The 57,671-nt window shown below is 61.3% G+C and carries 49 protein-coding genes and 1 pseudogene (1 of these 50 running past the window's edge); 33 read left to right on the top strand and 17 right to left on the bottom strand.

Features of this window, described 5'->3' with window-relative positions; translation table 11 throughout:
- From BUA36_RS04235 to BUA36_RS04215, 5 genes are all read left to right on the top strand, one after another.
- On the top strand, positions 1 to 1,885 hold the 3' portion of the coding sequence (locus BUA36_RS04235; protein ID WP_072781659.1) for a 3'-5' exonuclease. 287 nt of this gene lie to the left of the window's left edge; 1,885 of the gene's 2,172 nt are visible here — the last part of the coding sequence; its start codon lies beyond the left edge, outside the window; its stop codon occupies positions 1,883 to 1,885.
- A gap of 122 nt (positions 1,886 to 2,007) precedes the next feature.
- On the top strand, positions 2,008 to 2,538 hold the full coding sequence (locus tag BUA36_RS04230; RefSeq protein WP_072781658.1) for an OmpA family protein: 531 nt from the start codon (positions 2,008 to 2,010) through the stop codon (positions 2,536 to 2,538).
- A gap of 132 nt (positions 2,539 to 2,670) precedes the next feature.
- Complete coding sequence (locus tag BUA36_RS04225; RefSeq protein ID WP_072781656.1) at positions 2,671 to 4,110, top strand: catalase; 1,440 nt, start codon at positions 2,671 to 2,673, stop codon at positions 4,108 to 4,110.
- Positions 4,111 to 4,149: 39 nt separating this feature from the next.
- Positions 4,150 to 4,869, top strand: a complete 720-nt coding sequence (locus tag BUA36_RS04220) for a hypothetical protein (RefSeq protein ID WP_072781654.1) — start codon at positions 4,150 to 4,152, stop codon at positions 4,867 to 4,869.
- Complete coding sequence (locus tag BUA36_RS04215) at positions 4,866 to 7,220, top strand: hypothetical protein (RefSeq protein WP_072781653.1); 2,355 nt, start codon at positions 4,866 to 4,868, stop codon at positions 7,218 to 7,220. The genes BUA36_RS04220 and BUA36_RS04215 overlap by 4 nt, the downstream gene beginning before the upstream one ends.
- A gap of 40 nt (positions 7,221 to 7,260) precedes the next feature.
- On the opposite strand, the gene BUA36_RS04210 is transcribed toward BUA36_RS04215, so the two are convergent.
- Positions 7,261 to 8,706 carry a SulP family inorganic anion transporter gene (locus tag BUA36_RS04210; RefSeq protein WP_072781651.1) on the bottom strand — a complete coding sequence of 482 codons (1,446 nt, stop codon included), beginning with the start codon at positions 8,704 to 8,706 and terminating at the stop codon, positions 7,261 to 7,263.
- 167 nt (positions 8,707 to 8,873) lie between these two features.
- Between BUA36_RS04210 and BUA36_RS04205 the strand changes: the two genes are divergently transcribed.
- Positions 8,874 to 9,101 carry a hypothetical protein gene (locus tag BUA36_RS04205; protein ID WP_072781650.1) on the top strand — a complete coding sequence of 76 codons (228 nt, stop codon included), beginning with the start codon at positions 8,874 to 8,876 and terminating at the stop codon, positions 9,099 to 9,101.
- Here the strand turns inward: BUA36_RS04205 and BUA36_RS04200 are convergent, their stop codons facing one another.
- A complete protein-coding gene (locus BUA36_RS04200; RefSeq protein ID WP_072781649.1) occupies positions 9,102 to 9,851 on the bottom strand; it encodes a Crp/Fnr family transcriptional regulator in 750 nt (249 codons plus the stop codon).
- 232 nt (positions 9,852 to 10,083) lie between these two features.
- Between BUA36_RS04200 and BUA36_RS04195 the strand changes: the two genes are divergently transcribed.
- Positions 10,084 to 10,962 carry a transposase gene (locus BUA36_RS04195; RefSeq protein WP_072781648.1) on the top strand — a complete coding sequence of 293 codons (879 nt, stop codon included), beginning with the start codon at positions 10,084 to 10,086 and terminating at the stop codon, positions 10,960 to 10,962.
- Here the strand turns inward: BUA36_RS04195 and BUA36_RS04190 are convergent.
- The gene (locus tag BUA36_RS04190) at positions 10,959 to 13,034 is read right to left on the bottom strand and encodes a TonB-dependent receptor family protein (RefSeq protein ID WP_072781647.1); all 2,076 of its coding nucleotides are present in this window, start codon (positions 13,032 to 13,034) and stop codon (positions 10,959 to 10,961) included. The genes BUA36_RS04195 and BUA36_RS04190 overlap by 4 nt on opposite strands.
- Positions 13,035 to 13,126: 92 nt before the next feature.
- On the opposite strand from BUA36_RS04190, the gene BUA36_RS04185 reads away from it, so the two are divergent.
- The 3 genes from BUA36_RS04185 (at position 13,127) to hmpA (ending at position 17,101) form a co-directional block, all read left to right on the top strand.
- Complete coding sequence (locus BUA36_RS04185; protein ID WP_072781646.1) at positions 13,127 to 13,486, top strand: DUF2946 domain-containing protein; 360 nt, start codon at positions 13,127 to 13,129, stop codon at positions 13,484 to 13,486.
- 69 nt (positions 13,487 to 13,555) lie between these two features.
- On the top strand, positions 13,556 to 15,817 hold the full coding sequence (locus tag BUA36_RS04180; protein WP_072781645.1) for a TonB-dependent receptor: 2,262 nt from the start codon (positions 13,556 to 13,558) through the stop codon (positions 15,815 to 15,817).
- 102 nt (positions 15,818 to 15,919) lie between these two features.
- Entirely contained in the window at positions 15,920 to 17,101 is a 1,182-nt protein-coding gene (hmpA, locus tag BUA36_RS04175) for an NO-inducible flavohemoprotein (protein ID WP_072781644.1), read from the top strand.
- Positions 17,102 to 17,181: 80 nt separating this feature from the next.
- Here hmpA and BUA36_RS04170 read toward each other — a convergent pair whose 3' ends face one another.
- The 3 genes from BUA36_RS04170 to BUA36_RS04155 form a co-directional block, all read right to left on the bottom strand.
- A complete protein-coding gene (locus BUA36_RS04170) occupies positions 17,182 to 18,027 on the bottom strand; it encodes a hypothetical protein (protein WP_139260342.1) in 846 nt (281 codons plus the stop codon).
- A 100-nt stretch (positions 18,028 to 18,127) separates the two neighbouring features.
- A complete protein-coding gene (locus BUA36_RS04160; protein ID WP_072781641.1) occupies positions 18,128 to 20,104 on the bottom strand; it encodes a TonB-dependent receptor in 1,977 nt (658 codons plus the stop codon).
- 92 nt (positions 20,105 to 20,196) lie between these two features.
- The gene (locus BUA36_RS04155; RefSeq protein ID WP_139260341.1) at positions 20,197 to 20,544 is read right to left on the bottom strand and encodes a hypothetical protein; all 348 of its coding nucleotides are present in this window, start codon (positions 20,542 to 20,544) and stop codon (positions 20,197 to 20,199) included.
- A gap of 71 nt (positions 20,545 to 20,615) precedes the next feature.
- Between BUA36_RS04155 and BUA36_RS04150 the strand changes: the two genes are divergently transcribed.
- The 3 genes from BUA36_RS04150 to BUA36_RS04140 all read left to right on the top strand — a co-directional run bounded on the left by BUA36_RS04150 (position 20,616) and on the right by BUA36_RS04140 (position 23,427).
- On the top strand, positions 20,616 to 21,044 hold the full coding sequence (locus tag BUA36_RS04150) for a Fur family transcriptional regulator (RefSeq protein ID WP_072781637.1): 429 nt from the start codon (positions 20,616 to 20,618) through the stop codon (positions 21,042 to 21,044).
- 77 nt (positions 21,045 to 21,121) lie between these two features.
- Positions 21,122 to 22,270, top strand: a complete 1,149-nt coding sequence (locus tag BUA36_RS04145; RefSeq protein ID WP_072781636.1) for a GTP-binding protein — start codon at positions 21,122 to 21,124, stop codon at positions 22,268 to 22,270.
- Positions 22,271 to 22,287: 17 nt separating this feature from the next.
- A complete protein-coding gene (locus BUA36_RS04140; RefSeq protein WP_072781634.1) occupies positions 22,288 to 23,427 on the top strand; it encodes an esterase-like activity of phytase family protein in 1,140 nt (379 codons plus the stop codon).
- Here the strand turns inward: BUA36_RS04140 and BUA36_RS04135 are convergent.
- Entirely contained in the window at positions 23,332 to 24,660 is a 1,329-nt protein-coding gene (locus BUA36_RS04135) for a RecQ family ATP-dependent DNA helicase (RefSeq protein WP_072781632.1), read from the bottom strand. The two genes, BUA36_RS04140 and BUA36_RS04135, sit on opposite strands and share 96 nt — an antisense overlap.
- Positions 24,661 to 24,772: 112 nt before the next feature.
- Here BUA36_RS04135 and BUA36_RS04130 point away from each other — a divergent pair, with 112 nt between their 5' ends.
- Positions 24,773 to 25,105 (top strand): PilZ domain-containing protein, encoded by a 333-nt coding sequence (locus BUA36_RS04130; protein WP_072781631.1) that lies wholly within the window; start codon positions 24,773 to 24,775, stop codon positions 25,103 to 25,105.
- A 1-nt stretch (position 25,106) separates the two neighbouring features.
- On the opposite strand, the gene BUA36_RS04125 is transcribed toward BUA36_RS04130, so the two are convergent.
- The 3 genes from BUA36_RS04125 to BUA36_RS04115 form a co-directional block, all read right to left on the bottom strand.
- A complete protein-coding gene (locus BUA36_RS04125) occupies positions 25,107 to 26,510 on the bottom strand; it encodes a PA domain-containing protein (RefSeq protein WP_072781629.1) in 1,404 nt (467 codons plus the stop codon).
- Positions 26,507 to 27,541, bottom strand: a complete 1,035-nt coding sequence (locus tag BUA36_RS04120; RefSeq protein ID WP_072781627.1) for a choice-of-anchor J domain-containing protein — start codon at positions 27,539 to 27,541, stop codon at positions 26,507 to 26,509. Before BUA36_RS04120 ends, BUA36_RS04125 begins: the two co-directional genes overlap by 4 nt.
- 119 nt (positions 27,542 to 27,660) lie before the next feature.
- Complete coding sequence (locus BUA36_RS04115) at positions 27,661 to 28,050, bottom strand: OsmC family protein (RefSeq protein WP_072781625.1); 390 nt, start codon at positions 28,048 to 28,050, stop codon at positions 27,661 to 27,663.
- Between the two features lie 264 nt (positions 28,051 to 28,314).
- Between BUA36_RS04115 and BUA36_RS04105 the strand changes: the two genes are divergently transcribed.
- A complete protein-coding gene (locus tag BUA36_RS04105) occupies positions 28,315 to 30,576 on the top strand; it encodes an outer membrane beta-barrel family protein (RefSeq protein ID WP_072781622.1) in 2,262 nt (753 codons plus the stop codon).
- Positions 30,577 to 30,641: 65 nt separating this feature from the next.
- Complete coding sequence (locus BUA36_RS04100) at positions 30,642 to 31,163, top strand: demethoxyubiquinone hydroxylase family protein (RefSeq protein ID WP_072781620.1); 522 nt, start codon at positions 30,642 to 30,644, stop codon at positions 31,161 to 31,163.
- Positions 31,164 to 31,181: 18 nt separating this feature from the next.
- Here the strand turns inward: BUA36_RS04100 and BUA36_RS04095 are convergent, their stop codons facing one another.
- Positions 31,182 to 32,345, bottom strand: a complete 1,164-nt coding sequence (locus BUA36_RS04095) for a branched-chain amino acid ABC transporter substrate-binding protein (RefSeq protein WP_072782529.1) — start codon at positions 32,343 to 32,345, stop codon at positions 31,182 to 31,184.
- A gap of 127 nt (positions 32,346 to 32,472) precedes the next feature.
- Here BUA36_RS04095 and BUA36_RS04090 point away from each other — a divergent pair, with 127 nt between their 5' ends.
- From BUA36_RS04090 to BUA36_RS04080, 3 genes are read left to right on the top strand one after another with little or no spacing between them, the layout of a single operon-like run.
- Complete coding sequence (locus BUA36_RS04090; protein ID WP_072781619.1) at positions 32,473 to 33,624, top strand: pyridoxal phosphate-dependent aminotransferase; 1,152 nt, start codon at positions 32,473 to 32,475, stop codon at positions 33,622 to 33,624.
- Between the two features lie 9 nt (positions 33,625 to 33,633).
- Positions 33,634 to 35,841, top strand: a complete 2,208-nt coding sequence (locus tag BUA36_RS04085; protein WP_072781617.1) for an ATP-binding protein — start codon at positions 33,634 to 33,636, stop codon at positions 35,839 to 35,841.
- Between the two features lie 9 nt (positions 35,842 to 35,850).
- Positions 35,851 to 37,128, top strand: a complete 1,278-nt coding sequence (locus BUA36_RS04080) for a M20/M25/M40 family metallo-hydrolase (protein ID WP_072781615.1) — start codon at positions 35,851 to 35,853, stop codon at positions 37,126 to 37,128.
- Here BUA36_RS04080 and BUA36_RS04075 read toward each other — a convergent pair.
- Genes BUA36_RS04075 through BUA36_RS04065 form a run of 3 tightly spaced genes read right to left on the bottom strand, consistent with a single transcriptional unit; the run spans position 37,117 to position 39,358 of the window.
- Positions 37,117 to 37,488, bottom strand: coding sequence for a DUF3325 domain-containing protein (locus tag BUA36_RS04075; protein WP_072781613.1), 372 nt, complete (start codon positions 37,486 to 37,488; stop codon positions 37,117 to 37,119). The two genes, BUA36_RS04080 and BUA36_RS04075, sit on opposite strands and share 12 nt — an antisense overlap.
- Entirely contained in the window at positions 37,485 to 39,077 is a 1,593-nt protein-coding gene (locus BUA36_RS04070; protein WP_072781612.1) for a PepSY-associated TM helix domain-containing protein, read from the bottom strand. Before BUA36_RS04070 ends, BUA36_RS04075 begins: the two co-directional genes overlap by 4 nt.
- On the bottom strand, positions 39,074 to 39,358 hold the full coding sequence (locus BUA36_RS04065; protein ID WP_139260339.1) for a DUF3649 domain-containing protein: 285 nt from the start codon (positions 39,356 to 39,358) through the stop codon (positions 39,074 to 39,076). The genes BUA36_RS04070 and BUA36_RS04065 overlap by 4 nt, the downstream gene beginning before the upstream one ends.
- Before the next feature lie 191 nt (positions 39,359 to 39,549).
- Between BUA36_RS04065 and BUA36_RS04060 the strand changes: the two genes are divergently transcribed.
- The 9 genes from BUA36_RS04060 to BUA36_RS04020 all read left to right on the top strand — a co-directional run bounded on the left by BUA36_RS04060 (position 39,550) and on the right by BUA36_RS04020 (position 46,860).
- Complete coding sequence (locus tag BUA36_RS04060; protein ID WP_084559985.1) at positions 39,550 to 41,583, top strand: glycoside hydrolase family 43 protein; 2,034 nt, start codon at positions 39,550 to 39,552, stop codon at positions 41,581 to 41,583.
- A 114-nt stretch (positions 41,584 to 41,697) separates the two neighbouring features.
- On the top strand, positions 41,698 to 42,207 hold the full coding sequence (locus BUA36_RS04055) for a winged helix-turn-helix domain-containing protein (protein ID WP_072781610.1): 510 nt from the start codon (positions 41,698 to 41,700) through the stop codon (positions 42,205 to 42,207).
- 95 nt (positions 42,208 to 42,302) lie between these two features.
- Positions 42,303 to 43,364 (top strand): extracellular catalytic domain type 2 short-chain-length polyhydroxyalkanoate depolymerase, encoded by a 1,062-nt coding sequence (locus BUA36_RS04050; protein WP_084559984.1) that lies wholly within the window; start codon positions 42,303 to 42,305, stop codon positions 43,362 to 43,364.
- A 31-nt stretch (positions 43,365 to 43,395) separates the two neighbouring features.
- Positions 43,396 to 43,851 (top strand): hypothetical protein, encoded by a 456-nt coding sequence (locus BUA36_RS04045; protein ID WP_072781609.1) that lies wholly within the window; start codon positions 43,396 to 43,398, stop codon positions 43,849 to 43,851.
- A 141-nt stretch (positions 43,852 to 43,992) separates the two neighbouring features.
- Positions 43,993 to 44,526, top strand: coding sequence for a DUF2589 domain-containing protein (locus tag BUA36_RS04040; RefSeq protein ID WP_072781607.1), 534 nt, complete (start codon positions 43,993 to 43,995; stop codon positions 44,524 to 44,526).
- Positions 44,527 to 44,541: 15 nt separating this feature from the next.
- Positions 44,542 to 44,823, top strand: a complete 282-nt coding sequence (locus BUA36_RS04035) for a hypothetical protein (RefSeq protein ID WP_072781605.1) — start codon at positions 44,542 to 44,544, stop codon at positions 44,821 to 44,823.
- On the top strand, positions 44,810 to 45,373 hold the full coding sequence (locus tag BUA36_RS04030) for a hypothetical protein (RefSeq protein ID WP_072781601.1): 564 nt from the start codon (positions 44,810 to 44,812) through the stop codon (positions 45,371 to 45,373). Before BUA36_RS04035 ends, BUA36_RS04030 begins: the two co-directional genes overlap by 14 nt.
- 145 nt (positions 45,374 to 45,518) lie before the next feature.
- The gene (locus tag BUA36_RS04025) at positions 45,519 to 46,142 is read left to right on the top strand and encodes a DUF2589 domain-containing protein (RefSeq protein ID WP_072781599.1); all 624 of its coding nucleotides are present in this window, start codon (positions 45,519 to 45,521) and stop codon (positions 46,140 to 46,142) included.
- 67 nt (positions 46,143 to 46,209) lie between these two features.
- Positions 46,210 to 46,860, top strand: coding sequence for a glycoside hydrolase family 19 protein (locus BUA36_RS04020; protein ID WP_072781597.1), 651 nt, complete (start codon positions 46,210 to 46,212; stop codon positions 46,858 to 46,860).
- Here BUA36_RS04020 and BUA36_RS31665 read toward each other — a convergent pair.
- The 3 genes and pseudogenes from BUA36_RS31665 to BUA36_RS04005 form a co-directional block, all read right to left on the bottom strand.
- Positions 46,838 to 48,459, bottom strand: a pseudogene (locus BUA36_RS31665) (GMC family oxidoreductase). The gene BUA36_RS04020 and the pseudogene BUA36_RS31665 overlap by 23 nt on opposite strands.
- Positions 48,449 to 49,624: an alkane 1-monooxygenase gene (locus tag BUA36_RS04010; RefSeq protein WP_072781595.1), complete on the bottom strand. Its 1,176-nt coding sequence runs from the start codon at positions 49,622 to 49,624 to the stop codon at positions 48,449 to 48,451. Before BUA36_RS04010 ends, BUA36_RS31665 begins: the two are co-directional and overlap by 11 nt.
- Positions 49,624 to 50,655, bottom strand: coding sequence for a 2Fe-2S iron-sulfur cluster-binding protein (locus BUA36_RS04005; protein WP_072781593.1), 1,032 nt, complete (start codon positions 50,653 to 50,655; stop codon positions 49,624 to 49,626). The genes BUA36_RS04010 and BUA36_RS04005 overlap by 1 nt, the downstream gene beginning before the upstream one ends.
- Before the next feature lie 126 nt (positions 50,656 to 50,781).
- Between BUA36_RS04005 and BUA36_RS04000 the strand changes: the two genes are divergently transcribed.
- The 5 genes from BUA36_RS04000 to BUA36_RS03980 form a co-directional block, all read left to right on the top strand.
- Positions 50,782 to 51,807, top strand: coding sequence for an AraC family transcriptional regulator (locus BUA36_RS04000; protein WP_072781591.1), 1,026 nt, complete (start codon positions 50,782 to 50,784; stop codon positions 51,805 to 51,807).
- 198 nt (positions 51,808 to 52,005) lie between these two features.
- Positions 52,006 to 52,767, top strand: a complete 762-nt coding sequence (locus BUA36_RS03995; RefSeq protein ID WP_229215474.1) for a substrate-binding periplasmic protein — start codon at positions 52,006 to 52,008, stop codon at positions 52,765 to 52,767.
- 12 nt (positions 52,768 to 52,779) lie between these two features.
- The gene (locus BUA36_RS03990) at positions 52,780 to 55,050 is read left to right on the top strand and encodes a TonB-dependent receptor (protein ID WP_072781587.1); all 2,271 of its coding nucleotides are present in this window, start codon (positions 52,780 to 52,782) and stop codon (positions 55,048 to 55,050) included.
- Positions 55,051 to 55,241: 191 nt separating this feature from the next.
- Positions 55,242 to 57,080 (top strand): hypothetical protein, encoded by a 1,839-nt coding sequence (locus BUA36_RS03985; protein WP_139260338.1) that lies wholly within the window; start codon positions 55,242 to 55,244, stop codon positions 57,078 to 57,080.
- Between the two features lie 352 nt (positions 57,081 to 57,432).
- Positions 57,433 to 57,671, top strand: a 239-nt coding sequence (locus tag BUA36_RS03980; protein ID WP_139260337.1) for a transposase, incomplete at its 3' end; no start/stop codon positions are given.

The following is a 57,671-nucleotide window of genomic DNA, read 5'->3' as shown; positions in this document are numbered from 1 at the left end:
CTTCGAGGATTTTTCCGCATGGATGATGGACCTCATCGATGACGATGGCGTGCGCCAGTGCCGCGAAGCGCGCGCGCTCAAGGACTATGCGCTGCAGGCGATGGACCGCACCGGCGAGCGCTACGCCGGCAACGTCGATGGCCTGGAACTGCATACGCACAGCCTGGCGCTGAGCCGCTTCCTCGACGTCCAGCAGACGCTCAAGGCCACCATGGCGCTGGAAACCGACGTCGAATTCCTGCGCCACGAAGAGGCGGCCGAGCTGCTGGACGTGCCGCTGACCGACTACCTGACCACCATCGAATATGAAACCCTGCGCCTCGATGGCGGCGCCGGCGCCGTGTTCCGCGGCCCGTTCGACGCCACCTACGACCTGGCCTGCAATCTGCACGGCGGCGCGCGTCTGGCGGAACAGTTTCCGGATTACCGGCTGGTGCTGTGCGATGAGCTGCACGACCTGAACGAGGCCGCCTTCCGCGTCCTGGAATCACTCATCGACCGGCCGCAATGCTACTTCGTTGGCGCCGGCGACAAGGACCAGGTCATCCACGCCAAACTGGGCGCCAGCGATGAATACCTGAACCGCCGCTTCAGCGAACGCTTCCCCAAGCTGACGCGTTATCCACTCACGCAAACCTATCGCCACGGCCCGCATCTGGCGTATGCCATGGCCGAGTTAAAGCAAAAGCAAGTGGAATCCAGCCTGCCCTTGCGCACCGAAATCCAGCAGGTCCATTACGCCAGCGCCGCCGACTGCGCCCAGCGCGCAGTGGCCGCCGTGCGTCAATGGAAGGCGGACGGCCACGACTACGACGGCTGCGCCATCCTGATACGCGACCGCCACCAGTCCATGGCCATCGAAAACGCCCTGATCGAGGCCGATATCGACTACCGTACGCCGCCCATGGCAGGCTACCTGCAGCGCGACGAGATCCTGTTCCTGCGCGGCCTGCTGGCGATTGCGCTCAAGGACTTTGGCGCCGTCAAATCCGAACAGGTACGCACCGCCATCGTTGACGCCATGGTGGCGTTCAGCGAGATGAAGTTTGCCGCGCGCAGCATGGACAACTTCAAGCAGCAAATCCTCAAGAGTCCGGATTTGCTGGGCGAACTGTTCCTGATTGAAGACGAGCGCCGCGAGGGCATGGAAGCCAGCTACCGCGATGTCGCCAGCGAAGGCACCAAGCGCAACGTGATTGCGGCGCTGGCGTGGCTGTCCACGGTCGATCCCGCCCTGCCAGCGGCCACCGTGCTGAGCGAGCTATGCACACGCGTGCAGCTGGCCGCCACCGCCAAGCGCATCTTTGTACGCGCCTACGATGCCGGCGTCATCACCAAGTCCATCGACAGCCTGCTGCAGTCGGCAGCCGCGTCCGGGCAAAGCCTGGCGGAATTCTGGAAGGCCGTGAATGCGCGCGAAGCCTTTGTGCGCCGCAAGCGCGACCGCAAGTCAGTGCTGATCGAATGTGCGGCCAATGCCAAGGGCAAGGAATTCGACCACGTGATCCTGCCCTTCCTGCAAGATGGCGAGTTCCCGCATCCCATGCAACCCCGGCGTGAAGAGGAAAACCTGTTTTACGTGGCCGCCACACGCGCCCGCGCGCGTCTTACCCTGTTGTCGCCAGCAGAGGCCAGCCAGCGCAGCAGCTTCCTGGCCCAGATGCGCCTGTCCAAGTCGTCAGCAGCGGCCGAGGCTGCGCTGGAACGCAACCAGCGTACGGCAACCCAGCCGATGCAGCCTGCGGGCCGCCACTACCTGGCCGCCAGCTTTGCGGAGAAGGATGAAGTGAAGGCCTTGGGCGCCAAATTCGACATCGCGCGCCGCGCCTGGTACGTAGAAACCGATAGAGATCTGGCACCTTTTTCACGTTGGCTAAAAAAATAATGCATAAGACCAATTTTTCCAAGGGAAACCCTTATATAATACTGCTCGCGGCTGCAGAACAGCCACACACCTAGCGTGTATCTTATTTGTCCCACAAACAAAACCAATTCGGGAGTTCTTCGATGAAAGCTACAACCCAAAGCCTGCTGGCTGCATGCACCGTCGCTCTGCTGAGCGCCTGCTCGACCCCTGCTCCAACCCCAACTCCAGCACCAGCGCCGACCCCGGCGCCAGTGGCACCGGCACCAGCACCAGTGGCTGCGCCAGTACCAGCACCAGTGGCTGCTCCACTGCCAGCGTACCTGGACCCAAACAGCTCGATCTACAAAAACCGTAGCGTGTACTTCGACTTCGACAAGTACGCTGTCAAATCGGAATTCGACACCCTGGTTGCCGACCACGCCAAGTTCCTGGCCGCTAACCCGAACGTAGCGATCAAAGTCGAAGGCAACACCGATGACCGCGGCGGCGCAGAATACAACCTGGCCCTGGGCCAGAAGCGCGCACAAGCCCTGATCACCGCCCTGAAAGTACAAGGCGTGAAAGAAGGCCAGCTGGAAGCCGTATCGTACGGTAAAGAGAAAGTCACCGGCACCGACGACGCAGCCCGCGCGCATGACCGTCGTGACGACATCATCTACCCAAGCAAGTAATTCAAGTTGTATTGAACGCCCGGCACTGCCGGGCGTTTTTCATTGTGGCTCTGCCTTTTGAGAGCGGCAAGAAGCTGTCGTAGTCGTTATGCTGGAAGTTTCCATTCATCCCCATCAGGCGAAGGAAGTTTCATGAAAAATCTCACTACGGCTGCCGGCGCCCCGGTCGCCGACAACCAGAATACCCAAACCGCAGGCCCGCGTGGTCCGGTGCTACTGCAAGACGTGTGGCACCTGGAAAAGCTGGCCCACTTCGCGCGCGAAGTCATCCCTGAACGCCGCATGCACGCCAAAGGCTCGGGCGCCTACGGCACCTTCACCGTCACGCACGACATCAGCCAATACACGCGCGCCGCGCTGTTCTCCGAGGTCGGCAAGCAGACCGACGTTTTCCTGCGCTTCTCCACCGTGGCCGGTGAACGCGGCGCAGCCGATGCCGAGCGCGATATCCGCGGGTTCGCCGTCAAGTTCTACACCGAGCAAGGCAACTGGGACATCGTCGGCAATAACACGCCGGTGTTCTTCTTCCGCGACCCGCTCAAATTCCCGGACCTGAACCACGTGGTCAAGCGCGATCCAAAGACCAATCTGCGCAGTCCAGAAAATAACTGGGACTTCTGGACCTTGCTGCCGGAAGCGCTGCACCAGATCACCATTGTCATGAGCGACCGGGGGATCCCGAAAGGCTATCGCCACATGCACGGTTTCGGCAGCCATACCTACAGCTTCCTCAACGCCAGTAATGAACGCTTCTGGGTCAAGTTCCACTTCGTCTCGCAGCAAGGGATTGAGAACCTCAGCGACGCCGAAGCCGCAGCGTTGGTCGGCGTCGACCGCGAAAGTTCGCAGCGCGATCTGTTCGACGCCATCGAGCGCAAGGAATTCCCGCGCTGGAAACTGGCCGTGCAGATCATGCCGGAAGCGGAAGCCGCCAAAGTGCCCTACCATCCGTTCGACCTCACCAAGGTGTGGCCGCACAAGGACTATCCGCTGATCGATGTCGGCGTGCTGGAGTTGAACCGCAATCCGGAAAACTATTTCGCTGAGGTTGAACAGTCGGCCTTTTCGCCAGCCAACGTGGTGCCGGGCGTGAGCTTCTCGCCGGACAAGATGCTGCAATCGCGCCTGTTCTCGTATGGCGATGCGGCGCGCTATCGCCTGGGTGTGAATCACCACCAGATTCCGGTGAATGCGCCCAAGTGCCCGTTCCACAGCTATCACCGCGATGGCGCCATGCGCGTGACGCCAAACGGCGGCGGCAGCACGCCGTATGAACCGAACAGCCGTGGCGAGTGGGCGCAGCAGCCACAGTTCACCGAACCGCCGCTGGCGCTGGAAGGCGCTGCGGGGCACTGGGATCATCGCGTGGACACCGACTACTACTCGCAACCGGGTAACCTGTTCCGCCTGCTGACGGCAGAGAAGAAGCAGCTGCTGTTTGAGAACACGGCACGCGCGATTCACGGCGTATCCAAGCCAGTGCAGCAACGCCATATCGACAACTGCACGCAAGCCGATCCTGCCTATGGTGCAGGCGTGGCTGCGGCAATCGCGGCGCTGGAAAGCAAGTAAATTCGGTACAATGGGGCGGCTTATTTGCCTCATTGTCCGATGCCGCTGATTCTCCTGATCCTTTCGCTGCTTTATCCTGCTGCCGCTAGCGCGCAGCAGGTCGCCTGGCTGTGGGACGAAGCACGTTTGCCAGCCTGGTCGACACATGAAGCAGCCGTGCTGCAGCGGCATATTCTCCTCACCGGCGACAAGACACTGATACGCCCGCGCATGCGCTGGCCCGCCCTGCCTTCTTCCGCACTGGTGACGCCGGTGCTGCATGTAGAAGTCAGCACCGTCAATCCGCCAACCCAGATTGAACACAGCCGCGCCATCATCATCGACGCACTGCTTGATGCGGCTGCCATCAGCACCTCCGGCTGGGTGCAGCTGGACATGGAAGCCAAACCATCGCAGCGCGTGTTCTACCGTTCCCTGGTCCAGGACCTGCGTACCGCTTTGCCGCAGCGGATAAAACTCAGCGTTACAGCGCTGGCATGGTGGTGCCGCGCGCCCGCCTGGCTTGACGGCCTTGCCGCAGACGAAGTCGTGCCCATGTTTTTCCGCATGGGTAAAGATAGTGCGGCGATGCGCAAGCTGCTGGAACACTCCCCCAACACACTGCACGCCAGCTGCCGCGCGAACAGCGCAGGCTTCTCGCCGCAAGAACCGTTCGCACCATCTATCAGCGGACGCTATGCCAAAACTTACTGGTTTGACCGCTATGCATGGAAGCGTAGCGGATCGGACTTGCCGCCACCATCAAGGAGTTCACCATGATTTATACAATGCGCCGCCTCGCCGCCGCTGTTGCCGCCCTGGCCTGTGCCAGTGCTTATGCCAGCGGCGGTGGACCGTGGGACCCATACGTCAACCGTAACGTGCCGGACATCGCACTCTCGCGCTACCAGGCCGGGGAACTGGGTGTGGTGCTGAGCAGCTATGAACGCATGTATCTGTACACGGCCTGGCGCAGCGTGATGCTGGGCGCGGACGGCATCAAGAAGGCGCCCGCCGAAGAAGCGGGCCTGCTGCGCGCAGTAGGTAACCGCAAAGGCGGCTGGGTGGATGCATCGGAAGGCGCCGGTGGTTACGGCGAATGGACTGCTGCGGTCAGCGCCGCATTAAAACAGCCAGTACCCAAGCCGAAGGAAGGCAGCAGCCTGGCCTACGGCTACATCAACTGCCCGCTGACCAGCTATGGCTTTGCCACCAACACCTTGAAAGAACTCGCCAAGCGCAGCGACGCCACGCCTGCGCGGCTGGCGGCCTGGGTGGCGTCGCAGAAGCAGGTGTTCAAAATCTGCGGCGATGATCCGGATTCCAACCGCAACCGCTACGAACAGCCCAAGCCTGTGATTCCAGCACCAGCCGAACTGCCTGCAACAGAAGCGCTGTACTGGCGCCAGATGCAGCAGTACCAGCTGGCAGCAGCGGCCTTCTACAGCGAAGACTACGCGCGCGCAGCCAGGCTGTTTGCGGCAATCGGCGCTACCGACAAGCATCCCTTACGTCCATGGGGCGAGTACCTGAGCGTGCGTGCGCAAGCGCGGGCCGCTACCTATATGCCCGAGGACGAGCAATGGAAGGAAGCGCAGACCATCCGCACGGAGAACGCGGAGGCGGCGGCAGCGCGGCTGGCGAAGCAGCAGAAAAAGCTGGCAGCGATCCAGGCCAGCATCACCCACATCCTGGCCAATCCAGAGCTGGCGCCGCTGCACGAAGCCACGCGCGCGATTGGCCGCTCCATGCAAGCGCGCCTGACGCCAGCGCAGCGCTTCGCAGAGCTCAGCAAACTGCTGGATGATCCACGCGCCAACCCATACACCGAGGATCACCTGGGCGACTGGCGCGTGCTGGCCAACGATCAGCTGCAAGCGCCGGCCGGCGAGCAAGCGGACAAACGTGACGCACTGCGCGCCAGCGCCGGCTTTATCGACTGGATCCAGACCTTACAGCAATGCGGCGAATATCAGGCGAAACGCAGCTGCGCAGTCGAACAGGCGCACGCACTCGATCTGTGGCGCCGCTACGCCAAGGAGGGTAACAAGCCACAGGCACGCGTGTGGCTGCTGGCCAGCACCATGCTGTCAAACACCCTGACGCCTGAACAGGAACAGGCAGCGCTGCAAGTGCCAACCGCCGCACCGGAATATCTGACACTGCGCTACGCGCTTGCCCGCCACTACCGCCTGGCCGGTAAAGCCGACAAGGCACGCGCACTGACAGATGCCGTGCTGGCCAGCCCTGTGCTGACAGCAGCCAAGTCCACCAGCGCGCGCAACCAGTTCCTGCAGGAGCGCTTTGCCGTCGCCACCTCGCCGGCGGACGCAGCCAGCTTCCTGATGCGTACCCATAGCCGCGACCTCGATCCCGACACCGGCGAAACTGCCGCCAACAACGAAGCCGTTACCGACATCGCAGCCGATGGCCAGCGCTGGCTGAACAGCGGCCTGTCCGCCGCCGACATCCGTGCGGTCGCATCACAACCGTCGCTGCCGGCGGAGTGGCGCGCGCGCATTGCCGTCGCCGCATGGCTGCGTTTTGACCTGATGGGACAACAGAAAGAAGCGCAGGAAGAAGCGCTGGCGACCTCGAAACTGGTCGAACAAATCGCGCCCGAGCTGGCAGGCATCGCCCAGCAATACCGCAATCTGCCAGGCGCACCTGAGCGCCATTACGCGCTGGTAGTGAGCGCGCTGAAATACGGTTTGTCCCCAGTCCTGCAAAGCTACGCCCAGCCACTCAAGCTGCGCAGCGCCGACGACACGCTGGCCGACATGTGGTGCAAGCTGCCAGAAAAGCCTGGCGCCGCCTACTACGAAAACATCGACGCGGAATTCTCGCTGCCGATGCCCAACGTCGGCAACACCGCCGCACGCGACAAGGAACTGGCCCAACTTGGCACACTGAAAACCGCCACCGGCTACTTCGGAGACACCATCATGGCCCGCGCCAAAGCGCTGCCCAACGATCCCGAGCTGCCATGGCTGCTGTACGTGACCGTGCAATCCACGCGCGGCGGCTGCCTCGACAACGACGCCAAAGCCCTGTCCCGCAGCGCCTTCTCGCTACTGCACAAGCGTTACGGCAAAACCGAGTGGGCTGGCAAGACACCTTACTACTATTGAGTGGTATCGAACTTCAGCAAAGGTGCGCCGTGACAGGTCATCATGCCGCAGCCATGACGCCCGAACGGTGCAGCAAGGTGGTGCACCGTTGCGACAGGTGCCGTACCTGCAAGGTCTTGCCGGCTTTGGCGTAACGCTCGCTGAGCGTGGCCACCGCCACCAGCGCGGAATGATCGGCCAGGCGCAGGTGGCGGCAGTCCAGCAGCACCAGGGCGGGATCGGCCTGCGGTTCAAACAGGTCGTTGAAGTGCGCTACCGAGGCGAAGAACAAGGTGCCATGCAGCGTGTAGGTCTTAACGCCCTCACTTTGCGTCACGTCCGCGCGGATCTCGCGGGCGTGACGCCAGGCGAAGCTCAATGCCGCGATCACGATGCCGCACAGGACGGCGACGGCCAGATCGGTGGCGACAGTAATCGCCGTCACCGCCACAATCAGCAGTGCGTCATGACGCGGCACCCTGCCCAGCACCTGCAGCGAACTCCAGGCAAAGGTCTGCTGCGCGACAACCAGCATCACACCAACCAGCGCCGCCAGCGGAATCCGTTCAATCAGCGGCGACAAAAACAGTATAAACAGTAACATCATTACGCCCGCGACCACGCCCGATACGCGTGTACGGCCACCCGAGCCCAGATTAATCATGGTCTGGCCGATCATCGCACAGCCGCCCATGCCACCGAACAGGCCGGAAGCCACATTGGCAGCGCCAAGCGCCACACATTCCCGGTTCGGCAAACCGCGCGTTTCAGTGATTTCGTCGGTCAGATTGAAGGTCAACAGCGTTTCCAGCAGACCCACGACCGCCATCAGCAGCGCATACGGCAGCACGATGCGCAGCGTTTCCAGCGTCATCGGCACCTGCGGCAAGGCCAACGCAGGAAGCCCGCCGGCGATGTGCGCCATATCCCCCAGTGTACGCACCGGCAGATGCAAGACCTGCGACAGCAAGCCGACACCAACAATCGCCACCAGCGCTGGCGGCAAGGCTTTCGTCAGGCGCGGCAGCAGATAGACAATCAGCATCGTCAGCGCCACCAGACCGCCCATCCACCACAAGGCGGCGCCGTGCAGCCACACACCATCCGCCTTAAAATGTTGCAATTGCGACCACGCAATCACAATCGCCAGGCCGTTGACGAAGCCCAGCATGACCGGATGCGGCACCATGGACACCAGCTTGCCCATGCGTAGCGCGCCAAACAGCACCATTATCAAGCCACTCAACAGCACCGTCGCCAGAAAGTATTGCAGCCCGTGCTGCGCCACCAGCGCCACAATCACCACCGCCATCGAGCCGGCCGCGCCTGAAATCATGCCGGGACGGCCGCCAAACAGCGCGGTGATCGTGCAAATAAAGAACGCGCCATACAGACCGACCAGAGGATTCAAGTGCGCCACCAGCGCAAACGCGATGCATTCGGGGACCAGCGCAAAGGACGTGGTCAGACCAGCCAGCGCATTTCTAGAAAAATTCGAAGACCACATGGGGAAAGTGAGGAGAAAAGACGATGCAGAAAAGCAACAAGCCGGGTATTTTACACGGCTTGAAATGATTTCTCATCGTTATGGGTGAACTGGCGCACATTCAGAACCGGGGTGAGACGGGCACAATGGCATCGCATCTCCGATCAACCAGCCAGTCACACTACGCCATGACTACTTTGATATCCGCCAGCTACGCCCTGCAAAGACAGAAAATCGCCGTCGAAAGAACGCTGTATGCGCGTTCGGCAGAAGAATCCCTGCTCGCAGCCCGCTGGGCCAGCGCCTGGCACAAACTGGTGCAGCGCAAGCTGGATCAAGACCTGGCTGCCAGTATGCCCAAACCGGTGGGCTCGGATGGCTTCCTGATCCTGCCAGCCACCCGCGTCCTGCACTAATTAAGCTGCGTAACGTTGTTGGACCGGGGCTGAGATCGTGTTGGGGCCTTGATAGCAGCTGCCTGCGCGGCGCTCCATGCCATCCCGATCCAGCACCGTCACACAACCGCGGCGGTACGTAATCAACCCCTCCTGAGCCAGCTTGCCGGCCGCACCGGTGATGCTTTCACGGCGCACGCCCAGCATATTGGCGATCATTTCCTGCGTCACCTTCAATTCATTCGACATTGAGCGGTCCAGACGTTCCAGCAGCCAGCGGCACAGCTTCTGCTCGATGCTGGTGTGACGGCTGCCGGCGACGCTTTGGGCGAGCTGGGCAAACATCATGCTGGTATAGCGCATCAGCTGCTGGGCCAGCGGGCCGCCGGTGTAAAACACTTCGCGCAGCATCGAGGTTTTCAGGCGATAGCCATAACCGGCGGTCTGCACCACAGCGGCATAGCTGGCGCGCTCGGTCGGATTCAGCGCTACACCGACCACACCTTCGCGGCCGACGACAGCGATCTCGGTCGTGGCGCCGTCTTCCATCACATACTGCAGCGAGACGATGGCATTGGTAGGGAAATAAGTGTAATCGATGGTATCGCCAAAATCGAACAGGTGCTTACCTTCTGGCAACGTGACCAACTCCAGATCGCTAAACAAAGCCAGCAGATCGTCACGCGACAAAGCGCGCAGCAGATCATTCTGTTGCGCACCGATCAGGCTGATGGATTGCGATGCGGCTGGAGTGGAGTGGATCGTGTTCATGTTTAAGCCCCTGTGAATATATGTCTTGTCGATGTAGACACTATATCCAGCGACCTAAACAGCCGGTATAGGAGCACCTTGTAGTCCTGTGTAGGCTGTGAACATTGCAAAATGTCATCTTAATCCTACACTCCGGGGTCAGGTCCGTCTTTTCTACACGCGCTCAGCTGTAAACCGGGTATTACATGATTTAGAGCAACTCACGTTAGCGGTGCTGACATAGGCTGTGGGAATGACCCGACCTCTCAGAATCCAATATCCCGGCGCGCTGTATCACGTGACCAGCCGTGGCGACCGTAAAGCGCTGATCTTTCGCGACGACACCGATCGCGCAGTGTGGCTGCAGCTGCTGGGGGAGGTTTGCGGGCGCTTCGGCTACGCGGTCCATGCGTTCTGCATGATGGGGAATCACTACCATCTGCTGGTCGAGACCATCAATGCCAACCTGGCTTTGGGAATGCGGCATTTGAACGGGGTGTACGCCCAGTATTTCAATCGGCGACATGATTTGGTGGGGCATGTGTTTCAGGGGCGTTATCACGCCGTGCTGATCGAGAAGGAAGCGCATCTGCTCGAGCTGGCCCGCTATATTGTGCTGAATCCGGTGCGGGCTCAGTTCGTCACACAACCACAGCATTGGCGTTGGAGTAGCTTCAATTTCACCGTGGCCGTGTTGCCGCCGCCAAGCTGGCTGGAGACGGATTGGCTACTGTCCAAATTTGGTCCCAATGCAAATGCCGCCAAGCTGGCCTACCGTCAATTCGTCCTGAACGGACTCGGCATCAGTAGCCCGTTGCAGAACATCTATCGCCAGCTCATGCTTGGCAGCGCGGAGTTCATCCGCCAGCATCAGCAGACAACATTCTCGGACCACATTGATGGCGTCTCCCGCCAGCAGCGCAGCGTACTGGCCCTGCCACTGCAAGCCTATCGCGACAAATTTCCCGGTGACCGCAACACAGCAATGGCAGCCGCCTACCAGACCAACGCCTACACCATCACCGCCATCGCACGTGCGTTTGGCGTCTCCCACGCAACGGCCAGCCGTGCCATCAGACAAGGCCTACCGTTGAGTTCGTGTAGAAATGACGGACCTGACCCCGGAGTTTAGTAGCTGAGGTGGAGCTGGACGTAGGCGGTGCGGGGTGCGCCGACCATGCGGCCGGCGTTGCCGTCGACGTTGCGGGTGTAGTAGCGCTTGTCGGCGAGGTTGTTGATGCCGGCCGCGATTTCATACGCTTTCTGTTTCCACGACACTTGGGTATTCCACAGGCGGAAGCCGGGCACGATGCCGTTGCTGCCGTTGGCCGCTTCGGTCACGGTGTTGGCGGTGTCGGCGTATTGCTTGGTCTGGTGCGTGGTCGACAGGTTGGCGGTCCACGCGCCCACGCGGTAGCGCGCGCCGAGGGTGTCGGTGTTGCGCGAGTAGAACGGTACGTCCAGCCCCGCCGTCGCGCCCGATTTCTGGATGGCTTTGGTGTAGGTGTGGTTGGCGTACACGTTCAGGCCCGCCAGCACACTGGCTTCGTCAAAGCTGTAGTCGGCTGCGGTTTCGATACCGTCGTGGTTGGTCGCGCCGAGGTTCTGGAAGGTCGCCGGTGTGATGCCCGGCACTTGCAGGATCTGGTTGTCGAACTTGAGTTTGAAGGCGGTCACTTCGGCACTCACCGATGCGCTTTTCCAGCGTGCGCCCAGTTCGGCGGTCTTCGCCAGTTCCGGCGTCAGCGGATTGTTGGGCGTCTGCGAGTTGAGCTGGGTGTTCTGCACGGCGCCAAACGAGGTGGTGTAGTTGGCGAACACGGTCAGCGCGCGGTTCACCAGGTAGGCCACGTTCAGCGATGGCAGCGCTTTGTTGTTGTCGGTCTCGAAGCTGGCTTTGCCGTTGACGTCGTTACGGGTGGAGGAGATTTTCTCGTAACGCACGCCCGGCGTGACGCGCCATGCGCCCAGCGCGATGCGGTCGTCGATGTAGGCGGCGTTGGCATCGGTGCTGTTGATGAAGGTGGTGGCGGCGCCATTCGCGCCGGTGGCCACGGTTTGCACGTAGTTGTTGTCGTCGCCGCGCTCGCGCAGGTAGCGGTAGCCGACCGTGACGTCGTGGGTCAGGCCGGCGGCGTTGAAGCGCTGCGTATAGCGCGGTTCGACGCCCAGCACTTCGTAGTTGCGCGGCTGCCAGGTGATCTGGGTCTTGGCCGCGTTAATCAGGGCGCTCTGGCGGAAGCTTTCGTTGTAGTAGGCCTTGACTTCAAATTCCTGCGTGGCCGAGATGGTGTTGAGGTAGCCGACGTCCACACCACGGCGGTCGCCGCTCCAGAAATCGGTCGGACGGGTGTTCTGGAAGGGATCGGCGTTGTACTGTGCCACCGTCAGGCCGCCCGGCGTGCGCGACAGCACGTCGTAGTAGGAGACTTTGCCGTACACCTCGCTGTGGGCATTCAGCGGGTAGCGGAATTTCAGCGCCACGTCGTTGACGCGTTCATCGCTGCCCTTGCGCCATTCTGAACCTTCCATGCCCGAATACATCAGCGCCACGCCCAGGCCATTGCTGGCGGTGCCGCCCACAAACGCGCTGTACTGGCGGTTCTGGCCGCCTTCGCCGAAGTGGTTGTAGCGCACGCTGGCGTCACCGCTGATGCCCTCGCCTTCGGGAATGGCGCGGCTGCGGAAGTTGATGATGCCGCCGACGTTCTGCGGACCATAGCGCACGGCGCCGCCGCCACGCACGACGTCGATCGAGTCGATGTTGTTCAGGCTCACGGGGGCGAACGACAGTTGCGGCTGGCCGTACGGCGCCACCGCCAGCGGAATGCCGTCCAGCAGCACGGTGGAACGCGGCGAGTAACGGCCAGTCAATCCCCGTACGCCGATGTTCAGCGAGATGGCGCTGCCTGCCGTGCCGGAGTTGTCGGTCGTCTGCACGCCCGGAATGCGGCGCAGCACGTCGCCGATGTTGGCCGCGCCGGTCTCGGCGATGTCGTCCTTGTTGACGACGGTACGCGCGCCGGCGAAATTCTTCACGCTGTTCTGCAGGCCGGAGCCTAGCCAGCTGCCTGCGACCTGAATCGTTTCCATCGGCGCGTCTTCGGTTTGCTGGGCCTGCGCGGCCGAAGCCAGCAGGACGGACACCGCGGCAGCCAACGCGGTCAATTTGAATGGAGATACGCTCTGGGACAATGCAGACATGGGAAGAATTATTGTGGAATAAAAACGGTGTGAATGATAACACTTCTCATTCTCAATTTCTAGCTATTAAGCTTATAGGCTATAATTGAAAGATGTTTAACGCTCTCCGACGCCAAACGCTGCATCTGTGGATTGCCATGCTGGCCGTCCTGTTTGCTGCGCTTGCGCCGACCGTGTCGCACGCGCTCGCCTCGACCACCGAGGCCAGGCTGGCGGAGATGTGTTCGGTCGTCGATGCCGGCAAAAAAGCGCCAACCAACACCATGCACGGCATGGAGCACTGTCCCTACTGCGCGGTGCATGGCACGGCGCCGGCGCTGCCAACCAGCATGTTGAGCGGTTTCGCCGTCATCGGCGGTCACGATTTCTACCCACCGCTGTTCTACACGGCACCGCAACCGCTGCATACCTGGCGTGCCGCCAGTCCGCGCGGGCCACCTGCGTTTTCCTGATCTTTCCGCTCTTGTTTCCGTTATCCCTCAGAGGATGACGGCTATCTATCCGCATCATCAGGAACACCCATGAAAACCACTTTGTCTCCCCTGGCATTGGCGCTGCTTGCGGCCTTTGCCACCTGCGTCCACGCTGAAGACGCGCCCCAGCATGTATTGGGCACGGTCACCGTGACCGGCAACCGCCCTACTTCGCTGCCGACGCTGATCCCGACCACGATCGAAGGCATCACCAAAGAAGAAATCGAACGCGATATCAACGCCACCGATGCGGAAGACGCATTGAAGTATCTGCCCAGTCTTCTGGTGCGCAAGCGCTACATCGGCGACTACAATCACGCCGTACTGTCCACGCGCGCTTCGGGCACGGGCAACAGCGCGCGTTCGATGGTGTATGCCGATGGCATCCTGCTGTCCAACTATCTGGGTAATGGCGCGACATTTGCGCCGCGCTGGGGCATGGTCAGCCCGGAACAGATTGAACGCGTGGATGTGCTGTATGGCCCGTTCTCCGCTGCCTACGGCGGCAATTCGGTAGGCGCGGTGGTGGACTATGTCACGCGCATGCCAGACAAGTTCGAGGCGCACGCCAGTCTGACGCTGACGCACCAGCCCTTCAAGCTATACAGCACCAACGATAACTACGACGGCAAGCAAGGCAGCTTCGCACTTGGCGACCGGCATGGCGCCTGGTCATGGTATTTGGACCTGAACCGCACCGACAGCGACGGCCAGCCACTCACCTTCCCCAACCGCGCCGTCAGCAGCACTGCCAGCAATGCCGGCGTGCCTGTCACGGGCGCTGTGCAGGGCCGGGACCGGACCAACAATCCATGGTATCTGCTTGGCACGGCCACGCAGTACCACACGGTGCAGGATCAGCTCAAAGCCAAGGTGGCATATGACTTCTCGCCCACCATGCGCGCGACCTACACCTTTGGCCTCTGGCGCAACGATTCCCAAGGCCGCCCGAATACCTATCTGCGTGACGCTGCGGGACAGCCGGTCTACCGGGGCCAGGTCAATATCAATGGCAGCAGCTATACCCTGAACGACACCGATTTCAACCTCTCCAACGAAGACCTGCAGCATGTCATGCATGGCCTCACGCTGAAGACCAATACCAGGGGTGTCTTCGACTGGGAAGTGGCCGCCAGCCTCTATGATTACGACAAGGACCAGCTACGCGCTGCCACCGTGGCGCTGCCCGGTGCACTTTCGGGCGGCAAGGGACGTCTCGTGAATCAGGGCGGCACGGGCTGGAATACCTTTTCCGCCAAGGGCGTGTGGCGCCCGAACGAAGAGCACATTGCGGAATTCGGCTATCAGCGCGAAGCGTACAAGCTGGCCAGCATTGAGAATGCAACCGACGACTGGATCAACGGCGCGCCAGGCAAACGTAACGCCGCCTTCCAGGGCAAGACTGAAACCAACAGCCTGTATGCCCAGGACATGTGGAAGTTCGCATCGCAGTGGAAGACCGTGCTGGGTGCCCGCTTTGAACACTGGCATGCACATGACGGCGCAACCTCGAATGCCGCTGCAACCGCGTCGCATCAGCAGCGTAGTGAGAATTACGTGTCGCCGAAAGCCGCGCTGGCCTATCAGGCCAGCGATGACTGGGTGCTCAAGGCCTCGCTGGGCCGCGCGGTCCGCATGCCGACGGTATCGGAGCTGTACCAGGGCGGCGTCAATGCGGCCGGCGAACTGACCAACAATGACCCCAATCTGAAGCCGGAGAAGTCCTGGACCACGGAGCTGTCCGGGGAACGCAAGCTGGCGGACGGCTATCTGCGCCTGACCGCGTTTGGCGAACGCACTGCGGACGCGCTGTACACGCAGATCAACGCGCAGACCCTGGTCAATAACATCCAGAACGTGGACCTGATCCGCACCAAGGGCCTGGAAGTGTCCTACGCCCAGAATGATGTGTGGCTGCGCAGTCTGGACTTGAGCGCCAGCGCGACATGGACCGATTCCAAAATCATCCGCAACGATAAGGCGCCAACCAGCGTCGGCAAATGGCAACCGCGCATCCCCGAGTGGCGCGCGACCGGCGTGGCAACTTACGCCGTGAACGACCAGTTGTCCGTCACGCTGGCGGCGCGCTACAGCGGCACGCAGTATTCAACGCTGGATAATTCGGACGTCAACGGCTTTGCCTATATGGGCGCCAGCAAATACTTCACCGTCGATACGCGCCTGCGCTACCGGTTCAATCAGCAATGGAGCATGGCACTGGGCGTGGATAACCTCAATAACGACAAGTACTGGAACTTCCATCCGTATCCGCAACGGACCTACGTCGCTGAATTGAAGTTCGACCTCTAAGCACCTGACGAAGCGCCACGGGATTCCGGTGGCGCTTCGTGCACGCTTAAACATTCATATGGTATACTTGTTTACGTCGTAACCCATTGAGAGACTGAAATCATGCTGAGCACCGAACATAAAGCCATCATTACCGCCACCGTCCCATTGCTGGAAACCGGCGGCGAAGCCCTGACCCGTCACTTCTATCAGACGATGTTCCGCGACTATCCGGAAGTGAAGCCGCTGTTCAACCAGGCCAACCAACACGAGGGCCATCAGCAACGCGCCCTGGCCAATGCGGTGCTCATGTACGCGAAGAATATCGAGAAGCTGGAAAACCTTGGTCCGCTGGTCAGCACCATCATCAACAAGCACGTCTCGCTGCAGATCCAGCCAGAGCACTACCCTATCGTGGGCGCCTCGCTGCTGAAGGCCATCCGCGAGGTGCTGGGTGAGGAAATCGCCACGGATGCAGTGATCGAGGCATGGGCTGCAGCCTACGGCCAGCTGGCTGAGATCCTGATCGGGGCGGAAGAGAACATCTACAAGGAAAACGAACAGGCGCCAGGCGGCTGGCGCGGCGCCCGTGCTTTCAAGGTGGCTTCGAAGACGATGGAGAGCGACGAGATTACGTCTTTTGTGCTGACGCCGGAGGATGGCGGCCAGGTCGTGGCGCACAAACCGGGCCAGTACATCGGGCTGACGCTCAACATCAACGGCATTGGGCAGCGCCGCCAGTATTCGCTGTCCGCAGCGGCGAACGGCGTCAGCTTGCGCATCAGTGTAAAGCGCGAACCCGGTGGCCTGGTGTCCAACTTCCTGCATGACCAGGTCAACGCCGGCGACAGTCTGGAGGTGTTCCCGCCAGCAGGCGACTTTGTGCTGACGGACAGCGACAAGCCGGTGGTGCTGATCAGTGGCGGCGTGGGCATCACGCCGACGCTGGCCATGCTGACTGCGGCGTTAAGCAGCAATCGCCCGGTGCACTTCATCCATGCCGCACGCCACGCTGGCGTGCACGCGTTCCGCGACCATATCGATGCGCTGGCGGCCAAACACCCGCAGCTGCAGCGCTTCTACTGCTACGAAAACGCCGATACGCAAGCACCGCAGCCGCATGCAACCGGCTATCTGAATCCGCAACAGCTGTCGGACTGGCTGCCGGCCACCCGCGACCTGGACGCCTACTTCCTCGGCCCGACGCCATTCATGAAGGCCGTGAAATCACACCTGGCGGAACTGGGTGTGCCGGCTTCGCAGACGCACTACGAGTTCTTCGGTCCGGCGGAAGCACTGGCTTGAAACAGTGATGACAGGCGGGATGGTGCGGCTTGCGTTCATCGCGACTGCACCGTCGCCCGCACCGCCGTCTGGCTTGCTTTTTAATGCAGAGGGATCATTAATTTGAAGAACGCGAGATTAGCATAGGCGCTCAGTGCAACCGCTTCCCAGGACCCATTGTTCGAGCCATAAAAGTATCCGCCCGGGGCTAAGCTATGTATGCTGAATAGCCAGCTCTCGGTTACGGGTGAATCAAATTCAACAGGAGCATCGTGAACTCTGCAAATAAATTGGAAATTCCCACGCTTCTTAAGTGACAGCAGATCATCCCAACATGCAGATATAAAGCAATTATCATCTATCTTTCGAACGACAACTACACTCTTCCTGTCAGACCAGACTTCAGCAGCCAAACCCAGCTTTGAACATATATTCTCAATTAATTTAGCGACAGCTTTGACTGTCACTTTATCGTTTGACAGGAAAATGTCAGGAGCGCTTGCTTTAAAACTCTCCAGCTCCTTATTTTTTATAGCTTTAATCAATTGCAGATACGCCAGCCAGCGGTCCGGCTCGTCAACCGCCATCCTTTGATACAACAGATAATTCGCATCCAGGGAACGTCCTGCGCCGACAGGCCTTCCGTCAAGAACTGCCTTCCGCAGCAAAGAATTCACGTAGGGAGATTGCTGACCGGCTGGCAGTTCCTGATGCAACAAAGGATTCCAGATGCCTCGTTTAAGGTTGAGCGCTTCCTTAAATACTTCATCAAAATAGACACTGACATGCTGCTCGTCCGGCCTGCGGGTCCGCAGCCCTTCAATAAAATTGAAATCATACTCGGGCAGACTCAAACCTGCATCAGCGAGCTGAGTTGCAAGCTCCCTGCTGGCGATCAGCTTTGATTTGATTTTCTCGACGCATAGATTGGATAAAATATCACTCATAGTATTTTATTAATTACGTGAATCCCCAATAACTACAATTGCAAGTCAAGTAAACCGTGACCGAAGACTGCCTTGCTCGGCAGCCTTCATATTTAACGCGTTAGAACTTGGCGCGAACGCCGAATACAATATTCCGTCCTGGCAAAGGTGCGATATCCTTCAGCACCGAAGTCGATACGCGGATCTCGTCATTGGTCAGGTTTTTCGCCAGCAGGAACCAGGTCAGATCATACGCGCCGGCTTTCTGGGTGTACGAGAGGTTGGCATTGAGCTGATTGTAGCTTGGCGTAGCGCTCGTCTCAAACGAGGCCAGACGGTCCTGCGACTGTGCGTGCACCAGCGACAGGCCCGCGCGCCATGCGCCCATCTTGTACGCCGTGCTCGCGCCGACCCGCGTCGCTGGTTGCAGCGGCAGGCTGCCGCCACGTTCCAGCTTGCCGCGCGTGGTGTCGGCAAATACGCGGCCAGACCAGCCGGCGCCCGTCGGGTTGTATTCCAGTTCGGCTTCCGCCCCCTGGATCGTGGCGTCGGCCTGTTCAAAGATGCGCTCGCGCAGTTCGTCGCCTGGATGGCCCTCTTCATCCAGCAGCTTGCCGGTGATGTGGCCATAAATGAAGTCACTGACCTTGTTGCGGAAGACGTTGGCCTTCCAGCGCACCAGGCCCGTGGTCTTCTGGAGCGTTACTTCGATGTTGCGCGAGGTCTCTTTCCTGAAATCGGCGTTGCCGATGTCGAAGGTCACGGTAGCGTCATGCGGACCGTGGGAGTACAGCTCTTCCGTCGACGGTGCGCGCTGGGCATACGAGAAAGTGGCGCCCAGCGCGTAACCAGGCACGAACGGCCACAGGCCGCCAAACGAAGCGGATTGCAGGTTGAACGAACGGTTGACGCCCGTCACCGGTTCGCGCTTCACGCGCTCCACCCGCCCGCCGGCGTTGAACTTGACCGGGCCGAAGTCGGTTTCCTCGACCACGAAGGCGGCGTTGGACGTCGAGTGCGTGACCGGCACGGTATCCGGACCGCCCTCGGCGCTGAGCGCGGAAAAGTTGGTGTTCTCGGTCTGTACGCCCAAGGTGCCGTGCCAACCGGCCACCGGTTGATGGGTCAGCTCGAAGCGGGTCTCCAGCGCATGGTTTTTGAACAGGACTTCCGGCAGGCCGTCCTCGCCGATTTCGGCGTGCTTGTAGTCGGTGTAGCCAGCCTTGAACTTGAAGGTTTCAAAGCCTGCGAATGGGGTTTTTACCAGGCTGTCGAGGTCATAACGGGTTTGCTTCTGGTCGATTTTCGAGCCTTCGTCGCTCGGAATCCCGTAGACATTGGACAGGCGCGACACCGACGCGCCAATAAAGCCCCAGCTGTCGATGTAGGAACCGCCAAAGCCGCCGGTGCGCGAGCGCGTGTCCGAATGCGGCAGACGGCCGCTGGCGGAATCCGGGTCATTGAACACACGGTTGCCCGGGATTTTGTAGTCGCCGGCATTGCGCAGATTGCCGTCGATGTGCCACGCCAGCTTGTCGACAGCGCCGTCCAGGGTGCCGGAGAGATTGCGGCCATTGTCGACCGTGCTGCCGCGCGCTTCCAGCTGGCCCGTCAACCTGGGTTCCAGCGCCGTGGGAATACGTTCGTTGACGACGTTCACCAGACCGCCGATCGCGCCAGAGCCATACAGCAGGGCCGCCGGACCGCGCAGGATTTCAATTTGCTGCGCCACCGCGCCTTCCGCCGCGACCGCGTGGTCATTCGACAGCCCGGACACGTCGGACACCGCCATGCCATTCTCCAGCATCTTGACGCGCGCGCCTTCCAGGCCGCGGATGATAGGACGCGATGCGCCAGCGCCAAACGCCGACGCGGAAACGCCCAGCTCCTGCGACAGCGTCTCGCCCAGCGAGCTGCCGGCTTTGTCGCGCAGTTCGTCGCCGGCCAGCACTTTGGCGGGCGCCAGGATCTGATCATTGGCGGTGTTGCCGAACGGGTTGGCGGTGACCACAACTTGTGGCACCACAGCCTGGCCGAAAGCCAGCGAGGAATAGGCGGACAGGATCGCGCTGGCCAGCAGCGTACGTTGGATATTCATGTAAAACCTCTAGCAAATAGGGATGACACGCACGCAGCCACGCATCCCGCGGCCACGGCGAAAAACTCAAGATTCAGGACGGATTTCGGGTGTCAGGCCAGAGGGGGAGCGCGTGGCTGGAAGACGCAAGTGGTGCGCTCGCAGGCGGCCAGCGTGGCCGGCATCGCGACCGGGCCGGTGCTGAGGGTGGAGATGGCCAGCGTCAGCGGCGAGGCGGTGATGGCCGCAGCCATCTGGGCCACCGAGACGCATTCCGCGCAGACCTTGTGGACGGCCACGCGCTTGCGATGCTCGGCCTGGTCGGCGTCGGTCAGCTGGAAGTTTTGCTGCTCCGCGCCCAGCCAGTGCGTATAGACGTGCGTCACCCCGACCTGCTGCGTCAGGAGCAGCAGCAGCGCGAGCAATACATGGACTATCGGAGCGGTGGATCGGCGTAACATGCCGGTATTCTAACCGCAAGCCTGCCGCTTGCGCCACCAGCCAGTTTCATACGCCGTGTTACCATAGCGGGATGCCTACGAATACTGCTGAATCACAGATCCGCGCTACTGGCGCCCGCGTTACCCGCCAGCGTGTCATGGTGCTTGACTTTTTACTGGGCCAGAGCAAATCCCTGACCCACCACGAAATTCAAACCCATCTCGCCAAAAAAGCGCACGCGGAACTGGACTCGGTCACGCTGTACCGCGTGCTGGAATGGCTCACGGAGAATGAGCTGATCCACCGCATCGCCGGCGCCGACCAGGTCTGGCGCTTCAGCGCTGGCGCCGGCCACCACGCCCACGAGCACGCGCACTTCCAGTGCACGCGATGCGAACAGGTCACCTGCTTCACCGATGTCGCCCTGCCGCGCAAGATCAAGCTGCCGGAAGGCTTCCAGACGCAGGAAATCGACTTCCTCATCAAAGGCACCTGCGCCAACTGCAATCGTAAAAACTAATTAACGCAACTTGGTTGCGTTTAAATTCGAATCCGCTTAATATGCAACTCGATTGCATTAACCAAGCGAGATTTGCCATGCCCGTTCCAGATACCCGTCTCCCCGTCACCGTGCTTTCCGGCTTCCTCGGCGCCGGTAAAACCACCCTGCTCAATCACATACTCGCCAACCGCGACGGCTTGCGCGTGGCCGTCATCGTCAACGACATGAGCGAGGTGAATGTCGATGCCAGCCTGCTGCGTGACGGCGCGCAGAATGCCGGCGCCGCGCTGTCGCGCACCGAAGAGAAAATGGTCGAGATGAGCAACGGCTGCATCTGCTGCACGCTGCGTGAAGACCTGCTGCTGGAAGTGCGCAAGCTGGCCGCGGAAGGCCGCTTCGACTATCTGTTGATTGAATCGACCGGTGTCGGCGAACCGATGCCGGTCGCCGCCACCTTCGACTTTGAGGACGAAGGCGGCGCGTCACTGAACCATGTGGCGCGCATCGACACCATGGTGACGGTGGTGGATGCGCTGAATCTGCTGGCCGACTACAACAGCACCGACTTCCTGGCCCAGCGCGGCGAAACGGCGGGCGAAGGCGATGACCGCACGCTGGCCAGCCTGCTGTCGGAGCAGATCGAATTTGCCGACGTGATTGTGGTCAGCAAAACCGACCTGGTCACGCTGGAGCAGCTAGGCGACGTGCGCGCCGTGATCAAGGCGCTCAATCCCGGCGCCGACATCGTGTATGCCGAGCGTGGCCGCGTCGCGCTGCATAAAATTCTGGGCACCGGCAAGTTTGACCTGGACAAGGCCAGCCAGATGGCCGGCTGGGCGCGCGAGCTGGCGGGCGAGCATGTGCCGGAGACGGAGGAGTACGGCATCGGCAGCTTTGTGCTGCGCGAGCCGCGCGCCCTGCATCCGCGCCGCTTCGATCATTTCCTCGACCAGGGTTTCCCTGGCCTGATACGCGCCAAAGGCTATCTGTGGCTGGCCACACGGCCGGAATGGGCAGTGGCGTATTCACGCGCGGGCAAGATCGCCTCGGTCGAACCGGTGGGCCGTTGGGCGCCGCCCTACACCGACCGTGTCAACGAGGTCGTGTTCATTGGCCGCGCCATGGACCGCAGCGCCATCGAGGCCGCGTTTGCCCACTGCGTACTGACCGACGACGAGCATGCCGCCGGGGTGGCCGCATGGCGTCATTTACCCGATCCTTTCCCTGACTGGCAGATCGAGTGATGGTATGATGCGGCCCCATGAAAAAGACGCTCATCACCCTCGCCTGCGCCCTGACGCTTAGCGCCTGCGCGCCCTTCCCGCGCCAGAAACCAGCTGCACCGGACACCGTATCGGGCATGCGCTTCATCGGCGAACAACGGCTGCCATGGCGCCAGGAATTCCAGGGCACGACGGTGGGCGGCCTGTCCGGCATCGACTACCACGCCGACAAGGACGAATGGGTGATGATCAGCGACGACCGTTCGCAATTCAACCCGGCCCGCTACTATCGCGCCAAGCTGGCTTACGATCTGCAGTCGTTCAAATCGGTGCAGCTGACTGGGGTCAGCAGCTTCCTGCAGCCGGATGGATCGACCTATCTGACCAAGGAAGAGTACAAGCGCAAGAACGGCGTGGTGCCGGACCTGGAAACCATCCGCGTTGATCCGCGCGACGGCAGCATCTGGTACGGCAGCGAAGGCGATGTGACACTGGGCCTCGATCCATTCATCCGCCAGGCCACTGCCGACGGCCACTATCTGTTCACGCTGCCGTTACCGCCGTTGTTCACGGTATCGAAAGAACACAAGTTCGGCCCGCGCAACAACCAGAGCTTTGAGGGCTTGAGCTTTACACCCGATGGCCGCACCATCTGGGTGTCACTGGAAGGACCGATGTATCAGGACGGCCCCGAGCCGACGCCGGAACACGGTGCCGTCAACCGCATCACGCATTTCACGCGGGACGGCAAGGTACTGGGCCAGTATGCCTATCCGCTGGAGGCCATCCCCGCCACGCCGGGCGAAGGCAAATATGCCGACAACGGCATTTCGGAAATCCTCTCGCTCAGCGAACACCGCATGCTGGTGATGGAGCGCTCTGGCGTGCAGGCTGACGACGGCTCGTACAAGGACTATGTGCGGATCTTCGAGATCGATACCGACGGCGCCAGCGATATCCAGCAGCTGGCGACGCTCAAGGAGGCCCGCTACACGCTGGTCAAAAAGCGCCTGGTGCTGGACCTCGCCGACCTCAAACTGCCGATCGTGGATAACCTGGAAGGCATGTCCTTCGGTCCCCTGCTAGCCAATGGCCATGCCAGCCTGGTGCTGATCTCCGACGATAACTTCAGCAAGACGCAAGTCACCCAGCTGCTCCTGTTCGAGCTGATCCCCTGATATCACGGGCGGCGACAGGCAGTTGTCGCAGCGGCAGCAGCGCTCGAAGCCGGGCAGCGGATCGCCGAAGTAGTCCAGCAGCAGCTTCCAGCGGCAAAAGCCGCTTTGCGCGTAGCCGATCATGCGCTCGAGTTTTTCGCGGTCGAGTTCATGCCTGTCGTCCGGCGCCTTGCTCTTCATGAGGAAGAATTTTTGCAGGCGCGTGTCGTCGTGGTAGTACAGCAGCGTGCACGCGGCGTCCTCGCCATCGCGGCCGGCGCGGCCGGACTCCTGATAGTAGGCTTCCAGATTGCCAGGCACCTGCAGGTGAATCACAAAGCGCGTATCGCTCTTGTCGATGCCCATGCCAAAGGCGTTGGTGGCGACCATGATGCGGCGCTCGCCGTTCATGAACAGGTTCTGATTTTCGCTGCGTTCGGCCGCGCGCAGCTTGCCGTGGTAGAGCGCGACGCTTTCGCCGGCATCCAGCAGTAGCTGGTAGGCCTCCTTCACCGCCTTGACGGTGGCCGCATAGACGATGCCGACACCTTGCGTGCCGCGCACCAGCTCCAGCAGCGTGGTGTTCTTCTCTTCCGGATTGGTGACCTGCTGTACCCGGTATTGCAGGTTGGGCCGGTAAATGCCCGTGTTGACCACCCGTAGCGCGGGCCGGCCCAGCTGGGCGCGGATGTCGGCGATCACGTCATCCGTGGCGGTCGCGGTCAACGCCAACACCTGCGGCTGGCCCAGCGCCGCCAGCGCGCTGCCGATTTCCATATACGCCGGCCGGAAGTCATGGCCCCACTGCGAGATGCAGTGGGCTTCGTCGATCACCAGCAAGCCGACGCCGGTCTGCTGCAGCAGTTCCCGAAACTCGGTGCTGACCAGGCGCTCCGGCGTACAAAAGACGATGTCCTTGTCTGCGCCCCCGATTGCTTCCAGTGCTTCCAGCTCGTCGGCGCGCGACAGGCTGCTGTTGACTTGCGCTGCGCTGGCAATGCCCGCCTCTTCCAGTTTTTCGGCCTGGTCCTTCATCAGCGAGATCAAGGGCGACACCACCACCGTGATGCCGTCCAGCAGGCGCGCGGGCAACTGGTAGCACAGCGACTTGCCGCTGCCGGTGGGCATCACGGCCAGCGTGTCGCGCCCCGCCATGACACTGTCGATAACGCGCTGCTGCCCGTCGCGCAAGGCTTCAATGCCAAACACCTTGCGCAGCAGCCGTTCTATTTGTTTGTTGATTGAGATAGCCATGTCCTCAACGTAGCAAAGAATACAAGCCGGGTATGTGCGGCAGAGCACAAAGCTGACAGGGTTGCTGCGGCATCTGTCATACTATGACTTTTAGTGGCTATCCCAAACAACGATGGACCCGAGACGAGAGCATGTTAGGCGGTTGTTGCAGGTCGACGCCTATCTCACCGATGTACAAGGAGAACACAATTTTCCTGCGCAGATCATCGACATCTCGCGCATGGGCGTCGCATTTGTGAGTGACCACGCGATGCCCGCTGATGAGCAGTACCTGCTCAACTTCTGCTTCCCCGGCAGCACCATCCGCAACGAGATCACGCTTACCGTGGTCAACAGCCAGGCGGTCGGCACGCACGGCCGCTTCCGCAACGGTGCGCGCTTTATCGCGATCTCGGAGGCCTGCGCCGACCGCATCGTCGATTACGTGACGACGGCACCGGCCTGACTTACCAGCCGATATCCTTCAACAACGGCAAGGTCAGGTCGTACGGCGGCCTGACCGCATGCCGCAGGTCGGCGTTGATGGCCGGCTCCATCAGCAGGTTCGGGGTGGCACTGGTGTCATAGTGCGACACCGATGATCCGGGCTGATTGGGACGTGGCGCATACATCAGCACCCGCCCCAGCGCATCGGTGCCAGCGCGCACCGCCAGGTTCACGCCGAGATTGGCGAACAGGCCGGAGTGCTTGCGTGATCGCCCTGCCAGTGCCTGCCTCAAGGCTGCGCCATCTTCTTGCGTAATGCGTACGGCGGCAATGAAGATGCCGGGATCGCTGCCACCCAGCCCCGGCGGTGGCGCCCCGGCCACGTTGTCGGCAATCAGCACCGCAATCGCCCCGGCGTCCTGCGCATGGCGCACTTTGACCACGAAGGTGCAGGCGCCACGGTCGATCAGCGCTATCCTGCCCTTCACTGCCCGGGCATTCAAGGCGGAAAGCGGCGTGCATGCAAGGCCGGTATCGGGCGCCGTATCGACCACCGGCATCACTTCGCCCGTCAGGCCAGGACTCGCCAGCGGCGGGCCGAAGGCCGCCGTTCCCACCTGCAGCACGCCCGATTCGGACGGTGGCGACAGGATGGTCAGCACCGGCGTGCCCGCCTGCAAAACCAGTCGCGCAGCATTGGTGACCTGCACACCGTTCCACACCAGCTTGCCCGATTTCACCGCTGACGCGGCGCGTTCCGCATTGCGCATGTCCTTCCACACCTTGCCGCTGCTGGTATCGAGCAGAAAGTAATCCCAGATGCTGGGCACGCCGGCCAGCAGTTCGCCGGTTTCGTCATCGGTATAGGTCTGGAAGCCGAGGCCGTGTGCGAACTCGTGCAACAACACCGTGACCAGATCAGTGTTGCTGCCGTGGTTGTTATCGAGGCCAAGATAGAACGGCGAGCCGGTAAAACAGCCCGGCTGGCCAAGATTGACATTGAAGCGCGCACGCACGTCCGGCGTTTCCGGGTCCATGTCGAAGCCGAGCAGCTTGTTGGCTTCCGCCTTGCCAAACCAGGCGTTGGCTTGCGGCGCGCCCGGAAAATCGGAAAACACTTCCAGTGCACCTGCGCTGCCCAGCACGGCGGCGGAGTCGGTGCATGGCAGGGCTTCCCAGGTCGCCAGCACGCGGATCGGAACGCTGCTATCCAGGCTGTCGCCCCACTGGCTGGCGGCCGCCTGGAAGGCATTGAGCCGCTGCGCGCCCAGCGTGGTACCGGCGTTGCCGCCCACCGGCGCAACCGGTGTCGGATCATTGAAGCCGACACCGGGCGCATCGCCGTTCACGATGGTGATGGTGGCGGCGGCCCAACTCACGGAAGACAACAGCAGCGCCACCAGGGCAGTCAGTAGCGCTTTCATTTTGTCTCTCCTTCGGCTGGCACGCAGGATTCCGTGATGCTGCCATCGTCGGCCTTGCGGACCATGGCGTAGCGGGCCTGGCGCTCATCCAGCATCACCCCGATGCCGCCATACGGCGGGCGGATGAGTTGCGGCCGCTGCCTGACCAGCGGCGCCGGCGTGCGCGCGGCCGCTGTCAGCAATGCGGCTTGCGCGGGATTCGGGCCGGTGAGCTGGCCGGTCTGCGGGTCCTTGTATGCCATGAAACCGCCCTGCCCGGGATCGGCAGCGGCAACGGTAGCCGGAGCTTGCTGCCGCATCACCTGCACATGGGGGAAGCTCATGACACCGTGCTCGTCCGCATTGGCCACCAGCGCGCTGGCGGCCAGGCCGGTCGTGGCCAGCCATCGGCGTCGCGAACGGCCAGTGCCCAGCAGCACAACCAGGCCCAGACACAGCAAGGCCACGGTATCCGGCACCGGCAAGGCATTGACGCTGACGGTATCGATACCGACATAATTACCATTGATACTGGTGTCGTCCACGACATAGCGGAAGGCGTAGCGCCCAATGGCCGGCGCAGCCAGACCGTTGACCAGGATGGTCTTGTCGAGCCAGCCGGTATCGCTGTCCGATTCAAATGCCGCCAGCATCGAGAAGGCGCCGCCGGTGCTGACATAGACTTCCATGCGGTCCAGCAGGCCCTCGCCCAGCAGGCGCAAGGAGAAGTCCAGTGATTCGCCGTTGGTCAGCATCACTTCCGGCGTCAGCAGCCAGTTGCTGACAGCGCCGCCGAAGCCGGCGTTATTGAAGTTGGCCGCGATGTAGGCGTTCGCCGGCCCGGACGCTGCCGGGAAGATCGCCGCGTTGCCCTGAAACCAGCCGGTGGTGCCCGGCGGTGAACTGCTATCGACGAACGCCCAGCCCCGCCCCGGCAACGTCGCCACATCGTCAAAGCCCTCCGACAACAAGGGCGCTCCCATCGCCGAGCAGCTCGCCACCAGCGCAAGCAACCCCGCCAGATGCTTAGCCAGATACTTAATCAGGTCCATATCATCCCCCAAGGAAAATACACGTCACACGGCTCACTTTGCCTTGGTTGGACAAATAGCCGGGCTAACAAGTTCCGTTGAAGATGACAATTACATTGACGGCCTGCGGGGTTGCGCGCTCAGCCGAGCACAGTGTCGATGCGCAGGCCGGCCTTGAGGGTCAGCGTGACAGGCGTTTTCTCGGCGATCTCCGCCATCCGTGCTTTCTGCGTGGCATCCACCGCGCCGGTGATCGTCAGCGTGCGGCGGATCACGGTACTGCCGTCGTCGGCGTGCGTCAGGTGCAGGTCGACGTCCACCGCGTCCACTGGCCACTGCTTGCGATCGGCATACATGCGCAAGGTGATCGCGGTACACGAGCCCAGTCCCGCCAGCAGAAAATCATAGGGCGCCGGTCCCGCGTTCTTGCCGCCGTTGCGCTCCGGCTCGTCGCCGATCAGCGCGTGAGCGCCGATCTCCAGCCGTGTGGTGTATGTTTCTTTCCCGATATGTGCAGTGCCACGTGCCATGCTGTTGTTCTCCAGTTGCCTTACCTAAGTGTAATTTTGCGCGATTCCCGGCGTGATACGATGATTTTGTATTACCCTGAAGTGGTTTTCGCCGCGCTGGTCGCGGCGCTTTTTTTGCCTTGCGCGCGCGTGCCCGCGCTTGCCTTGCGCCGCTTTATGTCGTTTGTAAAGCCAAAGTAAAGAAGCGTAAATGCGATAATTTGCCAGATACCCCGCTGGTATAATGGCAACTCTACCGTATAGTGACGGTGCGCCGTCAACACCATGCAAAAGATACTGCTTACCTGCTGCCTTACCGGCAGCGCTATTCTGCCAGCTTACGCTCAAAACACCACTCCCGAAAAGCCAGCCACAAAGCCCGCTACGACCGCCGTTAAAGCCAAAGACGCCAAAGACGCCGTCGTTCCGGAGGTAACTGTTTCAGCCGAACGCCCCACCAACCGCATCGACCGCCAGGTCTACGATGTGAAATCCGACGTCTCCAGCACCAACGGCTCCGCTGCCGATGCGCTCAACAACGTCCCCTCCGTCAACGTCGATCCGGACGGCAGCATCACCCTGCGTGGCAGCCCCAACGTCCAGATCATGGTCGATGGCAAGCCCTCAGCCATGCTGCAGGGCGATAACCGCGGCCCGGCGCTGCAGGCCATGGCCGCCGACGACATCGAATCGATTGAGGTCATCAACAATCCCGGCGCGCAGTTCGGCAACGAAGCCGGCGGCGGCCCCATCCTGAACCTGGTGATGCGCCGCAACCGCAAGCCCGGCGGTTTTACCACCGTCAACGGCAACGCCGGCACTGCGGGCCGCTACAACAGCGCCGTCAACGGCAGCTACAACGAAGGCGCCTGGGGTTTCCAGGGCAGCGCCAACGTGCGACACGATGGCCGCAACTCGGTGGCCGATGTCACGCGCGACCGCCTCGATCCACTCAGCGGCCAGTTCGTTCACAGCAGCCAGCAGTCCGTCGGCCGCGGCCTGAATGACATGGCGGGCCTGAACGGCACCGTCAGCTACAACCTGAATCAGACCGACACCCTGGCCGGCAGCGCCTCGTACAACAGCCGTACCAACGACCAGCACTCCGCTGACCATTACATCAACGGCGCCACGGCCATGATCCCGGCCAGCGACTACCAGCGCACCACGGTGCGTACCGGCGACAGCAAGAACTTCAGCTGGGGCGGCCGCTACGATCACAAAGGCGAACTGCCAGGCGAAACGCTGAAGATCGACCTGCGTGTGTCGGCATCGGAAAACGATAACGTCAGCAACTACGACAATGTGTATGCCACGCCTGGCATGATCGACGCGCGCGCCAACCAGCACAACGAATTCAGCACCCGCATCATCGACTTCACCGGTGACTACGAGCGTCCGCTGTGGGGCGGCACCGCCAAGGCGGGCTACAAGGTCGCCACCAACAAGAACGATTTCGACACGCTGTACACCGACATCGATCCAGTCACCGGCATCGCCAGGATCAACAACGGCCGCACCAACAGCTACGAGCTGGATGAAACCGTGTACGCGCTGTACGGCACCTACCAGATGCGTCTGAACGAACGCTGGGGCGCGCTGGCCGGCCTGCGCACCGAATACACGGACATGGACATCCACCAGATCACCGGCGGCATTGAAGGCAAGAACAGCTACATCAACTACATCCCCAGTGCATATGCGACCTACAAGGTCAACGACAACGCCAACCTGCGTTTCGCCTACGCCCGCCGGATTCGCCGTCCCAACGCCAACGACCTGAATCCGTACGTGACCTACCGCGACGAATTCAACGTCTCGTCAGGTAATCCGAATCTGAAACCGACCAAGACCGATTCGTTCGAAGTTGGCTACGAAACCAAGATCGGCGGCCTGGAAACCAATCTGCGCGGCTACTACCGCCGCGACACCGACGCCATCGTCGATTACCGCTACTTCGTCGCGCCCAACGTGCTGCTGACCACCAAAGCCAACGGTGAAGGCAGCCATTCGAGCGGCCTGGAATTTACCGTCAGCGGCAAGCTGACGCCATCGCTCACGCTCAACACCAGCGGCAACCTGGCCCGCTCGCAGCAAAGCTTCTACGACGACAGCGGTTTGCTGGTGACGCGCACCGCCAATTCGCTGAGCGGCCGCGTGCGACTGAACTACCAGTACGATCCGGCCAACCAGATCCAGATGGCGCTGCAAATGATGGGCAAGACGCTGTCCGGCCAGGGCTACCGTTCGCCCAACCACACGTTCAACATGAGCTGGCGCCACAACGTCACGCAGCAATTGAGCCTGGTGGCCAACGTCACGGACTTGTTCAACACCAACAAGATGGAAACCGTGATCAACAGCGCCACACTGCGCGAAACCAGCACCCGCCGCTTCGACGGCCGCGTGTTCTATGTCGGGCTGTCCTACCGCTTCGGCGGCAGCGGCACCTCCAACAACGAGAACCATGAGCAGGGCTGGGGTCCGCGCCCGGGCGGCCCTGGCGGCCCTGGTCCAGGAGCCGGCGGCCCGCCACCCGGCGCCTGATCGACGAAAAACCGATGATGACCTCATCGGTTTTTTTACGCCTGCGAACATGGTACATTGCACCCATGTCAAATCCCATACCGCTCGCAGCGCGCATCCTGAAGGTCAACCACGCCGGTGAACAAGGTGCGGTCAGCATTTACGCAGGACAGATCCTGATGGCCCGCCTGACGGCAAAGGGACTGGTCGCGCAACTGGAATCGTTCAAGTCTCACGAGGAGCGGCACCGCGCGATCTTCCTCGCCGAACTCACGCGGCGCGGCGTGCGGCGTTGCAAAAGCTACTGGTTGTGCGCGATCGGTGGATATGGGCTGGGCGTGCTGACGGGATTATTGGGCGCGCGCGCCATCGCGCAGACCACGCTGGCGGTCGAACGGGTCGTGCTGCGGCATTTGCAGCAACAGATGGTGCAACTCAAGGACGATGCGGCGGCATTGGCGGCAGTCGTCGCCATCATCGGGGAGGAACAGGAGCATCACGACCTGGCTGCCGGTCATGTGCAGACAGGCGGACCATGGGCCCGCCTGCTAGAGACCACCGTATCCGCCGCAACGGAATCGGTGATCTGGCTGGGGATGCGGATTTAGTCCTCGAAGTAGGCGTGTTTATTTCATCACAGCCAGCTTCTGGCGTTTGGCGTCTTTGAAGGTGAAGATTGTCAGCACACCATTCTGGATGTCGCCACGCGCGTCAAACGCGATATTGCCGGTCACGCCTTTGTGGCTGATCTTGGCCAGCACCGGCAAATACTTCGCCGGATCTGGCGAGCCGGCTTTCTGCATGGCGTCGACCATGGTCATCAGCGCGTCATAGGTGTATGGCGCGTAGGTCTGCACCTCGATGCCAAAGCGTTTCTTGTAGCGGGCGTGGAATTCGGCCATGCCTTTTTCCTGCGACGGCTCGACACCGCCCGCTTCCGCGCAGATCACCTGGCCATCGCTCATGCCTTCGCCGGCCAGGCGCGGCACCGAGTCCGAGCACATGCCGTCGCCGCCCATGAACTTGATCGGAATGCCCAGCTGCTTCATCTGGCGCAGCATGGGGCCGGCCACCGCATCCATGCCGCCGAAGAAGATCATGTCCGGTTTGGTGGCCTTGATCGCGGTCAGGATGGCGCTGAAGTCGGTCGCCTTGTCGTTGGTGAACTGGGTCGAGACAATCGTGGTGCCGCTGGCGGCGCCGGTCTTCTTGACGGTCTTGACGAATTCGTCGGCCAGGCCTTTGCCGTAAGAGGTGCGGTCGTCCACCACGGCGATGCGCTTGGCCTGCATGCTCTGCATCGCGTAGCGCGCCAGGGCCGGGCCGAGCTGCTCATCATTGGCAATGTTGCGGAACGTGGTGTTGTAGCGCTGGCGCGTGTACTGCGGCGAGCTGGCCGATGGCGTGATCTGCGGAATGCCGGCATCGTAGTAAATGCGCGACGCCGGAATCGTGGTGCCCGAGGTCTCGTGGCCGATCACGCCCTGCACTTTGGCGTCCACCAGTTTTTGCGCCACGGCGGTGGCTTGCTTGGGATCGCCCGCGTCGTCCTCGGCCTGCATCACGACCTTGTACTTCTTGCCGCCGATGAGCACGCCCTTGGCGTTCAATTCTTCCACGGCCATGCGCGCGCCGTTCTCGTTGTCCTTGCCCAGATGGGCGATCGGGCCGGAGGTGGCGGCCACGTGGCCGATCTTGATGATGTCTTCCGCATGGGCGGAAGTCGCGCCGACTCCGGCGACAAAGGCCAGCGTCAGTGCCTGGCAAACTGTTTTTGTTGTGAACTGCATAAAATCCTCGTTGGAATCCTCATTGGCTAACACCACTAGCATACCAGACGGCAACGCACGATTGCGAATAGCTACTTGCATGTCAGTCTGATTGAAGTAGAATAAATATTTCCTAAAGTGAATCAATATGGACCTCTCTCGCCGCATTGCCCGCTCTAAACCTCTGGCCACAACGGCCATGCATGGCCGTGTCGACGCCATGAAAGCCTGTGGCGACGACGTGATCGATTTCTCCATCGCCATTTCGCATTTCCAGGCGCCGCCCACCGTGCTGGACGCGGTGCAGCACGGCCTGGCGCAGCCCTACCTGCCCTATACGGCGGTCGCTGGCGACAGTCAGATCCGTGCGCGGTTGGCGGCCAAGGTGGTCAAGGAAAACGCCATCCCGGCCCGGCCCGAAGAGATCCTCGTGACCAATGGCGCCAAGCAGGCTTTATATCAGGCGCTGTACGTGATGGCCGATCCCGGCGACACCGTCATCATCTTCAAACCGCACTGGCCGGCCTATGTCGCCACCTGCGAATTGCTGGAGCTGAAGCCGGTGCTGGTCGATCTGCCGTTGGAGATAAACGACACATTGCTCGACAGCCTGCCGCCGGCGCGCATCCTCATCATCAACAATCCGCACAACCCGACCGGCGCGGTGCTGAAGCAGCAGGAACTCGATTGTATCGCCGCCTGGATGAAGCGCACGGGCACGCGCGCCATCGTCGATGAAAGCTACGAAAAGCTGATCTTTGACGGCAGCCATATCAGCCTGGCGGCGCGCGGCAACTGGCAGGAGCTGGGCATCGTCACCCTGTATTCGGCCTCGCAAAGCTATGCCATGATGGGCTGGCGCGCCGGCTTCGCGGTCGCCCCGGCGCACCTGGTCGCCGCCATGGAAACGCTGCAAGGGCCGATCACCGCCGCCGCGCCGATGCTGATGCAGCTGGCCATGGCCGCCGCATTTGAAAGCGGCGAACCGGACGCCATGCTGGAGGACTACCGCCAGCGGCGCAACCTGGTGCTGGACCTGGTATGTGGCCTGCCGTGGATGACCATGCACTGCCCCGCGTCCGGCCCCTATCTGTGGGGCGACATTTCCAGCCTGACCATGGATACCATCCACTTCAGCGAACAGCTGCTGGCCGAATACGCGGTCGCGGTCATGCCAGGCGAAGCATTGGGGGTGCCAGGTTATATTAGGATAGGGTATATTTCCGATGACGTGGCCACCTTGCGCCGAGGGGTGCAGGCCATTATCCATTTCGGTAACCGCCTTCATAACGCTGCCTGACCACGCCGCATGGCCTTCCTGCTCTTCCAGCTGAATAGTTTGCGCAGCCGCCTGGTGCTGCTGGTCATGCTGGCGATTGCGCCCATCGCGATCATGACCTTCATCAACGGCGCGCGCGAGCGGGACCATGCAATCGAGGTGGCAGAAGATAACCTGCTGCGCCTCACCAATCTGGCTGCGGCCAACGAGGCCCAGTCGATTGCCAGTGCGCGCCAGATTCTGCGCGACGTCGCCAGCGTCCCCGACCTGATGGGCGACGACGAGGACTGCAACCGCCTGCTGGCCAATATCCTGCGCCAGAATCAGGATTACGCCAATCTCGGCCTGATCCAGCTGAACGGCGACGTTACCTGCAACGCCACACCCTCGCAAGGCAAGGTGAATCTGGCGGACCGCTCGCACTTCCGCCGCGCGGTCCACCTGAAACGCTTTGTGGCCGGCGGCTATATCTTCGGCCGCGTGATCCAGAAGCACACCGTCAACCTGACCTACCCTGTGATGGACGACGACCAGAAGGTCAAGGCCGTGGTGTTTGCGGCGATGGACCTGACCAAGCTGGATCGCTTTGTGGCTGATATCAAGCTGCCACCCGGCTCGCTGCTGCTGACCGCCGACTCGGAAGGCAAGATCATTTCGCGCAAGCCCAATCCCGAACAATGGTTTGGCAAGCAGGTATCCGAAGCGATGCGCCTCGCCATGGCGGCGGAGCCGGGCAAGCCGGTGCTGCTGGTCGGGCCGGATGGCATCGAACGCCTGCACCGCTTTGCCCGCGTCGGCAACAACGGGCTGACCGATTACACCGTCACCATCGGCATACCGGCCGATGAAATCACTGCCAGTGCGCGCCACGATCAGGTGCTGGACCTGCTGGCGCTGGGAGCGACGCTGGTCCTGGCGCTGCTGGCCGCATGGTTTGTCGGCGATGTGCTGGTGCTGCGCCGCGTGAAGCGTCTGGCCAACACCGCCAACCGCATCGCCTCCGGCACGCTGGAAGCGCGCAGCGGCATCGTCTATGGCAAGGAAGAGATCAGCGAACTGGCACGCGCACTGGACGCGATGGCGGCATCACTGCAGGAAAAGGAACTCCAGCATCTGAAGGCCGAAAGCCAGCTGCGCGAAGCCGATCGCCGCAAGGATGAATTCCTCGCCATGCTGGCGCACGAGCTGCGCAACCCGCTGGCGCCGATCAGCGCCGGGGCGCAGTTGCTGCAAAGCGGCCATGCCAGCGAGGCGGCCGTGCAGCGCACTGCCAGCATCATTGTGCGCCAGGTGCACCACATGACACGGCTGGTGGACGACCTGCTCGATGTCTCGCGCGTGACACGCGGACTGGTGACGCTGACGCGCGTGCCGCTCGACGTCGCCAAGATCATCGCGGATGCGGTCGAACAGGCGGACCCGTTGATGAAAGCGCGCCAGCACCGCTTTGACGTGGTCCTGCCGCCATCGACACTGGTGGTGACGGGAGATCACAAGCGGCTGGTGCAGGTGCTGGTCAATGTCCTCAATAACGCTGCCAAGTACACGCCGTCGGGCGGCGCCATCAGGCTGACCGCACGCGCCGAAGGCAGCAATGTGAAACTGATCGTCAGCGACAACGGCATCGGCATGTCGCCCGAATTGCGCAGTCACGTGTTTGAGCTGTTCGCGCAAGCCGACCGCAACTCGGACCGCTCGCAGGGCGGGCTGGGACTGGGTCTGGCGCTGGTCAAGTCGCTGGTGGAACTCCATGGAGGCAACGTCGCCGTGGAAAGCGAGGGCGAACAAAAAGGCAGCACCTTCACCATCACCCTGCCCGGTACGCCGCGCCAGCAGCCAACGCAGGAACAGCCAGGCCACAGTGCCATCGCGTCCCGCAAACTGGCAGTGCTGGTGGTCGATGACAACGTCGATGCGGCCCAGACCCTGCAACTGCTGCTGGAAGCGGGCGGCCATCATGTCAGCGTGGCGCACACCGCGCTGCAGGCGCTGGAGCTGGCCCAGGCCACATCGCCGGAACTGTGCCTGCTCGATATCGGCCTGCCGGACATCAGCGGCTACGATCTGGCACGCGGCCTGCGCGCCTTGCCGCATACCGCCCACGCCACGCTGGTGGCCGTCACCGGCTACGGCCGCCGCGAAGACCGCGAGCAGGCCGATGCCGCCGGCTTCGATCACTACTTTGTCAAACCGGTGGACGTGGATGCGTTGTTGACGCTGATCGCCGGACTACCCTAACGGAGTTTCATGAAACACCTGCTACTCAGCCTCGCCATTGCTGCGGCCCTGCCTGCGCATACGCAGGAACAGAACATGGCGCGCATCCTGGCGCAGCCCACGGTGAAACAGGCGCTGGCCTACATCGAAAAGAACGAAGCCACGACGCATGCCAACACGCTGGCGATCAACGCCATTCCCGCGCCGACCTTTGCCGAAGCGGCACGCGCCCGCGACATGGCGGCCCGCTTCAAGGCCGCTGGCCTGGCCGATGTGCACACCGATGATGCGGGCAATGTACTGGCCACCTACCGTGGCAGCGGCAAAGGCCCGACCATCGTCCTGGCGGCGCACCTGGATACCGTCTACCCTGCCGGCACCGATCTCACGCCGCATGAAAAAGATGGCCGCATCTACGCTCCCGGCATCGCCGACAACGGCCGCTCACTGGCGGCCTTGCTGGTCATCGCGCAGGCCTTGCAGGAGACTAAAATACACACCGAGGGCGACGTGCTGTTTGTCGCCAACGTCGGCGAGGAAGGCTTGGGCGACCTCAAAGGCGTGAAGCACCTGTTCATCCAGCGCAAGGACATCAAGGCCTTCATCGGACTGGAGCCCGCGCTTGGCGTCGACGGCGATCCCGTGACCTACATCGGTACCGGCAGCCGCCGTTTCAAAGTCACGATCCATGGCCCCGGAGGCCACAGCTACGAGGGCTTCGGCCTGCCGTCCGCCATCCACGCGGCGGGCCGCGTGATCGCGCGCATTGACGACATCCGCGTGCCCACGCAACCCAAGGTGACGTTCAATGTCGGCGTGGTGCAAGGCGGCCAGTCGGTGAACAGCATCTCGGCTGACGCCACCATGCTCATCGACATCCGTTCCGCCGATGCGCCGTTGCTGGCCAAGGTGGAGCAGCAAATCAAGGACGCCATCCAGCAAGGCGTGGCGGACACCAATCAGCGCTGGAACAGCAAGGGAATTACTGCGGATGTGGTCCTGATCGGCGACCGGCCAGCGGGGCAAATGAAGGCAGACGCCGTCATCGTCAACACCGCGCTGGCGGCGGCCAAAGTCCAGGGCCGGCCCGCGCTGCTCGACAGCCCGCACTCCACCGATGCCAACCTGCCCATGAGCCTGGGCATCCCGGCCATCACCATGTCCGGCGGCGGCACCTCGGGCGGCTACCATTCCGAAAAGCTGGAATGGTGGTCGGGGCATAACGCCCATACCGGCCCGCAAAATGTGCTGCTGACCATCCTGGGCTTGGCAGGCGTGCGCGATGTCGCGCCGCCGCTAGCGCAGTAAGCCCAACACGGCGGCCAGCGCCACCACGCTGACAAGCGCCGCCGCCCAGCCGATACGCACGATGGCATGCGCGGCGTAGCACAGCGTCAGTACCAGCGCGAATGCCGACGCGGTCAGCACGCCGGCCCAGGCTACCCAGCCCTGCGCCGCGCCCCAGATAAACAGACACACCAGCAGCGAGATAAGTAGCCCGCCGCTGCCGGCCCAGCGCAGCAGGCGGCGCTGGCCATCGCGCGGCACATTGCCGCGGCCGTGCAAGGCTTCCCAGTGGCGGTCCATGGCCAGACTCAATGCCGTAAAGCCGGCGGCCGCGCTGGACAAGGCCGCGACCATGGCCGCCGCGTTCGAGGCGCCACTCATGCCGCCACCTTGGCCAGCTTGGCCTTGAGCGGCGCCTTGGCGGCGCTGCCGAGACGCCTGCTGGCCCACAGCAGGCCGCAGCCGATCAGCAGCGACACCAGATCAAACCCCGCCACTGGCCACAAGCCCTGCGCCACACTGGTGAACAGTCCGGCGCCACCGGTCAGGGGATTGAGCGGCAACAACAGCGCAAACAGCACGCCTGCCAGCGCAAGCTGGATGCGCCACATCCATCGCTGCGGGAACGCCAGTGCCGCAACGGCGGCGATGCCCCACGCGGTAAAGAAGCAATGGATTTCCAGGTCCGGGCGCCCCTCCAAGCCAGGCGGCAGCAGGCGATTGGCCCAGAAGTAGACGCTCATGGCGATCAGCAGGCCGGCGATACCGCCCAGGTTCAAGCCATCCACCAGGCGCAGACCAAAGCCGATACGGCCGTTCGCATTCGCCTTCACATGCTTGGGCCGTTCTTTCACGGCCCACAGCAGCACGCCAGTGGCAACCATGGCGCAGCCGGCCAGGCCGGACAGGAAGAACAGGCCGCGCAGCAGCGGGCTGGCGAAGCGGCCGATATGCAGGCCATACATCACGCCACGCGTCTCCACTGCAGCGCCACTCTTGTCGGCCTCGGTCAGCAAGCCGCCGGTGACGCCGTCGAAGGTCAGCGACGGCAGGTTGTTGCTGACGCCATGGCCATCCTGCTGCGTCAGCGTGACCGTCGCCGCACTGTCGCCGGCATGGCTGACCATGATGCGGCCGACCGACGCGCCATCCCACAGCTGGCTGGCCTTGGCCACCAGCGGCGCCAGTGGCGTCAACGGCGCCGATAAGCCGGAGGCTTTGGCTTCCACCCGTGGGCCGCCATTCAGATCGGCGAAGAAGGCGTCGCTGTCCTTGTACACGGCGCCCAGGCCCTGCGGCAGGTACATGAACATCAGCGTGACCAGGCCGGTGTAGGTAATCATCAGGTGGTAAGGCAATGCCAGTACCGCCGTGGCGTTATGCGCGTCCAGCCAGGAACGCTGGCCTTTCCCCGGCCGGAAAGTGAAGAAGTCCTTGAAGATGCGCTTGTGCGTCACGATGCCGGAAATGATCGCCACCAGCATGAACATGGCGCAGATGCCGACGATCCAGCGCGCCCAGAGCACCGGCATGTAGTGCATATCGAAGTGCATGCGGTAGAAGAAGTCTCCGCCCCGTGTGGCCCGCGCGGCGCTCAGCTCCTGTCCCGTGAGCGGATCGATGCTGGCGTTCTCGAAACGGCGGCGGCCGCGTGTCTGGCCCTGTTCTCCCGATGGCGGAGGTGCCCAGCTGGCGCGGACTGCGGGCTCGCGCCCGGTCGGCATGGTGATGAACCAGCGCGGGCTGGCGGGTGCGCGCTGCTGCAGCAGGTTCTGGATCTGTGCCGCTGCCACGCCCTGCTCCACCACGGCATGCGAGGACTGATGCAGCTCGGGCTTCATCCACAGCGTGATCTCATCGCGGAAGTAGCTGGCGGTGCCGCAGCTGAACACCATGAACAGCACCCAGCCCACCAGCAGGCCGGACCAGGTATGCAGCCATGCCATCGATTGACGGAAGCTCTCTTTCATAGGCCGCCTCCGAGCCAGACTACGGCGCCCAGCGCCACTGCCATAGCCAGCACACCAAGCCACGCGCGCAAGGCCGTCCGCGTGGCAAACGACCACATGACTATGCAAGGAAAAATGGCCAGGCCGGACAAGGTGGCGGCGACCACACGGTCAACCTCACGGCCCGGCAAGGTGAGCGCCAGCGCAGTCACCGCCAGCGAAGTGACGGCGTAACCGCCGCCTATTGCAGCCAGCGCACGCGAGGCAACGCCCAACCGCCGGTTCATCAGTATTGGAATCATGGGATGACATCTACCTGGCTTGCCGGCGGGTGCGGTAAATGCGAAAACTAAACAATAATGATTCTCATTTTGATATATGCTGCTGATTGTGTCAATCCTTCCTCGTGCAACGACAGCCAGGAAGGGAACGAATCGGCGGCGGGCGGCAAAATGGTACCCTAGGCGCACAGGAGGCAACCCGAGGGGACGATATGAAGCGAGCCATCATTTGGGCGCTACTGACAGTGTTCACACTGCCGGCGGTGGCGCAAAAAGAAGCACGGCCGGATACCGGCTTGTCCATCCGCACCTGGATACCGGATAACGGCAATGGCACCTTCACCAATCCCCTGTTCTACGACGAGCTGTCCGATCCCGACCTGATACGCGCCGGCGAATGGTTCTACCTGACCGGCAGCACCATGCACGCCATGCCCGGTTTGCCGCTGCTGCGCTCCAAAGACCTGGTCAACTGGGAGTTTCTGGGCTACGCGGCCGACCGCATCGACTTCGGCCCGGCCTACCGGCTGGAGGGCGGCAAGAACATTTACGGCCAGGGCATCTGGGCGCCCAGCCTGCGCTACCGCAACGGCGTGTTCTACATCTTCGCCAATGTGAACGGGCGCGGTACCCAGGTCTATTCCGCCGTCAACCCGCGCGGCCCGTGGACACGCTGGGAGATGAAGCGCAGCCTGCAAGAACTGTCGGTGCTGTTTGACGATGACGGCAAGGTATATGCCGTCTGGGACCGTCAGCCAATGCACATCGCCCAGCTCACCGATGACCTGCTGGACATCGTGCCGGGCACGGAGAAAGTGCTGTTCTCGAAGGCGGACGGCATGGGCGGCGGCGCCCACTTCTACAAAATCAACGGCAAGTACTACATCCTGGGCGCCAACGATATCGGCGGCCTGCGCATGCCGGCCGCGCGCGCCGACACTATCTACGGGCCGTATGAGGTCAACCCGGCCATCAGCAAGGAGGAAGGGTTTGGCATGGTGGCCGGCTACCGCCTGAGAAACAGACAGTATCCGTTTGAGGTGACACCGCCCGATCCGTCCCTGCGCGATGCCACCGCCATGCACCAGGGCGGCATCGTGCTGACCGAAGCTGGCGAGTGGTGGGGCTTCTCGATGATGGACTATAACGCCGTTGGCCGCCTGCTCAGCCTCGCACCGGTCACGTGGAAGGATGGCTGGCCCTATTTCGGCCTGCCCGGCAATCCCGGACGCAATCCGCGCACCTGGATCAAGCCGCGCGTGACGGAGCGCCAGCAGATCAAGGCGCCGTTTGAGCGCAGCGACGAATTCTCCGACACCACGCTCAAACCCGTCTGGCAGTGGAACCACGTCCCGGTGGAGGACAAATGGTCGCTCAGCGAACGTCCCGGCTTTCTGCGTTTGCACTCCATGCCCGCCAGCGCGTTCTGGGATGCGCGCAACACGCTGACGCAGCGTGCCATTGGCCCTGTCTCGTCGCCAACGGTGGCGGTGGATGTCAGCGGCCTGCTGGACAACGACGTCGCCGGCCTGGCCCTGCTTGCCCTGCCCTACGCGACGCTGGGCGTGGAACGCAGCAACAGCAAGCTGTCGCTGGCGCTGTTCGATCAGGCCCGCAACCAGACCACGCGCCTCGCCATCAACGCGCAGCGCCTGTGGCTGCGGGCCGAGTGCGATTTCCTCACGGAGAAAGCACGCTTCAGCTACTCGCTGGATGGCGAAAAATTCCAGCCTGTCGGCGACGAGTTCACCATGATCTTCCAGCCCGTGACCTCGCAAGGCGTGCGCTACGGCCTGTTCCACTACAACACCAGCAAGCAGAACGGCGGCTGGGCCGACTTCAACAGCTTCGACGTTTATCAGCCCTACCCGCACGGCCACATGCGTGCGATTCCATATGAGCAGCACATCCAGCTTAAATCCGCCAACGGCCCGGCCGCCAGCCAGCCGCTGATTTTCACGGTGCGCGATCTGGGCCTGGGCCGTATCGCACTGCAGTCGGGCGGCAATTATCTGAGCGTAGGCGCCGATGGCGCCGCCACGCTGCAAACGGTACGCCCCGGTATTGCCGAGGCTTTTGAATGGATAGAAACTCCCACCGGCGAGCTGATACTCCTGTCATTACAAACTAACTTTTATTTACGTATTAACCCGTCAAGCGGCGCCTTGATTGCCGACAGTCCCGGCCCTGTCCCGGGCAATAATGACGGCGTGCGTTTCAACTGGGGAGCAATAAAAGTCGATTAACTTTCGAAAGTGTGGTTTATAAATTAGTTTTTAATACTCTGTCAGATATTGTCAGAATTGCGTTTTATTTTCGCAATAACATTTGTCTGTTGCCAATATTATAACGGAACAGATATGCTGGAACTACTTGTACTCCGCCATGACGACGCTTATACCCATAAGTTACCCGAAATAATCCACGACGCTGGCTACCAGATCATTAACCTGAAAGATCTGGTTGCCTGTGGCCGGCGTGCCCCTGACAGCGCCATCAATCTCGAAGAGCAACGCTCGGAAATATTGGCTTGCATCCTGACACTTGCACGCCAGCTCAACCCCGGCTGGCGTCTCCACATGCGCGACCGCCGGCTGGAGGCGCCGGCCGGCGAGTCGATTAATCTGACCAGCCTTGAATTCAACTTCCTCAAAATATTCAGCATGGTGGAAGTGAATGAGGCTGTCTCCCGCAAAAAAATCGTCAAGGAGTTTGGCGAGGATTATCTGAGCTATGACCAGAACCGCATCGACACCATGGTCAAACGCCTGCGCAAGAAAATAGAAACCCACATCCACGTCAAACTGCCTTTAAAGACGGAACGCGTACGTGGCTTTTCTTTTGGAGATGTGCTGATTATTGATCCTTGAATGTCATGAAATGACATCGACATTTTCCCATTCCCCGCTATCATCGATATGAAACATCCAGGTTCTCTTAACTTTTTTTACGCAAGGAGAGTTACATGCGACTAGCCTCATTCAAGGTGCTGACACTCGGCCTGTTAATTACTGCACTGCTGCCCCAAGCCTACGCCGAGTCAACGCCACTGCCCGCGCTGGGCGCCGATTTGAGCCAGACCTCGGTATCCGGCATTTCCTCCGGCGGTTTTATGGCGGCGCAACTGGCCACGGCCTACTCTTCCCGCTTCATCGGCGTCGGCATCATTGCCGCCGGTCCTTTTTACTGCGCCGGCACGTATCCCTCGTTGAGCTTTCTGCAAAACGCCGTCACCACCTGCATGGCGCCAGCGTCGCGCTTTGCCGCTGCGGACGGCGCCAAGTCACTCGAGAACGCCAAACGATTCGCCGACCAGGGCCTGATTGATCCCGTCAGCAATTTAAGCCGCCAGCGCGCCTACATCTTCAGCGGCAGCAAAGACCCGACCGTGGCGCCGATCGTGGTGGATGCCAGCTACAACTACTACCGGCTGGCCGTGGCCGATCCGGATAAACAGATCCTGTATTCGAAGGACGTCGCGGCCGGACACTCCATCGTTACCCGGGAACAGGACGATGTGCCATGCGGCGAAACCAGGGCGCCCTATATCAACAACTGTGACTTCACGCAGTCCCAGGTGCTGCTGGCGCATATTTATGGCGACGCCAGCAAGCCGCCCAGCAAGGCCGAGCCCAGCGGGAAAATCATTCGGTTCAATCAGCGTGCCTTTATCACCGGCGATCTCAGCAGCATGGATGACGAGGCGTACGTCTATGTTCCCACCTACTGCCAGCAGAACAGCTGCATTGTCCACATCGCTTTCCATGGCTGCCAGCAAGGCGCGCGCTATATCGGCGACCATTTCTATGCCGGCACCGGCTACAACCAATATGCCGATACCAACAAGATGATCGTGCTGTATCCGCAAGCCATGCGCTCCAGGGGCATCCCGGCGAATCCCAAAGGGTGCTGGGATTTCTGGGGCTACTCCGACGAAGACAGGCAGTATCCGGCCTTCTTTTCAAAAAAGTCCCCGCAGATGCAGGCCATCATCGCCATGCTGGATCAGCTGGGGAAAAAGCCTTGAACAACCTCTACTCTCTCTTTAAAGGAAAATCATGAGCAGCTCATCCCACAACAGCGCACAAGCCCATTGGGCACACATCGTCCAGGCCACGATCAGCGCAAGCAAGCAGTGGTCGGAACAGCAGACGGCAGCGGGCATCCGTGCCTTGCACACGCAACTGGACGCCGTGACCGCCGGCCCGGTGGCCGACGCGTTCAAAAATCTGGCCGACTTGCAGCAGGACCTGGCTCGCACCTGGTCGCAGCAGCAAGCCAGTACGCTGAGCGCCATCAGCAGCCGTACGCAGGCATGTGCCAGCGACTTGCGGCGGGCGCAGACCAAGGACGAAGTCGGCATCGTGATTGCAGGTTACGCCAACGACGTCGGCACGCATGTGCGCGAACAGCTGGAGCAAACCATGACCTTGTTGAACTCGGCCAGCGCGGCCTCGGAAGTACTGGTCCAGAAAACGCTGACGCAAATGACGGCAGGCGCGCCGCCCAAATAACTACCGCATCGCCACGCAAAAAAGGGAGAGCTCGCTCTCCCTTTTTCTTTGTGCCGCCAGCGCCAGATTCGGTCAGGTTGAGCCACCGCGACGCCGCTATTCTAGGTCGTGGTAATCCGATCAACAACTAATGGAAATCCTATGGCGATCTTGACTAGTTTGGAAGACATGGTGCGGGCCATCGCGGGCTCGATCATGAATGCACAGCACATGGTTGAAAAGGCGCAGCTGGCAAATATTGCGTCCTTCTTCGACGACCTCCACAAACCCAGCGTGATCGAGGTGGAGCTGCCGGCCATCCACAGCAACGCCGAACCTGACAGCGCCTATCTGTACCAGGTGCCCGTGATTTCGCTGGTGCCACATAGCTCGCTCATTATCGGCGAGGCCGAGATCGATCTGGATGTGGAAATCGGCGGCTTTGAAGAACAGGAGCGGCCCGACGTGCACGAAGGGATCATCGACCAGCTGGGGCGCGCCGCGCCGGCGGAAAAAAAGGCCACGCTCATGGTCAACCCCGGCACCGGCACGCTCGCGGCCAAGAACGGCAACGCTGCCCACATCAAACTCAAGCTGGTGGCAACGGAGAAATCCGAAGGCCTGGCGCGGCTGGTCAATGATGTGGTGAAAGCGCAGGGTCCGGTACACGTCCGTAAACAGCAGGCCGCTGAATAACTACAGGAGGTTGCGTTGAACCCTAATAATTTTCACCTGGCGAATATCCGCTTCATCAAGCGCATCGTGGTCGGCAACGACAACCCGCAAAGCATGCGGACCGAAAAAGAGGTGCAGGAATCGATGGACATGGTGAACCGCTGCCTGTGCTCCACACCGCGCGGCTACATCCTGAACGTGGAAAAAAGCTTTGGGCTGTACAACGTCGGCGAGCATCAGATCGTGCTGCAATACGCCGTGTACAACATCGGCTTCGACCGCAAGCCTGCGTTCCTGGACGATCATGCGCAAGGCTAAGCATGATGGCGCCACACACCACGTCGGCCTGCTCAGCGATGCCACGCAGGCTGCGTACGACGACGCCAACCGCAGCCTGCAAGACCTGGCCTTGCAATGCCAGCCCGCCATCCGCTGCGCAAGCGCACCAGACATCCAGTACAGCGACGGCAGCGTGGCTGTTGTGATTCCGGCCGCGAGCTTTCATCGCAACTACGCCCTGTGCCTGCACACGCTGGAACTCACCGTCTACGGTTACTGCGTGTCGCGCAAGGCCGGCTGGGAGCGAAGGATAGAGCTGGACTTCAGCATGCGGCGGCCGCCCTGGTGGCGCCGCATGCTGCGCCGGCCACCCTTGCTGGCGCTGGACGTACAGGTGCTGCACGAAAGCGTGCGCTTACGCATCCGGCCCGCTCCTGCTGACGCAATGGCGCCGCGTTCCCGCTATGTTTTTCAGCTGAACGCGGCGCTGCAGAATGAGCTGGAAACGCATCACACAACGCAGCTTGCTGCGCGTTCTGTTCCTTCCAGGCTGCGTGCCTGGATGTCGTCTTTTCGTCAAAAGCAGTAACACTGGTAGCCGTCAGAAAAGGTCATTTCTCCTTGAATTTAACACCCTAAGCTTAGTTCGTCGTTGGGCTGCATGCATTACCGGCCAGGCGATACAAGCCCGCATCTTTATGTGGAACTGCGTTTAACTTTCGAGGAGCAAAATAATGTCTGAACTGATTGATATGGCATCCCAGTTTAAAGGTCTGCCGATGGGTGATCTGATCGGTGGTCCGCTGGCCGCCGCTTGCGACGCCCAGGTCAAACTGGCCAACGCCACCGCCGACTTCATCAAGCACGTCGGCTTCCTGCCACCGGCCGACAACGATCCTGCAGGCGTCGGCAGCACCCGCCTGGCGCACTTCGCGTTCACCCGCCCGGTTGCGGATCCCAATGATCCGAAGAAGACGGTGGAAGAAAATGTCTCGCTGGATGTGCCGCTGCTGGCCATCGTGAAAATCCCTAGCCTGTCCATCACCAAGGTCGATATCACCTTCGACATGGAAGTGAAGTCCTCGTTTGCCTCGAAAGAGACCGAAGACAAATCGGGCAAATTCTCGGCCGACATCAAGGCTGGCTGGGGTCCTGTCAGCGTCAACGTCCACCTGGAAGGCTCGGTTGCTACCCACAAGGAAAACACCCGCAGCTCGGACAATTCGGCGAAGTACCACGTACAGGTGCTGGCCGAAGACGGTGGCATGCCTGAAGGCCTGGCGCGCGTACTGGACATCCTGCAAACCTCGATCCAGCCACGCGTAGTAGCACCGGCAGCAGACAAAGCGCCTGCCTGATCCACCGGCGCCGCACTGTGGACCCGGTCTCCGGGTCCATTTCCCGCATATCTAACAGGAGTAATCTATGAGCGACATCACCAAGGCGCAGTTGCAGGCCATACTGACCACGGCTGATGCGGAAGCGCGCGCCGCACAGTGGATCGACCCGATCAACAGCTGCATGAAAGCATGCGACATCTCGACGCCATTGCGGCAAGCGGCATTTCTGGCGCAGGTGCTGCTGGAATCGTCGGAGTTCCATCAGTTGCAGGAATCCCTGAGCTATTCCGCCGAACGCCTGCGCGCCGTGTGGCCACAACGTTTTACCAGCGACGAGATTGCAGCAGCCTACAGCCATCAACCGGAAAAGCTGGCCAACAATGTGTACGCCAACCGCATGGGCAACGGCCCCGAAGCCAGTGGCGACGGTTGGGCCTACCGCGGGCGCGGCCTGATACAACTGACCGGCCGCCAGAACTACGCGAGCTTTTCCAAGGCCATGGGCATCGATGCGGTGAAAGATCCCGACCTGCTGCAGCAACCGACTGGCGCCGCCATGTCCGCCGCCTGGTTCTGGCAGGCGCACGGCCTGAACGAGCTGGCCGACAAGACCAGCGGCGCCGACGCGGACGAAAACTTCCGCCTGCTGACCCAGCGTATCAACGGCGGCACCAATGGCCTGCCACAGCGCCGCAGCTACTGGCAGCGCGCGCTCACCGCGCTGGGCGTCCGCTGACGCCGCGTATCCAGTCGGCAGCGCGCTCCGCAATCATGATGGTCGGTGCGTTCGTATTTCCGCTGATGAGAGTCGGATAAACCGAGGCATCGACCACGCGCAAAGCCTGCAGCCCATGCACGCGCAATTGAGGGTCCACGACCGCCATGGCATCGCTGCCCATCCTGCAGGTTCCCACCGGATGATAGATTGTGTCGGCACGCGCACGGATCTGCGCCGCAACCGCACTGTCATCATTGAAGTCAACCGGATACAGGTTGCGGTGCCGATACTTGGCCAGCGCTGGCGCGCTCATGATCGCGTGCGTTTGTTTCGCGCCTTTGACCAGCAGGTCCAGATCATCTGAATGCGAAAGGAAGTGCGGATCGATGCGCGGCGCCGACTGCGGATCGGCGTTGTAGAGGCCAACCTCTCCGCGCGATTTCGGACGCAGCACGCATACGTGGCACGAGAAGCCGTAACCCAGGCGCAGCTTGCGCGCATGATCGTCCACCATCCCGATCACAAAATGCAGCTGCAAATCCGGCCGCGCCTGGCCAGCGTCGGATTTGATGAATCCCGCACCTTCGGCAAACGGTGTGGCGATCAGGCCGCGCCCCGTCCTGCGCCATTCGTTGGCCGCCAGCGCAAGACGCAACGCTCCTGTCGCGCCGATGCCGAACAAATCCTTTTCATCGCACTGGTAGGCCAGAATGTAATCGAGATGGTCCTGCAGGTTCTTGCCAACGCCGGCAATGCATGCCGCACCGCGATGCCGTGCGCCTCCAGCTCGGCCGGATCACCTACGCCGGATAGCATCAGCAACTGCGGCGTATTGAAGGCGCCACCGGCGAGGACCACCTCGCCACGGGCGCGGATAATCCGGGTGCCGGCGCCACGACGCACTTCAACACCAATGGCGCGCCGGCCATCGAAGACCACGCGCAAGGCCTGCGTGTTGGTCAGCACGTGCAGGTTGCTGCGGTCCTGCACCGGATCCAGATATGCCGCTGCAGCAGAGCAGCGCTCGCCGTTGCGCGCGCCTCCGTGGAATTGCGTGACCTGATAGTGCCCTACGCCCTCCTGGCTGACGCCATTGAAATCCGCATTGCGGGGGTAGCCGCACTCCATGCCGGCGCGGACGAAATCCTCAGTGATGCGGCGCGGGCTGCGCTGCTCCGCGACTTGCAGCGGGCCGTCGGCGCCATGCCAGTCGCAGGCGCCGCGCTCATTGCCCTCGGCGCGTTTAAAATAGGGCAGAACCTCGTCAAACGACCAGCCGGCACAGCCCTGCTGCGCCCAGCCATCATAGTCCTCACGCTGGCCGCGGATATACAGCATCGCGTTAATCGCGCTGGAGCCGCCCAGGCATTTGCCGCGCGGCTGATAACCGCGCCGTCCATTCAGCCCTGGTTGCGCCACCGTCTGGTAGGCGTAGTTGTTGATCTTCGGACGGCCCGGCACCATCGCCACCACACCTGCTGGCGCCCGCACCAGAATGCCGCGGCCATCGCCGCCCGCTTCGATCAGGCAGACCGTGGTTGCGGGGTCTTCGCTAAGACGCGCCGCCAGTGTCGCGCCACCGGAACCACCGCCAACAATGACGTAATCAAATTCCATGCTGCCCCCGCGCATGGAAAGCGCGCATGCCGCTGCGCAGATTGGCTTCGGCGGCCAGCTGGCGTTCGGCGGGCGTGGCGAAATCGCGGTCCCAGGCCAGCACCTTGGGTGTCATGAGGCGATGCCACAACGGCGGGATCATGGCGACGACAATGGTGGTCAGGTAGCCGCTGATCATCATGGGCGCGTGCTGGAACGGTTTGAGATCCTGATATGGCACTTCGCCTTGCGCGTGATGGTGGGAATGACGCGTCAGGTTGAACATGGTCCAGGAGCTCAAACGGCGATTGGTGTTCCATGAATGGCGCGGCTGCACCGGTGTCGCCGGGTCACGCACAATACCGTAATGCTCCATGTAGTTGACGATCTCCAGCAAGGCCTTGCCAGCCAGGCCGCACAGCACGAAGTAACCTGCCGCCGCCAGGCCACCGGCGCTCCAGGCAGCAGCGACCAGCACTACGCTCATCAGATGTCCGCGGATGAAGGCATTGCGTGGCGAAACCACACTACGTCCTTCGCGCTGCAAGCGCTTTTGCTCGATCAGCCATGCGCTGGCGTTGCCACGGATGGTGGAAATCAGCACGTGCAGATACACATTGCGTCCGCGCGGCGCCGTCGCCGGATCGTCCCGCGTCGAAACGTAGCGGTGATGGCCGTACACATGCTCGATGGCGAAGGTGGTGTCGAAACTGAAGGCCAGCAGCCAGCGGCCGATTAGCATGGATACCGGGTCCCAGGTGCGGTGCGTGAGTTCGTGCGCGGTGATGGTGCCGATCATGCCTATCATCAGGCCAGTCAGCACGATGCCCGCGAGGTGCTGCGACATGCTGGTGGCGTTGCGTGCCGCAAGTACGTCATAGCCTGTCAGCTGCGTCACCTGCGCGCCGACACCGAGAACATCGGCAGTACACACGCTCCATACTGACGCGAATACAATCAGCGCCAGTAACGGCAACGCCAGCCACAGTTGGAAGGTCAGAATGCCGGGATGACGGAAGGTGGGCGTACTCACGTCATCGCCGCCGATCGCATCGCCAAGCAGATACAGTCCAAGTATCGCAACAAGACCCAGCGGGATGCTGCTGCCGCCAGCGACAATGGCGACCAGGGCGCTGAGCCCGATCACATGGAACAGGAAATACTTCAGGTAATGCAAAATGCTCATCAAGGTCTCCTTATTGTTATAAAGCGGTCTGCAAAGCGGTCTGCAAAAATGTGTTCGTGCGCGACACCACGCGCCAGCAGCGCCGCCGTGCAGGCATCGACCATGGCCGGCGGCCCGCACAGGTAAGCCTGCGCAGCCTCGCCAATGTGTACGGGCAGATGATCGCCAACCATGCCGCGCGCGCCGCGCCACGCGTCGTCGCCGGACAGCGCCGACAGCACGGGGATAAATGTGAACGGCGCCCGCCATTGCTGACGGATCGCTTCGATCTCGTTCAGCGCATACAGATCGCTTTCCGTGCGCGCGCCAAACAGCAAGGTGACTGGCCGCGTGTTCGCGGTTTGCGCGGCATCCAGCAGCATGGCGAGGATGGGTGCAAGGCCGCTGCCGCCTGCGACCATCACCAGCGGGCCGGAGCCGGGGCGCAGCCAGCAATCGCCAGAAGGCCCTTCCACGATGGCCGCTACACCAGTCAGGTCGCGCTCATTGACAAGCGTCGACAATGCACCGCCCTCCACCTTCCGTACGAAGAACTCGACCTGTGCATCCGCCTGCATCGGCGTGGCAAACGAATAGCTGCGTGCATGTTCGCCCAGCGCCGCCAGGCCAAGCTGGGCGAACTGTCCAGCCTTGTAGGTCAACCCTTCATCCAGTTGTATTTGCAGTAGCGTGATGTCATGGGTAAGCCGCTGCTGGGCAAGCACGCGGCCAGTGACGCGGCGGCTCGCGGGTCGCGCGGCCAGATCAACTTCCACGGCGATATCCGTGGCCGGCACCGACTGGCAGGCGAGGATGTAGCCTTGCTCAAGCTCCGCAGCCGACAGCACGTAAGCGGACTGCGTCAACTCCCTGACCCGTCCACTCACCAGCCGGCATTTGCACGTGGCGCAACCGCCAACCCGGCAGCTGTGGGGAAAGTCGACGCCGCTACGCAGCGCGGCCTGCAACAAGGTCTCCCTCGGGAGGACAGTCAGCGGCGCGCCATTGATATGGGCCGTTGCCGCCTGCTTCTTTTTGAATAGCGTGAACATGGGCTGAAAGTGTGGTGTTCTGACAGCACGATCGTAGGGGAAGCGCCACAGTCCAGCGAGGTGCGGGCTTGACATCCAGCAGTCATTTTTTGACAATCGACAGTTCGTTCACTGCTGCCCGCCGCCATGCATACGCTGCAATTCGCCCTGCCGGTCCAATACATCCGCCAGATTACCGACCAGGTGCGCCGCATGAATGTGCCCCTGCCCGCGTCCTTTGTGCGTAACCGCTGGGACGCGCTGCCCGCCGGCGAGGTACAGGTGCTGGCCCTGGATGTATTTGAACAGTCGGTGCAGGACGCCATCGATGCCACCGGCGAACCGGCTTTCGGCTTGCTGGTCGGCGAGCGCATGCGAATCAATAGCCACGGCATGCTGGGCTATGCAACCATGAACAGCGCCACGCTGAGCGAAGCGATCGCCTTGATGGAGCAGTACCTGCTCACCCGCACCCGCCTGGTCGCCGTGCGGCATCAGGCCAAAGGCGCGCAAGTCCAGCTGGTGTTTGACGAGCTTCTACCACTGCGCAAGGTACGGCAGTCCGTGCTGGAAGCGATTGTGCTGACCATCAAAAACCTGTACGACTACATTACCTCGGGCGGCGCGTCCGTCGCCTGCATCTGTTTTCCGTTTGAGGCGCCATGCTATGCCGACCTGGCGCGCGAACTGTTCAACTGCGAGGTGCGCTACGGGCAGTCCTGGTGCGGCTTCGCCTTCCCTGCCGAGGCGCTGACTGCGCCGCTGGCCATGGCCGATCCCACCACGCTGCAGCAGGCCATACAAGCATGTCAGCGCGAGATGCACAGGATGAGCGCCGATGCCGGCTGGACGGCGAAACTCACGCGTGTGATGCTGGAAAAGCAGGGACCGTTTCCCTCCCTGAACGTGGCGGCCCGGCTATTCAATCTGACGCCACGCACACTGCATCGCCGTCTGCTGGAGGAAGGCACGTCCTACCGCGAAGTGCTCGACCAGGTGCGCCATATGCTCGCGCTGGAGCACCTGAAAACGGGCAAGCTGTCGATTCCGGAAATCGCCTACCAGCTTGGCTATACCGATACCGCCAACTTCCGCCGTGCGTTTATCCGCTGGCAAGCGGTATCTCCCGCCGCGTACCAGTCGGCGCAGACTGAATCCGCGAACAACAGTTAATCTGGAACCGGGGGCAATTATCGACTTTCCCGCTAAAAAATACCCTCATGACTGCCAGTTGGTCGTAAGATAAAAGAAAGATCATTTCTCCGTCACCAATATATGCGTATGCGCTTTTCGTGCTGTGCAATTCGCAATGGTTCTCCGGCCCGGCCACGGCGCCGTGCGTGTCTGCTTACACTGCTGGCCGGATTGCCAATGTTGACGTGCATGCCTGCGCGGGCCGACGCACCGCTTTCCGTCACCCTGACCATCCACGACTATCCGCCCTTCATTGGTCTGGACCTGCCCTACGGCGGCCTGCTCACGCGGGTGGTGGTGGAAGCGTTCAAGGCCTCCAACGTCACCGTCAAATTCGCACGCGTTTCCAGCAACCGCGCCATCACGGGGGTGATGATGGGCTTGTACGACGGCGGCTTCGGCTGGGCGCATACCCCGGAGCGTGACCGCAAGCTGCTGTATTCGGATACCTCCATCTACACCTTCCGCATGGTGTTTTTCCAGCGCCGCGACATGCAGCTCAACTGGAACGCCCTGTCCGACCTGAGCAAGTACCAGATCGGCGCCACGCTCGGCGACCACTACTCCGACGAATTCTCAACACTGCACGCGCAGCGCAAACTGCAGGTGCAGGAAGCGGCGGGAGACTTGAACAATATGCGCAAGCTGCTACTGGGCCGCATCGATCTGTTCCCGATGGAGGAAGAAGCGGGCAAGATGCTGATACAGACCTCGCTGACGCCGACCGAGCAGGCGCGCCTGAGCTATCAGCCCAAAACGATTTCGACTGTTCCCACTTACCTGGTGCTGCGGCGCGACCTGCCCAATGCCCGCGAGCTGCTGAACCGCTTTGAGCAGGGCTACCGGCAATTGCAAAGCACGGGCCAACTGGCGCGCTTGCAAGCCGAGACGCGCAAAGCCCTGCTGGATGCGGCATCACCAAAGCGCCCGGCGCCCTAGAGGAGAATCACGATGCGGCCACCTTCGATACGCATTCTGCCCGCAGCAATCAGCCTGATATGCGGTGGTTTGAGCTGGTGCCAGGCACAGGCACAGGATGGCCCGGTCGAACAGGTGCTGGTGACGGCGCAGAAGCGTTCCGAGGCGCTGCAAAGCGTGCCGCTCAGCGTTACCGCCTTGGACTGGCGCGAACTGGAACACATGGGGGTCGAGCACTTGTCCGACATCGCGCGGCAGGCGCCGGGGCTGACCGTGGTGTCATCCGGGCCGGGACAGAACATCCTGATCGTCCGCGGGATTTCCTCCGTGGCCGGCACGGCCGGAACGGTGGGCTACTATCTGGATGACACGCCCATCGCCGCGTCCAGCAATGCGTCGCTGTTGTCGCTGCGGGGCTTGATCGATCCGGCCATCTTCGATATCGCCCGCGTTGAAGTCCTGCGCGGACCGCAGGGAACGCTGTACGGTTCGAGTTCCATGGGCGGCACCGTCAAGTATGTGAGCACACAGCCGGACCTCAACCAGCGTAGCGGCAAAGCCAGCGTCGTACTGTCGCACACACAGGACGGCGGCTGGAACAAGGAAGGCAATGCCAGTATCAACGTGCCGCTCAGCGACAGCGTGGCAGCGCTACGGATCGGCGTCTACTACCGCGACCAGGATGGCTATATCGACCGTTATCCGGTCGCGGCCAACAACATCCTCGCCATCGCGCCGGGCGGCGCCAGGACCAGCAACGTCAACACCGAGCAAACCAAAGGCGCACGCATCGCCTTGCGCGTCAACCTGGGCGATGGTCTGGTGGCGACCGCGTCGCTGTACTATCAGCATATGCTGCTTGGTGCGCCGTTCCAGATCGATGTGCCGCCGGGTAGCCTGGAGCGGCTGATTCAGACCCGGCTGGTGGCGGAACCCAGCGTGCAGAATTCATCGCTGTCCAACCTCACCTTGCGCAAATCCTTCGAGCGTTACGAGCTGGTGTCGTCCACCTCTTATTACGACCGCCGCGTTTCGGTGGACGAAGACGCATCCAAGGTGCTGTACTACTTCTTCTCGCCCAAGCCGCAAACTTCGGTCTACCCGGGCCGCATGCACGGCGACTACATCAACCGCGAATTCACGCAGGAAGTGCGGATGGTGTCCGATTTCAGCGGACCGCTGCAAATGATCGCCGGCGCCTACTACCATCACGTGGATGCGCCGCTGGCCTCGTCGATTCCCGTCCCCGACGGGTATAACAATCAGTTTGGCACCAGCTACGACAGCTTCTTCAAAGGCGCGCGCCAGGCCACCGTACGCGAGACAGCCTTGTTCGCGGAAGGCTCCTACCAAGTGACGCCAGCATGGATAGCGCGCCTCGGTGTGCGGGCGTTCCGCGTCAACCAGGGCTTTGCGCAGCAAGGCGACGGTTTTTTCAATGGAGGTCCTTCCGCCATCACCGGCACGTCGCGCGACCAAGGCTACAACCCCAAGTTCAATCTATCGTGGCAGGCGACACCGGATGCGATACTGTACGCAACCGTCTCCAAAGGCTATCGTCCCGGTGGCCCCAACAACCCGGCGCCCGCCGCGCTGTGCGCCAAGGAAGTCGCGACACTGGGCCTGAGCGAAAGCGCGCTGCGGACCTTCTCGCCCGACACCTTGTGGAACTATGAAGCCGGCGCCAAAACCCAGTGGCTGAACAAACGTCTCACGCTGAATGGCTCGCTCTACAGCATCGACTGGAGCAAGGTGCAGCAGCAGATCGTGCTGCAATGCGGCTTCAATATCACCGCCAATTTTGGCTCGGCGCGCAGCAAGGGGGGCGAACTGGAAGCGGCATTCCAGGCCACGCGCGCACTGACGCTTCGCGCCACCGCAGGCTATGTCAGCGCAGTGCTCAATAACGACGTTCCCGGCACCGGCGCCAAACAAGGCGATACGCTGCTGGATGTGCCGCGCTGGAGCGGCAGCGTGGCGGCAGAGTACAACTGGACCCTGGGCGCAAACTATGCGGGATTCGGCCGGCTCGATGCCACGTACACCGGCAGCGCCAACGCCCTGTACGACCGCAGCAGCCCGTTCTATCGCCACGCCGGATTCGCGCAAGTGAACCTCAAACTGGGCTGGCAGCCGATAGGCAAAAACCCGCGCTGGACCGCCACCGTCTTCGTCGACAACCTGCTCGACAAAATCGGCCAGACCGGCCTGCCAGTGGCACTGTTCGCCGACCTGCCTGACACGCGCCGCATCGCCGTCAACCGGCCACGGACCATGGGACTGAAATTGGGGACGACATTCTAGACAATCGAACCCCACTCGGTAGACGGGACTCTACTCCATACGCGCCTGCTTTTTTCGACAGGCAGAGTACGGACATTTAGACTAGTCGTTGATTGAAATTTAAAATGACAGTTAGTCTTATTCCAATCTTGCGGTGAAAGAAATAGCAAAATTTCACTTAAAATGGCACTCCCTTCACTTACGGAGTAGTCATGACATCTCGGCGCGATGCGATAAAATTTTCGGTGCTCGGTACTTTGCTAGCACGTTTTCCGCTTGCTTACGCACAGCAGGCTGCAGGACTGACCCCGGCCCAGTATGCTGCTCTGCAAAAAGCCCATCGAACGCCGGGTGCTGTGGTGCGTACTCCCACGTTGTTTGTTGATGCGCGGCGCGGCGATGATCTCAAAGACGGCAAGACAGCGGCAACGGCAATTGCCACCCTCGGAGAGCTGGCAAAGCGCGAAGCGAACCTGGTGCCAGGCTCGGTCATTGGCCTTGCGAATGACTCGGTGTTTGAACTAAGTAACGCCGTCGTCTTCCGAAAACTGAATGGCACAGCGGACAAGCGTATGTATTTGACCAACTATGATCCGGGCGGCGCTCCTGACAGCTTGCCGAAAATACGCTATTGCTTCAAACCGAAAGCGTCAGACTGGATCTGGGATCCAGATCCCAAGCATCCGGGTTGGTATTTTGCGCATCCGGCTGGCCGCAAGTTTGATTATGCCTACGTTCGCTTTGGCGATGGCAACTGGGGGATTTCATACTCCTTCCTCAAGGATTATCAGTCCCTGAAAACTACTGAGTATTCTTACGTTTCCGATTTTGATCTGAAGCGGATTTATGTCCATTCGCCAGAAGGCGTCAATCCGACCGACCACTACGGCAGTGTCACCATTGCCGGTGACGAGTTCGGTTGTTTGCTACTGCTGCGTTGCGGCTCCTATTTGACTGTCGAAAATATTGATTTTGAAGAGGCGCCAAACCTGATTGGTATCGGCTCCTTCGACAATATGGATGCAGTCGGCAATATTACCGGCTTCGAGATGAGCAACTGTCACGGCACCAATGTCGTGTCCTTGCTAGGTAGCTATGCCGACGATCACAAGTACACGGTGCAAGTCCATGTCCATGACTGTTCGTTACAGCACTACTCCAGTGGCGGGGTGCGGCTTGGGAATAACTCAGCCAATTGCCTGATCGAATATAACTGGTTCTACGATGGCGGCAAATGCTGCACGTCGGCAGGTGCCGTGTACTTGCAGGAACGTCCGACTACAATCGCGCCAATTAGCGGTACAACGGTTCAGTATAACTTTGTCGATACTTACGGTAATGGCATCGGCGACCATCCGTTTGACGGTGCCGGCCTGTATTGCGAGATCAACAGCAACGGCTGCCAGATACAAAATAACATCGTCATTAACTGCCGCACGGCGCTGCAGGACAATAGCGGCAGGGCAAACTCTTTTATCGGCAATCTCCTGCATTGCGACAAAGCGCTGCTGGTGACGCCAGGGCAGATCGTTGTCAAAGGCCAGCGGCTGAACACTAAACTGATTTTCGACGGCAATACAGTATATTCAGCCAACGGGCGCAACGCTTATTCATCGTCTTCGAACTGGTCGGGCAGATCGGATGCGGTAATTTCGTGGCACCTTGATTTCGGCGATACTAGTGGCCCTCACAATTGTTCCCTTTCCGCACGTGCCAACGTCATTCGCGCTGCCGGCTTTGGCACGGAACAAGCGGTATTTGGCATTTACTCGTACGGTGGCGTGGCGCAATTGAACCTGGAGGGCAATTCACTGTCCCATAATGTGCCATTCTGCTTTCTGAAAAGTGGCATCTACGCAGACGGCAGCCCGGCCGGACTGCTGGCGAGGGATCCGGCAGGCACCACGCGCCTGGATCTTGAGGCACTGGCCTCATCGTCCTATGTAGTGCCGGGCGTGGGTACGATAGACGGCACGGGATCCACTTCCAAGCGCGATCTGCTGGGGCGGACGCTGGGTACAGGTAGCGCACGCGGCGCCATCGCGGGCTAATCATGCAGGTTCATCGCGGAAGTCCGGGATGAACCTGTAGTCACCGCAAGAGAGCAGTAAGAAAGAGTCATTGTGTTTGGGCGACCAAACCAATTTCCCGGCCTACCGCTCTCATGCCAAATCATGCACTGGAGCGGGAAGCCGCCGATTGCGCATGTGGGCAAACTGACCGCCCTTCACTTGGGATGTTTTATCCCACGTCGACTGGATGATTTCCGACTCTCCGTCATTCACAGCTGACGCTCTGGCGTCGGCTGGTCGGTAAGCGTAAAGCCAGCGCCGTCTAGACTCTGCTCGCAGCACCATCCATGATCTAATTTTGGCACGGCATTTGTGCCCACAAATTTTGATTATGGACACAAATTTTCAACCAGTCACTTCCACCAATTCACGTGGTCACTACCGTCAGCATCCGCTGGAGTTCAAACGTGCCTTGGTGGCATTGTCGCTGCAGCCAGGTGTTTCGGTGGCGCGCATTGCGCGCGACCATGGCGTCAATGCCAACCAGGTGTTCAGCTGGCGTCGGTTGTATCAGCAAGGACGTCTCGGTGCAGCGGCGTTAATGCGCGACGATGGTCTATTGCCGGTGGT

This window comes from Duganella sacchari (genome assembly GCF_900143065.1).
GTDB classification, from domain to species: domain Bacteria; phylum Pseudomonadota; class Gammaproteobacteria; order Burkholderiales; family Burkholderiaceae_D; genus Rugamonas; species Rugamonas sacchari.
The sequence above is the reverse complement of the archived record's forward strand: the minus strand, read 5'-3'. Positions and strand labels throughout refer to the sequence as shown.

Coding starts and splice junctions, on each gene's coding strand:
- BUA36_RS04230 (WP_072781658.1), top strand. CDS start 2,008: ATGAAAGCTACAACCCAAAGCCTGCTGGCTGCATGCACCGTCGCTCTG.
- BUA36_RS04225 (WP_072781656.1), top strand. CDS start 2,671: ATGAAAAATCTCACTACGGCTGCCGGCGCCCCGGTCGCCGACAACCAG.
- BUA36_RS04220 (WP_072781654.1), top strand. CDS start 4,150: ATGCCGCTGATTCTCCTGATCCTTTCGCTGCTTTATCCTGCTGCCGCT.
- BUA36_RS04215 (WP_072781653.1), top strand. CDS start 4,866: ATGATTTATACAATGCGCCGCCTCGCCGCCGCTGTTGCCGCCCTGGCC.
- BUA36_RS04210 (WP_072781651.1), bottom strand. CDS start 8,706: ATGTGGTCTTCGAATTTTTCTAGAAATGCGCTGGCTGGTCTGACCACG.
- BUA36_RS04205 (WP_072781650.1), top strand. CDS start 8,874: ATGACTACTTTGATATCCGCCAGCTACGCCCTGCAAAGACAGAAAATC.
- BUA36_RS04200 (WP_072781649.1), bottom strand. CDS start 9,851: ATGAACACGATCCACTCCACTCCAGCCGCATCGCAATCCATCAGCCTG.
- BUA36_RS04195 (WP_072781648.1), top strand. CDS start 10,084: ATGACCCGACCTCTCAGAATCCAATATCCCGGCGCGCTGTATCACGTG.
- BUA36_RS04190 (WP_072781647.1), bottom strand. CDS start 13,034: ATGTCTGCATTGTCCCAGAGCGTATCTCCATTCAAATTGACCGCGTTG.
- BUA36_RS04185 (WP_072781646.1), top strand. CDS start 13,127: ATGTTTAACGCTCTCCGACGCCAAACGCTGCATCTGTGGATTGCCATG.
- BUA36_RS04180 (WP_072781645.1), top strand. CDS start 13,556: ATGAAAACCACTTTGTCTCCCCTGGCATTGGCGCTGCTTGCGGCCTTT.
- hmpA (WP_072781644.1), top strand. CDS start 15,920: ATGCTGAGCACCGAACATAAAGCCATCATTACCGCCACCGTCCCATTG.
- BUA36_RS04170 (WP_139260342.1), bottom strand. CDS start 18,027: ATGAGTGATATTTTATCCAATCTATGCGTCGAGAAAATCAAATCAAAG.
- BUA36_RS04160 (WP_072781641.1), bottom strand. CDS start 20,104: ATGAATATCCAACGTACGCTGCTGGCCAGCGCGATCCTGTCCGCCTAT.
- BUA36_RS04155 (WP_139260341.1), bottom strand. CDS start 20,544: ATGTTACGCCGATCCACCGCTCCGATAGTCCATGTATTGCTCGCGCTG.
- BUA36_RS04150 (WP_072781637.1), top strand. CDS start 20,616: ATGCCTACGAATACTGCTGAATCACAGATCCGCGCTACTGGCGCCCGC.
- BUA36_RS04145 (WP_072781636.1), top strand. CDS start 21,122: ATGCCCGTTCCAGATACCCGTCTCCCCGTCACCGTGCTTTCCGGCTTC.
- BUA36_RS04140 (WP_072781634.1), top strand. CDS start 22,288: ATGAAAAAGACGCTCATCACCCTCGCCTGCGCCCTGACGCTTAGCGCC.
- BUA36_RS04135 (WP_072781632.1), bottom strand. CDS start 24,660: ATGGCTATCTCAATCAACAAACAAATAGAACGGCTGCTGCGCAAGGTG.
- BUA36_RS04130 (WP_072781631.1), top strand. CDS start 24,773: ATGGACCCGAGACGAGAGCATGTTAGGCGGTTGTTGCAGGTCGACGCC.
- BUA36_RS04125 (WP_072781629.1), bottom strand. CDS start 26,510: ATGAAAGCGCTACTGACTGCCCTGGTGGCGCTGCTGTTGTCTTCCGTG.
- BUA36_RS04120 (WP_072781627.1), bottom strand. CDS start 27,541: ATGGACCTGATTAAGTATCTGGCTAAGCATCTGGCGGGGTTGCTTGCG.
- BUA36_RS04115 (WP_072781625.1), bottom strand. CDS start 28,050: ATGGCACGTGGCACTGCACATATCGGGAAAGAAACATACACCACACGG.
- BUA36_RS04105 (WP_072781622.1), top strand. CDS start 28,315: ATGCAAAAGATACTGCTTACCTGCTGCCTTACCGGCAGCGCTATTCTG.
- BUA36_RS04100 (WP_072781620.1), top strand. CDS start 30,642: ATGTCAAATCCCATACCGCTCGCAGCGCGCATCCTGAAGGTCAACCAC.
- BUA36_RS04095 (WP_072782529.1), bottom strand. CDS start 32,345: ATGCAGTTCACAACAAAAACAGTTTGCCAGGCACTGACGCTGGCCTTT.
- BUA36_RS04090 (WP_072781619.1), top strand. CDS start 32,473: ATGGACCTCTCTCGCCGCATTGCCCGCTCTAAACCTCTGGCCACAACG.
- BUA36_RS04085 (WP_072781617.1), top strand. CDS start 33,634: ATGGCCTTCCTGCTCTTCCAGCTGAATAGTTTGCGCAGCCGCCTGGTG.
- BUA36_RS04080 (WP_072781615.1), top strand. CDS start 35,851: ATGAAACACCTGCTACTCAGCCTCGCCATTGCTGCGGCCCTGCCTGCG.
- BUA36_RS04075 (WP_072781613.1), bottom strand. CDS start 37,488: ATGAGTGGCGCCTCGAACGCGGCGGCCATGGTCGCGGCCTTGTCCAGC.
- BUA36_RS04070 (WP_072781612.1), bottom strand. CDS start 39,077: ATGAAAGAGAGCTTCCGTCAATCGATGGCATGGCTGCATACCTGGTCC.
- BUA36_RS04065 (WP_139260339.1), bottom strand. CDS start 39,358: ATGATTCCAATACTGATGAACCGGCGGTTGGGCGTTGCCTCGCGTGCG.
- BUA36_RS04060 (WP_084559985.1), top strand. CDS start 39,550: ATGAAGCGAGCCATCATTTGGGCGCTACTGACAGTGTTCACACTGCCG.
- BUA36_RS04055 (WP_072781610.1), top strand. CDS start 41,698: ATGCTGGAACTACTTGTACTCCGCCATGACGACGCTTATACCCATAAG.
- BUA36_RS04050 (WP_084559984.1), top strand. CDS start 42,303: ATGCGACTAGCCTCATTCAAGGTGCTGACACTCGGCCTGTTAATTACT.
- BUA36_RS04045 (WP_072781609.1), top strand. CDS start 43,396: ATGAGCAGCTCATCCCACAACAGCGCACAAGCCCATTGGGCACACATC.
- BUA36_RS04040 (WP_072781607.1), top strand. CDS start 43,993: ATGGCGATCTTGACTAGTTTGGAAGACATGGTGCGGGCCATCGCGGGC.
- BUA36_RS04030 (WP_072781601.1), top strand. CDS start 44,810: ATGCGCAAGGCTAAGCATGATGGCGCCACACACCACGTCGGCCTGCTC.
- BUA36_RS04025 (WP_072781599.1), top strand. CDS start 45,519: ATGTCTGAACTGATTGATATGGCATCCCAGTTTAAAGGTCTGCCGATG.
- BUA36_RS04020 (WP_072781597.1), top strand. CDS start 46,210: ATGAGCGACATCACCAAGGCGCAGTTGCAGGCCATACTGACCACGGCT.
- BUA36_RS04010 (WP_072781595.1), bottom strand. CDS start 49,624: ATGAGCATTTTGCATTACCTGAAGTATTTCCTGTTCCATGTGATCGGG.
- BUA36_RS04005 (WP_072781593.1), bottom strand. CDS start 50,655: ATGTTCACGCTATTCAAAAAGAAGCAGGCGGCAACGGCCCATATCAAT.
- BUA36_RS04000 (WP_072781591.1), top strand. CDS start 50,782: ATGCATACGCTGCAATTCGCCCTGCCGGTCCAATACATCCGCCAGATT.
- BUA36_RS03995 (WP_229215474.1), top strand. CDS start 52,006: ATGTTGACGTGCATGCCTGCGCGGGCCGACGCACCGCTTTCCGTCACC.
- BUA36_RS03990 (WP_072781587.1), top strand. CDS start 52,780: ATGCGGCCACCTTCGATACGCATTCTGCCCGCAGCAATCAGCCTGATA.
- BUA36_RS03985 (WP_139260338.1), top strand. CDS start 55,242: ATGACATCTCGGCGCGATGCGATAAAATTTTCGGTGCTCGGTACTTTG.